This is a genomic window from Methyloversatilis sp. RAC08, from assembly GCF_001713355.1.
In the GTDB taxonomy this organism is placed as follows: Bacteria; Pseudomonadota; Gammaproteobacteria; order Burkholderiales; family Rhodocyclaceae; genus Methyloversatilis.
In genome coordinates this window covers 850,299-907,969 of record NZ_CP016448.1, presented here as the reverse complement: position 1 = coordinate 907,969, position 57,671 = coordinate 850,299, and the positions used below count along the sequence as shown (strand labels likewise).

General features: G+C 66.6%; 45 protein-coding genes (2 of these 45 cut by a window edge). 31 read left to right on the top strand and 14 right to left on the bottom strand.

What is annotated here, in order from left to right; all coding sequences use genetic code 11:
- Positions 1-282: the final stretch of a tetratricopeptide repeat protein gene (locus tag BSY238_RS04080; RefSeq protein ID WP_069040439.1), read on the top strand. It extends 552 nt beyond the left edge of the window; only the last 282 of its 834 coding nucleotides appear in the window; its start codon lies off the left edge, out of view; the stop codon is at positions 280-282.
- A gap of 392 nt (positions 283-674) precedes the next feature.
- On the opposite strand, the gene BSY238_RS04075 is transcribed toward BSY238_RS04080, so the two are convergent.
- From BSY238_RS04075 to BSY238_RS04065, 3 genes are all read right to left on the bottom strand, one after another.
- Positions 675-2,093 (bottom strand): ATP-binding protein, encoded by a 1,419-nt coding sequence (locus BSY238_RS04075; protein ID WP_223300262.1) that lies wholly within the window; start codon positions 2,091-2,093, stop codon positions 675-677.
- Positions 2,090-2,815: a response regulator gene (locus BSY238_RS04070; protein WP_069038016.1), complete on the bottom strand. Its 726-nt coding sequence runs from the start codon at positions 2,813-2,815 to the stop codon at positions 2,090-2,092. The genes BSY238_RS04075 and BSY238_RS04070 overlap by 4 nt, the downstream gene beginning before the upstream one ends.
- Before the next feature lie 93 nt (positions 2,816-2,908).
- Positions 2,909-3,295 (bottom strand): hypothetical protein, encoded by a 387-nt coding sequence (locus BSY238_RS04065; RefSeq protein ID WP_069038015.1) that lies wholly within the window; start codon positions 3,293-3,295, stop codon positions 2,909-2,911.
- Between the two features lie 185 nt (positions 3,296-3,480).
- Between BSY238_RS04065 and BSY238_RS04060 the strand changes: the two genes are divergently transcribed.
- Together BSY238_RS04060 and BSY238_RS04055 are read left to right on the top strand one after the other, a co-directional pair.
- Complete coding sequence (locus BSY238_RS04060; protein ID WP_069038014.1) at positions 3,481-6,084, top strand: glycosyltransferase; 2,604 nt, start codon at positions 3,481-3,483, stop codon at positions 6,082-6,084.
- Between the two features lie 15 nt (positions 6,085-6,099).
- Entirely contained in the window at positions 6,100-7,641 is a 1,542-nt protein-coding gene (locus BSY238_RS04055) for a glycoside hydrolase family 17 protein (protein WP_069038013.1), read from the top strand.
- Positions 7,642-7,904: 263 nt separating this feature from the next.
- Here the strand turns inward: BSY238_RS04055 and BSY238_RS04050 are convergent, their stop codons facing one another.
- Both BSY238_RS04050 and BSY238_RS04045 read right to left on the bottom strand, forming a co-directional pair.
- Entirely contained in the window at positions 7,905-8,999 is a 1,095-nt protein-coding gene (locus BSY238_RS04050) for an NADH:flavin oxidoreductase/NADH oxidase (RefSeq protein WP_069038012.1), read from the bottom strand.
- 98 nt (positions 9,000-9,097) lie between these two features.
- The gene (locus BSY238_RS04045) at positions 9,098-9,571 is read right to left on the bottom strand and encodes a nuclear transport factor 2 family protein (RefSeq protein ID WP_069040438.1); all 474 of its coding nucleotides are present in this window, start codon (positions 9,569-9,571) and stop codon (positions 9,098-9,100) included.
- Between the two features lie 94 nt (positions 9,572-9,665).
- On the opposite strand from BSY238_RS04045, the gene BSY238_RS04040 reads away from it, so the two are divergent.
- From BSY238_RS04040 to lolD, 3 genes are all read left to right on the top strand, one after another.
- Positions 9,666-10,283, top strand: coding sequence for a TetR/AcrR family transcriptional regulator (locus tag BSY238_RS04040; protein WP_069038011.1), 618 nt, complete (start codon positions 9,666-9,668; stop codon positions 10,281-10,283).
- Between the two features lie 254 nt (positions 10,284-10,537).
- Positions 10,538-11,782: a lipoprotein-releasing ABC transporter permease subunit gene (locus BSY238_RS04035; RefSeq protein WP_069038010.1), complete on the top strand. Its 1,245-nt coding sequence runs from the start codon at positions 10,538-10,540 to the stop codon at positions 11,780-11,782.
- Positions 11,775-12,446 carry a lipoprotein-releasing ABC transporter ATP-binding protein LolD gene (lolD, locus tag BSY238_RS04030; protein WP_069038009.1) on the top strand — a complete coding sequence of 224 codons (672 nt, stop codon included), beginning with the start codon at positions 11,775-11,777 and terminating at the stop codon, positions 12,444-12,446. Before BSY238_RS04035 ends, lolD begins: the two co-directional genes overlap by 8 nt.
- 52 nt (positions 12,447-12,498) lie before the next feature.
- On the opposite strand, the gene BSY238_RS04025 is transcribed toward lolD, so the two are convergent.
- A complete protein-coding gene (locus BSY238_RS04025) occupies positions 12,499-12,768 on the bottom strand; it encodes a hypothetical protein (protein ID WP_069038008.1) in 270 nt (89 codons plus the stop codon).
- A 165-nt stretch (positions 12,769-12,933) separates the two neighbouring features.
- Complete coding sequence (locus tag BSY238_RS04020) at positions 12,934-13,494, bottom strand: DUF2062 domain-containing protein (RefSeq protein WP_069038007.1); 561 nt, start codon at positions 13,492-13,494, stop codon at positions 12,934-12,936.
- Positions 13,495-13,583: 89 nt separating this feature from the next.
- On the opposite strand from BSY238_RS04020, the gene BSY238_RS04015 reads away from it, so the two are divergent.
- The 3 genes from BSY238_RS04015 (at position 13,584) to BSY238_RS04005 (ending at position 17,882) form a co-directional block, all read left to right on the top strand.
- Positions 13,584-15,992: a DNA internalization-related competence protein ComEC/Rec2 gene (locus BSY238_RS04015; RefSeq protein WP_069038006.1), complete on the top strand. Its 2,409-nt coding sequence runs from the start codon at positions 13,584-13,586 to the stop codon at positions 15,990-15,992.
- Between the two features lie 415 nt (positions 15,993-16,407).
- On the top strand, positions 16,408-17,313 hold the full coding sequence (locus BSY238_RS04010) for an alpha/beta fold hydrolase (protein ID WP_442922958.1): 906 nt from the start codon (positions 16,408-16,410) through the stop codon (positions 17,311-17,313).
- The gene (locus BSY238_RS04005; protein WP_069038004.1) at positions 17,310-17,882 is read left to right on the top strand and encodes a DUF1415 domain-containing protein; all 573 of its coding nucleotides are present in this window, start codon (positions 17,310-17,312) and stop codon (positions 17,880-17,882) included. The genes BSY238_RS04010 and BSY238_RS04005 overlap by 4 nt, the downstream gene beginning before the upstream one ends.
- Positions 17,883-17,926: 44 nt before the next feature.
- On the opposite strand, the gene BSY238_RS04000 is transcribed toward BSY238_RS04005, so the two are convergent.
- The gene (locus BSY238_RS04000) at positions 17,927-18,199 is read right to left on the bottom strand and encodes a hypothetical protein (protein WP_069038003.1); all 273 of its coding nucleotides are present in this window, start codon (positions 18,197-18,199) and stop codon (positions 17,927-17,929) included.
- 143 nt (positions 18,200-18,342) lie between these two features.
- Here BSY238_RS04000 and BSY238_RS03995 point away from each other — a divergent pair, with 143 nt between their 5' ends.
- From BSY238_RS03995 to BSY238_RS03940, 12 genes are all read left to right on the top strand, one after another.
- On the top strand, positions 18,343-19,101 hold the full coding sequence (locus tag BSY238_RS03995) for a pseudouridine synthase (protein ID WP_223300261.1): 759 nt from the start codon (positions 18,343-18,345) through the stop codon (positions 19,099-19,101).
- Between the two features lie 578 nt (positions 19,102-19,679).
- On the top strand, positions 19,680-20,033 hold the full coding sequence (locus BSY238_RS03990; protein WP_069038002.1) for a hypothetical protein: 354 nt from the start codon (positions 19,680-19,682) through the stop codon (positions 20,031-20,033).
- 259 nt (positions 20,034-20,292) lie between these two features.
- Positions 20,293-21,972 carry a DUF2341 domain-containing protein gene (locus BSY238_RS03985; protein WP_069038001.1) on the top strand — a complete coding sequence of 560 codons (1,680 nt, stop codon included), beginning with the start codon at positions 20,293-20,295 and terminating at the stop codon, positions 21,970-21,972.
- Between the two features lie 89 nt (positions 21,973-22,061).
- Positions 22,062-22,472, top strand: a complete 411-nt coding sequence (locus BSY238_RS03980) for an ExbD/TolR family protein (protein WP_069038000.1) — start codon at positions 22,062-22,064, stop codon at positions 22,470-22,472.
- Between the two features lie 19 nt (positions 22,473-22,491).
- The gene (locus BSY238_RS03975; RefSeq protein ID WP_069037999.1) at positions 22,492-22,896 is read left to right on the top strand and encodes an ExbD/TolR family protein; all 405 of its coding nucleotides are present in this window, start codon (positions 22,492-22,494) and stop codon (positions 22,894-22,896) included.
- Positions 22,896-23,600 (top strand): TonB C-terminal domain-containing protein, encoded by a 705-nt coding sequence (locus BSY238_RS03970; RefSeq protein ID WP_069037998.1) that lies wholly within the window; start codon positions 22,896-22,898, stop codon positions 23,598-23,600. The genes BSY238_RS03975 and BSY238_RS03970 overlap by 1 nt, the downstream gene beginning before the upstream one ends.
- A gap of 50 nt (positions 23,601-23,650) precedes the next feature.
- Positions 23,651-25,303, top strand: coding sequence for a putative porin (locus tag BSY238_RS03965; protein ID WP_069037997.1), 1,653 nt, complete (start codon positions 23,651-23,653; stop codon positions 25,301-25,303).
- 2 nt (positions 25,304-25,305) lie between these two features.
- The gene (locus tag BSY238_RS03960; protein ID WP_069037996.1) at positions 25,306-25,956 is read left to right on the top strand and encodes a hypothetical protein; all 651 of its coding nucleotides are present in this window, start codon (positions 25,306-25,308) and stop codon (positions 25,954-25,956) included.
- Between the two features lie 758 nt (positions 25,957-26,714).
- Positions 26,715-27,593 carry an FxDxF family PEP-CTERM protein gene (locus BSY238_RS03955; protein ID WP_069037995.1) on the top strand — a complete coding sequence of 293 codons (879 nt, stop codon included), beginning with the start codon at positions 26,715-26,717 and terminating at the stop codon, positions 27,591-27,593.
- A 57-nt stretch (positions 27,594-27,650) separates the two neighbouring features.
- Entirely contained in the window at positions 27,651-29,189 is a 1,539-nt protein-coding gene (locus BSY238_RS03950; protein ID WP_069037994.1) for a hypothetical protein, read from the top strand.
- A 122-nt stretch (positions 29,190-29,311) separates the two neighbouring features.
- Positions 29,312-30,931, top strand: a complete 1,620-nt coding sequence (locus BSY238_RS03945) for a ShlB/FhaC/HecB family hemolysin secretion/activation protein (protein WP_223300260.1) — start codon at positions 29,312-29,314, stop codon at positions 30,929-30,931.
- A gap of 159 nt (positions 30,932-31,090) precedes the next feature.
- Positions 31,091-41,737: a filamentous haemagglutinin family protein gene (locus BSY238_RS03940; protein WP_069040435.1), complete on the top strand. Its 10,647-nt coding sequence runs from the start codon at positions 31,091-31,093 to the stop codon at positions 41,735-41,737.
- A 216-nt stretch (positions 41,738-41,953) separates the two neighbouring features.
- Here BSY238_RS03940 and BSY238_RS03935 read toward each other — a convergent pair whose 3' ends face one another.
- From BSY238_RS03935 to moaA, 5 genes are read right to left on the bottom strand one after another with little or no spacing between them, the layout of a single operon-like run.
- Positions 41,954-42,874, bottom strand: a complete 921-nt coding sequence (locus BSY238_RS03935) for a helix-turn-helix transcriptional regulator (protein ID WP_069037993.1) — start codon at positions 42,872-42,874, stop codon at positions 41,954-41,956.
- 2 nt (positions 42,875-42,876) lie between these two features.
- Positions 42,877-44,112 (bottom strand): molybdopterin molybdotransferase MoeA, encoded by a 1,236-nt coding sequence (gene moeA, locus BSY238_RS03930; protein WP_069037992.1) that lies wholly within the window; start codon positions 44,110-44,112, stop codon positions 42,877-42,879.
- A complete protein-coding gene (gene mobA / locus BSY238_RS03925) occupies positions 44,109-44,702 on the bottom strand; it encodes a molybdenum cofactor guanylyltransferase MobA (protein ID WP_069037991.1) in 594 nt (197 codons plus the stop codon). The genes moeA and mobA overlap by 4 nt, the downstream gene beginning before the upstream one ends.
- The gene (locus BSY238_RS03920) at positions 44,699-45,517 is read right to left on the bottom strand and encodes a formate dehydrogenase accessory sulfurtransferase FdhD (protein ID WP_069040434.1); all 819 of its coding nucleotides are present in this window, start codon (positions 45,515-45,517) and stop codon (positions 44,699-44,701) included. The genes mobA and BSY238_RS03920 overlap by 4 nt, the downstream gene beginning before the upstream one ends.
- Positions 45,518-45,548: 31 nt before the next feature.
- Entirely contained in the window at positions 45,549-46,637 is a 1,089-nt protein-coding gene (moaA, locus tag BSY238_RS03915; protein WP_069037990.1) for a GTP 3',8-cyclase MoaA, read from the bottom strand.
- Between the two features lie 77 nt (positions 46,638-46,714).
- Between moaA and BSY238_RS03910 the strand changes: the two genes are divergently transcribed.
- The 10 genes from BSY238_RS03910 (at position 46,715) to BSY238_RS03865 (ending at position 56,099) form a co-directional block, all read left to right on the top strand.
- On the top strand, positions 46,715-47,224 hold the full coding sequence (locus tag BSY238_RS03910) for a DUF3305 domain-containing protein (protein WP_223300259.1): 510 nt from the start codon (positions 46,715-46,717) through the stop codon (positions 47,222-47,224).
- Positions 47,214-47,840: a DUF3306 domain-containing protein gene (locus BSY238_RS03905; protein ID WP_069037989.1), complete on the top strand. Its 627-nt coding sequence runs from the start codon at positions 47,214-47,216 to the stop codon at positions 47,838-47,840. Before BSY238_RS03910 ends, BSY238_RS03905 begins: the two co-directional genes overlap by 11 nt.
- Positions 47,841-47,905: 65 nt before the next feature.
- On the top strand, positions 47,906-49,999 hold the full coding sequence (locus tag BSY238_RS03900; protein WP_069037988.1) for a 4Fe-4S binding protein: 2,094 nt from the start codon (positions 47,906-47,908) through the stop codon (positions 49,997-49,999).
- Entirely contained in the window at positions 49,996-50,655 is a 660-nt protein-coding gene (locus BSY238_RS03895) for a TorD/DmsD family molecular chaperone (protein ID WP_069037987.1), read from the top strand. Before BSY238_RS03900 ends, BSY238_RS03895 begins: the two co-directional genes overlap by 4 nt.
- A 63-nt stretch (positions 50,656-50,718) precedes the next feature.
- Complete coding sequence (locus BSY238_RS03890) at positions 50,719-50,931, top strand: formate dehydrogenase (RefSeq protein WP_069037986.1); 213 nt, start codon at positions 50,719-50,721, stop codon at positions 50,929-50,931.
- A 16-nt stretch (positions 50,932-50,947) separates the two neighbouring features.
- Entirely contained in the window at positions 50,948-53,854 is a 2,907-nt protein-coding gene (locus tag BSY238_RS03885) for a formate dehydrogenase subunit alpha (protein ID WP_069037985.1), read from the top strand.
- 64 nt (positions 53,855-53,918) lie between these two features.
- On the top strand, positions 53,919-54,545 hold the full coding sequence (fdh3B, locus tag BSY238_RS03880; protein ID WP_069037984.1) for a formate dehydrogenase FDH3 subunit beta: 627 nt from the start codon (positions 53,919-53,921) through the stop codon (positions 54,543-54,545).
- Entirely contained in the window at positions 54,542-54,766 is a 225-nt protein-coding gene (locus BSY238_RS03875; protein ID WP_069037983.1) for a hypothetical protein, read from the top strand. Before fdh3B ends, BSY238_RS03875 begins: the two co-directional genes overlap by 4 nt.
- A gap of 9 nt (positions 54,767-54,775) precedes the next feature.
- Positions 54,776-55,798, top strand: a complete 1,023-nt coding sequence (locus BSY238_RS03870) for a formate dehydrogenase subunit gamma (RefSeq protein WP_083223911.1) — start codon at positions 54,776-54,778, stop codon at positions 55,796-55,798.
- Positions 55,799-55,814: 16 nt separating this feature from the next.
- A complete protein-coding gene (locus BSY238_RS03865) occupies positions 55,815-56,099 on the top strand; it encodes a formate dehydrogenase (RefSeq protein ID WP_069037982.1) in 285 nt (94 codons plus the stop codon).
- Positions 56,100-56,183: 84 nt separating this feature from the next.
- Here the strand turns inward: BSY238_RS03865 and BSY238_RS03860 are convergent, their stop codons facing one another.
- Positions 56,184-57,671 carry the 3' portion of a TonB-dependent receptor gene (locus tag BSY238_RS03860; RefSeq protein WP_069037981.1) on the bottom strand. The gene runs 765 nt beyond the window's last position, so only the last 1,488 of its 2,253 coding nucleotides appear in the window; its start codon lies off the right edge, out of view — the gene reads right to left on this strand; it ends in the stop codon at positions 56,184-56,186.

The following is a 57,671-nucleotide window of genomic DNA, read 5'->3' as shown; positions in this document are numbered from 1 at the left end:
CAGTACCGAACGCTGGCCGATGCGGGTGACCCGCGTGGCGTGACCCGTCTGGCCTGGGCCTACGAGTCGGGCCGCGGCGTGTCGCGCGATCTGGCCGAAGCCGCACGGCTGTTCCGTGTCGCGGCCGAAAAGGGCGAAGCCGAAGCGCAGTACGCGCTGTCGGTCATGCTCGAAACGGGCGCCGGTCAGTCGCGCAACAGCGATGAATCGCTGCGCTGGCTGCGCAGCTCGGCCGACCAGAAGTACCCGCCCGCGGTCGAGGCGCTGCAGGCGCGCAAGTAGCGGCCGATCGACTGCGCGCAGTTTCCCCGGGAACGACCCCTGTGGTAGCGGCCTGTGGGAGTGACTGCTTTGGATGCAGCTCCTGTGGTAGCGGCGGCCTGTGGGAGCGGCGGCCCCGCCGCGATCGTGCCGCGACCATCGCCGTGCAAAGTGCCTATCGCGGCGAGGCCTGTGGGAGCGGCGGCCTCGCCGCGATCAGTGCCTTGATGGTCGCATTGCAAAGTGCCTATAGCGGCGGGGCCGCCGCTCCCACAGGCCCACAGGCCCACAGGCCACGATCCAAGATTCAAAGCACAAGGCCCACAAGGCCCCATGTCCGGGACCCAACCCTGGCGTGCAAGCTGCCGCCGCCAGGACGAAGTGGTGCGGTAGCTGCCTGGTGCCTGGCGGATTCAGGGCGCGATCGGCAATACCAGGCTGGCGCGCAGCCCGCCTTCGGGGCGGCGGCTCAGGGTGATGTCGCCGCCTTGCGCGCGGGCCACGGCGCGGGCGATGGCCAGACCCAGGCCGCTGCCGCCGGTATGGCGTGCGCGCGACGCTTCCAGCCGAACATAGGGCTCGAACACCCGCTCGCGTTCGGCGTCGGGAATGCCCGGGCCGTCGTCGTCGATGTCCACCCGCGCTTCTGTGGCATTGCCCGACACGGTGACGCGGATCTTGCCGCCGCCGTAGCGGCGTGCGTTGTCCATCAGATTGGCCAGGCAGCGGCGGGTGATCGACGGCCGCACGATGACCGGCTGCGCCACGCTGCCACGCACCTCGATGTCGGCGCCCAGCGCGGCGATGTCGTCGGCCACCCCTTCGACCAGCGCATCGAGCCGGGTCGGCGCGGCCGCTTCCGAACTGTCGCCGGCGCGCAGGAAGGCCAGTGTGTCGTCGATCAGCGTTTCCATGTCGGCCAGATCGCGCTCGATGGCGTCACGTACCGGGCCTTCGGGCAGTTGTTCGAGCCGCAGGCGCACGCGCGTGATCGGCAGCCGCAGGTCGTGCGACACGCCCGCCAGCGCCTGCGCCCGGGTGTGGATCAGCGTGCGCAGCGCGCGCTGCATGCTGTTGAAGGCGCGGGCGGCGCCGGCGACTTCGCGCGGACCGGATTCGCCCAGCGGCGCCTGTTCGAGGTCGCGCGCCAGCCCGTCGGCGGCGCGCGCGAACATGTCGAGCGGCCGGGTCAGCCGGCGCACCACCCAGATCGACAGCAGACTGACGACCACGGCCACCAGCAGCAGGCTGCCGATGATGCGCAGCGGTCGCTCGGCCACCGCAGGTGGCGGCGAATACCGGAAGGTGAGCACAGTGCCGTCGTTCAGCCGCGCCTGGGTCGACACGTTGTCTGCATTCGGCTTGGCCAGCAGTCGGGCCAGGGCCGGCGGTCGCGGGGGCGGCGGACGCAGCGGCAGCACGTCAGCGGCCGCTGCGCCGGCCGGCGCCTTCGGCCGCTCAAGCGTGATCACCTGATGCACATGCCGTCCGGCGATGCGTTCGCCCACCTTGCTGGCGAACGCCTCGAAGTCCTCGTCCACCGGTCGTGCGTCGTCGTACCAGGGTTCGTCGAGCGACAGTGCCGTGCTCGGACTTTCCAGCAGTCGCACGAGGCGGGCACGGCCGGCCGGCGCGGTGTCGTTGATCAGCGCGATCGATTCTGCCACCCGGGTCGCGGCGTATTCGCTGCGCACCTGACGCGACAGTCGCACGCGGTCGTCCACCACCAGCCAGAGGCCGATGCCATTGGCCACCAGCAGGCCGCCGAGCAGTGTCAGCAGGATCTGGCCGAACAGCGTGCGCGGCATCAGACGCGAAAAGAACGCGCTCAAACGTGCTTCTCCACCGGCACCGACAGCACATAGCCTTCGCTGCGCAGCGTGCGGATGATGCGCGGTTCGCGCCCGTCGTCGCCGAGCCGGCGGCGCAGCCGGCTGATCATCACGTCGACCGTGCGATCGAACGGCCCGGCGCTGCGCCCGGCCAGCACGTCCATCAGCTGGTCGCGCGACAGCACGCGGTTGGGGCTTTCGGCCAATGCGTTGAGCATGCGGAATTCGCCACTCGACAGCGGCGTCACGACGCCCTGCGCGTCCACCAGGTGGCGTGCGCCCAGATCGAGCGTCCAGCCGGCGAATTTCAACGTGCGTACGTTGCCGTCACCGTCCGGGTGTTCTGGCGCACGGCGCAGGATGCTGCGCACCCGGGCCAGCAGTTCGCGCGGATGAAACGGTTTCGGCAGGTAGTCGTCGGCACCCATTTCGAGGCCGATGATGCGGTCGAGTTCGTCGCCACGCGCGGTCAGCATCAGGATCGGCAAGCGCGATTTCGCGCGGATTTCGCGGCACAGCGCGAGGCCGTCATCGCCGGGCAGCATCACGTCGAGAATCAGCAGGTCGCACGGCTCGTGCGCCAGCGCGGCACGCAGGCCGGGGCCATCGGCCACGGTGCGCACGTCCATGTCCTGCTTGCCAAGATAGTCGCGTAGCAGCTCGCGCAGGTCGGGGTCGTCATCGACGACCAGAAGGCGCGGCTTGGGGTGAGCGGTATTCATGCATGCAAGCTTAGCGGCTTGCCGGCCGCACGCATGCAAAGCGGACAAATCCGCACAACGGGTTTACGCGCCGTTAACAATCGCGCCGTGCTGTCAGTACGCGCCGCGGCCTCGTGACCGGGTCGAGGTCAGCGCGATCAGGCCGAGCAGCAATCCGGCAGCGGCATGGTCGGCGCTGTACAGGATCAGACCGGCGCCGCCACTGATCACGGCTACTGCCGCCAGCACGGGGATGCGCGTCGCCGTGGCCAGTGCGCCGGCCGCCAGCGCCAGCCAGCCGATGCGCTGGTCGATGAACAGCTGCGGCGCGTAGCGCCTCGCCGCGCAGCGCCAGTCGTCGCTGGCCGCTGCGCAAAGGCCATGCAGCGCATCGGATTCCATCAGCCCGTAACGCAGCGCGGCGCTGGCCGCGACGGCAGCGGCGAAGGCGATGATCAGGCCGGTGAGCGGCGTGTTGTGGTGAAACAGGTGTCGGTTCATGGGCGCGGGAGTGTAGGCGGAGTCCGTCGCCGCAGGGCAAGGGATTTTCGCTGTGTTAGCATCGCCGCGCTGCAACAATGGCTGTCCCAGGCGTGCGCGACGCGTCTCGAAGGGCGGCTCTTGCGGTCCTTAACCTTACCGGAAATTCTGCGTCCGACGCTTCAGGGCGCGTTCGCACACCGCGCATGAAAAGACATATTTCGTTCGCCCGGATACTGATGGCGCTGTTCGTGGCGGGCGGCGTCGCCGCGGTCCACTTCGGCCTTTGGGCGGTGATGAACCGGCCGGTCAGTCTGGTCGAACCGCTCGACTATATCGACGGATTTTCTTACAGCCCCTACCGTCGCGACCAGACGCCGCTGCGCGGCATCTACCCGTCGTATGAAGAAATCGCGCAGGACATGTCGCAACTGGGCGGCATCGCCCACCGCATCCGTACCTACAACTCGACCGAAAACCCGGAAGTGTCGGACCTGGCGGGCCAGAACGACCTGAAGGTCACGGCCGGTGCGTGGATCGATACCGACAAGGTGCGCAACCGCCGGGAGATCGGCGCGCTGCTGGCGGACGCGCGCTTGCATGGCAACATCGACCGCCTGATGGTGGGCAACGAATCGCTGCTGCGCGCCGACGTGACGATTCCGGAAATGATCGAGTACCTGGACGAGGTGCGCGAGGCGACCGATCTGCCGGTATCCACCGCCGAGCCCTGGCATGTCTGGCTGAAAAACCCCGAACTGGCCAACCACGTTGACTACCTGGCCGTGCACCTGCTGCCGTATCACGAGGGCGTTCCGGCGGACAAGGCGGTCGATTACGCGATGGCGCGTTATCAGGAACTGCTCGACGCCTTTCCCGGCAGGGCCATCCTGATCGGCGAAATCGGCTGGCCGAGCAAGGGACCGACCATCCAGGCCGCCGTGGCGTCGGAAGAGAACCAGGCGCGCTTCGTGCGCGAGTTTCTGTACCGCTCGTTGTGCAAGAACCTCGACTACTTTCTGATCGAAGCCTACGACCAGCCCTGGAAGATCGAGATCGAAGGCTGGGCGGGCGCCTACTGGGGCATGTTCAACGCCGACCGCCAGTTGAAGTTCCCGCTCGAAGGCAGCGTGGACCGCAACAGCGGCTGGATCGACGACGCTGTCGTGGCCACCGTGTTCGCGCTGGTGCCGATGCTGCTGCTGTGCCTCGCACAGCGCGGCATGAGCATGTTCGGTCTGCTGTGGATGTGTGTGCTGGTGCAGGCCTGCGTCACAGCCATCGTCATTTCGGCCCGACTGCCGGCGGATTATTACTTCACGTTGCGCGACCTCACGGCGCTGATCGGCCTGGTGTTCGGCGTCATGCTGACCGCAGGCGTGTTGCTGACCAATGGTTTCGAGTTTGCCGAGGTGTTCTTCAAGGCGCGCTGGCGCCGCGCCTACAAGGCGGCCGAACCGCTGCCGCCCGATCAGCAACCGTTCGTGTCGGTTCATCTGGCCTGCTGCAACGAGCCGCCGGAAATGGTGATCGCCACCATCGACAGTCTGGCCGCCATGGATTACCAGAACTTCGAAGTGCTGGTGATCGACAACAACACCAGGGATGAGGCGCTTTGGAAGCCGGTCGAGGCGCGCATGGCCGAACTGGGGCCGCGTTTCCGCTTCTTCCATCTGCTGCCGTGGCCGGGTTTCAAGGCCGGCGCGCTGAATTTCGCCCTGAAGCAGACCGATCCGCGGGCCACCGTGGTCGGTGTGGTCGATGCCGACTACGTGGTCACGCCGGACTGGCTGAGCGCATTGATTCCGCACTTTCACGATGAAAAGGTCGCCGTCGTGCAGGCGCCGCAGGCGCATCGCGAATGGGAACGTCACCCGTTCCGCCGCATGTGCAACTGGGAATTCGAAGGCTTCTTCCGCATCGGCATGCACCACCGCCACGAGCGCAACGCACTGATCCAGCACGGCACGATGACGCTGGTACGCCGTTCGCGCCTGGAAAGCTCGGGCAGCTGGTCGGAGTGGTGCATCTGCGAAGACACCGAACTGGGCCTGCGCCTGCTCGAGAACGGCGACGAACTGCGCTATATCGACCGCGTGTTCGGCCGCGGCCTGACGCCGGCCAGCTTTGCGGCGCTGAAGTCGCAGCGCTTCCGCTGGGCATTTGGCGCGATGCAGATCCTGAAGGGCCACTGGCGTTCGCTGTTCGGTCGCAGCAAGCTCGACAGCGGGCAGCGCTACCACTTCATCACTGGCTGGTTTTCGTGGTTTGGCGACGCGCTGCAACTGGTGTTCGCCATGGGCGCCATCGCCTGGACGGCGGCCATGCTGATCTGGCCCAAGCTGTTTTCGCTGCCGGTCACCATCATGCTGGCGCCGGTGCTGGGCCTGCTGGTCGCCAAGGCGGCGATGGGACCGATCCTGTACCGGCGCGCGATGGACTGTCCGTGGGCCGACATTGCCGGTGCATCGCTGGTCAGCCTCGGTCTGTCGCATTCGATCGCGCGCGGAGTGATCGCCGGCCTGACGCACAAGCGAGGCGTGTTCCTGCGCACCGCCAAAGGCAGGGGCGAAAGCGGGCTGGCCAAGTTCTTCCAGCCGATCCGCGAGGAAATGTACCTGCTGCTGGCGCTGATCGCCGCCGCCTGGGCCATGATCATGCTGCGCGGCACTCAGAACATCGAAGTCGTGCTGTGGGTCACCATGCTGGGTCTGCAGTCGCTGCCCTATCTGGCCGCCGTGGGCTGCCAGTTCATCGCCCAGTTGCCGGAAAAAGCCGAGCCGCTGCCGGCGCAGGCCCAGGCCGCGTGACCGGTCAGTGAACGCATGAACCGTTCCGCGCCGCGCTGGGTGCGCTTTGCGCTCGTCCATGTCGTCGTCCTCGTGCTGCTGGCGGTCTGGCTGTGGCAGCGCAATGTGGCGCAGCCGCTGGCTGAGGTGCCGGCCGACGCGGGTCCGCTGCAGTGCGTGTCCTACGCGCCCTACTACCGCCCGGGTGAATCGCCGCTGCAGCCCGACTTCCGGGTCACGCGCGAGCGCATAGACGCCGATCTGGCGCGCCTTGCTGAAATTTCCGGCTGCGTGCGGCTGTATTCGGTCGACCAGGGCCTGCACCATGTGCCCGAACTGGCCGGCAAGCACGGCCTGAAGGTGCTGCTGGGCGCCTGGATCGGCGGCGACAAGTTGAAGAACGACCGCGAACTGGCACAGGCCATCGAACTGGCCAACCGTCATCCGGACGTCGTGCGCGGCCTGATCGTCGGCAACGAGGTGCTGCTGCGACGCGAACAGACGCCGGACGCCATGCGCGTCTACATCGAACGCGCGCAGGCCGCGACGAACGTGCCGGTCACCTACGCCGATGTGTGGGAATTCTGGCTGATGAACAAGGGCCTTGCGCAATCGGTCGATTTCGTCACCGTGCATGTGCTGCCCTACTGGGAAGACGAACCGCAGCCGATCGACCGCGCGATCACCCATGTCGAAGAGGTCATGAAGACGGTCGACGCCGCCTTCGACAAGCCGCTGCTCATCGGTGAGACCGGCTGGCCCAGCGTCGGCAAGCAGCGAGACGGCGCACGCCCCGGCGTGATCGAACAGGCGCGCTACCTGCGCGAATTCGTCATCGCCGCGCAGACGCACGGCTGGCAGTACAACCTGATCGAAGCGTTCGACCAGCCGTGGAAGCGCCGGCTGGAGGGCACGGTGGGCGGCTTCTGGGGCCTGCTTGATTCGGATGGTCACGCCAAGTTTGCGTGGCAGGGGCCGCTGGCTGCGCGGGTCGACGGGCCGCAACCGCTGGTCGCAGGCGCAGCCGGGCTGGCGCTGGCCGTCGTGCTGTCGACGCTGGGCCGCGTGCGCCGACTGGCCGCGACGGTCGCGTTTGCCGTGTCGGGCGTGCTGGCCGGTGTCATCGCGCCGCTGCAGTTCGAATATCTCGCGCTGGCCTGTCGCAGCCCGCTCGAATGGGCCGCCATGGGCGTCATCGCAGCGGCCGGCTGGCTGATGTGGGCTGCGCTGCCGTGGACGCTGCACGGCGGTCCCGGCGAGGCGGTGCGCCTTGCAGCGCGGGTGCTGCTGTTCGGGCTCGCTTTCAGTGGCCTGTTGCTGGCCGTCGACGGCCGCTACCGCGATTTTCCCTTCCTGCTGTTCCTGCTGCCGGCAGTGCAGTGGGGCCTGGCCGCACGCCTCGCGCGGCTTGCGCCCTTGCCACATCTGCCGGAAGGCGCGCTGTTTGCCGGCATCGCAGTGATCGGCAGCGCCGTCGCCTGGCTTGCCGACTGGCGCAATCCGCAGGCACTCGCCTGGCTCGCGCTGACGCTCGTGATGGCCAGCGCGTTCGCGCTGCGCCGGGAACGCGGGTACTGAGCTGACGCAGGCCAGCAGGGGGGAGCGGCGCCTTCGCTGAGACTGACAGCGGCCCTGTAGGAGCGGCGGCCTGCGGGAGCGGCGATCCACTGCCGGCCCTGCATGGCCGGCCGGCTCTGCGGGCGGCGAGCAGTGCTCGCCGAAACCCCCGCTCCGCCCTCGCCGCGATACGCACGCTGCACAGCGATGGTCGCGGCACGATCGCGGCGGGGCCGCCGCTCCCACAGAGTCAGCGCCCGCCGCCGCCGCCCGCCTTCACACCTTCAGCGGAACAGCGTCTTGAATTCCCTTGGCTGGCAGCGCAGGTACTGCGGCGCGGCGACGACCTGCGCACCCAGTTTCGCGGCGGCATGCCAGGGCCAGCGGGGGTCGTACAGCATGGCGCGCGCAAGCGCGATCAGATCGGCCTGACCGTTGGCGAGGATGGCTTCGGCCTGTTCTGCCTCGGTGATCAGGCCGACTGCGATGGTCGGCAGGCCGCCGTCGCGCTTGATGCGTTCGGCGAACGCGACCTGGTAGCCGGGCACGGCCGGGATCTGCTGCAGCGGCGAGGCGCCGCCGCTCGACACATGGATGTACGCCGCGCCGCGCGCCTTCAGCGCCTGCGTGAAGGCGACGCTCTGATCGACGTCCCAGCCGCCGTCCACCCAGTCGCTGGCGGAAATGCGCACGCCGACCGGTTTGTCGGCCGGAAAGGCGGCGCGCACGGCGTCGAACACTTCGAGCGGAAAGCGCATGCGGTTGTCCAGCGATCCGCCGTACTCGTCGCTGCGTGCGTTGGCCAGCGGCGTCAGGAACTGGTGCAGCAGATAGCCGTGCGCGGTGTGCACTTCGATCGCGTCCAGTCCGAGCCGCGCCGCGCGGCGGGCCGTGTCGGCGAACGCGGTGCGGATGCGTTCAAGTCCTGCGGCACCCAGTGCGATCGGTGGGTGTTCACCCGGGGCATGCGGCTGCGCCGAAGGCGCAACAGTCTGCCAGCCGCCGGCCGCCGGCGCTATCTGTGCGCCGCCTTCCCATGGCCGTGCGACCGATGCCTTGCGCCCGGCATGACCGATCTGGATTGCGATCGGCATCGCCGAATGCGCGCGCACCGCGTCGAGCACGCGTGCCAGCGCCGCTTCGTTGGCGTCCGACCACAGGCCGAGGTCCTGCGCCGAAATGCGGCCTTCCGGCTCGACCGCCGACGCTTCGATGATGAGCAGGCCGGCGCCGGACAGCGCCAGCTGGCCCAGATGCATCAGATGCCAGTCGGTGGCGCAGCCGTCCTGCGCCGAGTACTGGCACATCGGTGCGATGACGATGCGGTTGGTGAGCTGCAGCGCGCCGAGCGCAAACGGCTGGAAAAGCTGGCTGGACATGGGCGAGGGAGGCGTGGTGACGAAGGCATGCAGTATCCCTGACGGTGGCCCGGGCGCGCCACCGCCAGGCTGGCGGATACCGCCTGTGTGGAGAGAAATCAGAGCCCGAGTTCGCTCAGGCCCGGGTGGTCATCCGGGCGGCGACCCTGCGGCCAGCGGAACAGCCGATCGGCTTCGCTGATCGGCAGATCGTTGATGCTGGCGTGGCGGCGCGCCATCAGGCCGCGCTCGTCGAATTCCCAGTTCTCGTTGCCGTAAGACCGGAACCACTGGCCCTCCGCATCGTGCCATTCGTAGGCGAAACGCACGGCGATGCGGTTGCCGCCGGTGCACCACAGCTCCTTGATCAGCCGGTATTCATGTTCCTTCGCCCACTTGCGGGTCAGGAAATCGACGATTTCGGCGCGTCCGTTGATGAATTCCGAGCGGTTGCGCCAGCGGCTGTCCGGCGTATAGGCGAGCGACACCTTGTGCGGGTCACGATTGTTCCAGCCGTCTTCGGCGGCGCGCACCTTCTGCGCGGCGGTGTCGGCGGTGAAGGGTGGCAGCGGCGGGCGGGGGGCGTCGGTCATGGCGGTCTCCATCGGGCAGGGTCGGGAAAAGGGATGGTGATACAGATCTGTCTACATGCTTGAACAAGACAGGTCTGTCTGTCAACATGCGTAGATGACTTTCACCCTCGACGACCTCGCCGGCTCCGGCCCGCTGCCCGATCAGGACGCGCGCACCCGCGTGCTCGAAACCGCCTACCGGCTGTTCTACCGGCACGGCCTGCGCGCCACCGGCATCGACCGCATCATCGCCGAGTCGGGTGTGGCCAAGATGTCGTTCTACCGGCACTTTCCATCCAAGCAGGCGCTGATCGACGCCTACCTTGACCTGCGCCATGCGCGCTGGATGGCCTGGCTCGAAGATCGGCTTGCCGGGCTGACCGCGCGCGACTGGCTCGACGCGCTGCCCGACGCGCTCGACGACTGGTTCCGCGCCCCCGGCTTTCGCGGTTGCGCCTTCATCAACGGGCACGCCGAGGGCGGACCTGACGCGCCGGCGATGACCGTGACGCACAAGCGCGAACTGGCGGCGCGCACCGAGCGCGCGTGTGCCGAAGCCGGTCTGCCGCAGCCCGGCGAAGTCACAGCCGACCTGCTGCTGGCCATCGAAGGCGCCATCGTGCGGGCACAGATGGAAGGCGCCGACGCGGCGCAGCAGCCACTTCGCCGGCTGTTCGCGCGCACCCTTTCCGATGCCGGCGGCAAGCCGGATGGACGCGCTCCGCAGCGATGACTGCGGGTTTGTGGACAGCAAGGTCTTGCTTATGGCAGTGGCGGCCTCGCCGCGATCGGCACCGGCCCCCTGTGGGAGCGGCGGCCTCGCCGCGATTGTGCTTCGACCATCGTTGAGCAGAGTGCGTATCGCGGCGAGGCCGCCGCTCCCACAGGGACAACTCCCATGGCAGGGTACCCCGGCAATCATTCCACCCACCGTGTCAGCGGATGCGGCCGACGCGCCATCGCCGATACCGGTACCATCCTTGCCCCATGAACTACGAAATCCTGCTCGGCCTGCGCTATGTGCGGGCGAAACGGCGCAACGGCTTCATTTCCTTCATTTCCCTGATTTCCACGCTCGGTCTGGCGCTGGGCATTGCAGCGCTGATCACGGTGCTGTCGGTGATGAACGGATTCCAGAAGGAGTTGCGCACCCGCATCCTCGGCGTGGCGTCACACGTACAGATCACCGGCTACGACAACGAACTGACCGACTGGCAGCAGGTGGCCGATCGCGCGCTGCAGAACAAGGACGTGAAGGCCGCAGCGCCCTATGTCAGCGAACAGGCCATGCTGAGCTTCGACCAGACGGTGCGCGGCGCCATGGTGCGCGGCGTGCTGCCGGCCGCCGAGGATGGTGTCGCCGACTTCAGCCAGCACATGCGCGCCGGCAGCCTGACCGACCTGCAGCCGGGCGGCTTCGGCGTGGTGCTGGGCATTGAACTGGCGCGTGCGCTGCGCGTGCAGGTCGGCGAAAAGGTGACGCTGATCGCGCCGCAGGGCCTGGTGACGCCGGCGGCGGTGCTGCCGCGACTGAAGCAATTCACCGTGGTCGGCGTGTTCGAAGCGGGGCATTTCGAGTACGACGCCAGTCTGGCGCTGATTCACATGCAGGACGCCCAGACGCTGTACCGCATGGAAGACCGCGTGTCCGGCGTGCGCCTGAAGCTGGGCGATCTGTTCGATGCGCCGCGCGTGGCGCGCGATCTGCATGCGCAGATGTCGGGTGATGGTCTGCTGGTCGGCGACTGGACGCGCCAGCACGCCAACTTCTTCCGCGCCATCGCGATCGAGAAGAACATGATGTTCATCATCCTGATGCTGATCGTCGCCGTGGCGGCCTTCAACATCGTGTCCATGCTCATCATGGTGGTGACCGACAAGCAGGCCGACATCGCCATCCTGCGCACCCTGGGTGCCAGCCCGGCCAGCATGATGGCGGTGTTCATCGTGCAGGGCGCCATCATCGGCGGTGGCGGTCTGCTGCTCGGTGTGGCCGGCGGTGTCGCGCTGGCGTCCAACCTCGATATCGTCGTGCCTGCGATCGAAGCCATCGCCGGCGTGTCGCTGTGGTCGGCCGAGGTGTATTTCATTCCCGAGCTGCCATCGGAAATCCTGTGGTCCGACGTAATCACGGTGACCGTCATCGGCGGCCTGCTGACGCTGGCGGCGACGCTGTACCCGAGCTGGCGCGCGTCGCGCGTGCAGCCGGCGGAGGCGCTGCGCTATGAATGAAGTCGTGCTGAAGTGCGAAGGCCTGAGCAAGGTGTTCCATCAGGGCAAGGTCGAGGTGCCGGTGCTGTCCGGTGTCGACCTGGCGGTGCTGCGCGGCGAGCGCGTCGCCATCGTCGGCGCCAGCGGATCGGGCAAGAGCACCTTGCTGCACCTGCTGGGCGGGCTGGACACGCCGACTTCGGGCAGCGTGTCGCTGCTCGGCCAGCAGTATTCGACGCTGGGCGAGGCGGCGCGCGGTGCGCTGCGCAACCGCTCGCTGGGCTTTGTCTACCAGTTCCACCATCTGCTGGCCGAGTTTTCGGCACTCGACAACGTCGCGATGCCGCTGATGATCCGCCGCCAGTCACGGCCGCAGGCGCGCGAAGCCGCCGCCGCCATGCTGGCCGAAGTCGGGCTGGCGCACCGGGTGGAACATCAGCCGGGCGAAATGTCCGGTGGCGAACGTCAGCGGGTGGCGATCGCGCGCGCACTGGTGACCCAGCCGGCCTGCGTGCTGGCCGACGAGCCGACCGGCAATCTCGACAGCAAGACCGCCGACGGCGTGTTCGACCTGATGCTGACGCTGAGCCGTACGCGCGGAACCAGCTTCGTCATCGTGACGCACGACGAGCGGCTCGCCGCACGGACCGACCGCATCGTGCGGCTGGTAGACGGCCGAATCTAGGCAGATTCAAGGTGCAAGGTCTTCTTGCGCCTTGAGTCTTGCATCTGTCTTTTCAGATGGTTCGGCGTGCGAGGGCGCGCAGGGCGTCGCGCGTCGCTTCGTCGGCCGTCACCGACTGCAACCGCGCCTCCAGCCGGGCGATGAAACCGGCCGAGGCGTGACCGGCCTGCACGTTGCCGAGCTGCATCAGCAGGTCGTCGATCAGATACCACTCGTCATCGCTCAGCGCCTGCCGCGATGCGCCGGGCGCGCTGCGCGTGCGGCCGTCCAGATCGCCCTTGAATTGCATGTAGACATCCAGTTTCTCAACGGTCAGGGTCATCGCAGTCTCCACTTCGATTCTGGTCTATGGCAGCGGCGGCCTGCGGGAGCCGCGGTCTGTGGGAGCGGCGGCCTCGCCGCGATAGTGCCGTGATGGTCGCATTGCAAAGTGCCTATCGCGGCGAGGCCGCCGCTCCCACAAGAGCCGCCGCATGCGGCGTCATTATTACGCCTTGCGCCGCGCCGTCCGAGCGTGCCAGCTGCGCACCAGGTGCCAGCGCCACAAGCCCAGCACCGTGACGTAACCGACCGCGGCCAACGTCACGGCAAGCAGCGGCAGGCCGATCAGCAGCGGCTCGCCCAGTGCCATCACCCAGTCGAACAGGGCGCTGATCCAGCCGCCGAATCCGGCGCCGTCGGGGATGTGCGGCGCATGAAAAGTGGCGCCGGGTGGAAGCGCCAGGCCGATCAGCGGCATCACCAGCCGCCCGTAGCCCCAGGCGAAGGCGTACAGCGGCACGATGGTCAGCGGGTTGCTGTAGAAGGTAACCGCCATCGACAGCGGCAGATTCACGCGCAGCAGTACCGCCAGCCCGGCGGCCCCCAGCATCTGCAGCGGCCCCGGAATGAGCCCGGCGAACAGCCCGACCGCGACGCCGCCGGCGCAGCTGTGGCGGTTCAGGTGCCACAGCCGGGGATGGCCGAGCCAGTCGGCGAAGGGTGCCAGCCAGCGATTGCGGCGCAGGGTTTCGGTGTCGGGTATGTATTTCCGGAAGATTTTTTTCATCGGAGCGGATTATCCGCTGCCGTCGTGACGGCATGGCAACAGTGTGGTTCGAATGACATCCGGGATGCGTGACGGGATAATCATTCATCATGATCACGCCCATCGCGCTGTCGCTCGTTGCCGGTACCTGGCTGGCACAACAGCAGGGCGTACTGCCTGCTGCTGCAGCGCTGCACGGGCTGTCGGCCGTTGCGCTGCTGCTGGCGCTGTGTGCTTCGACCCGACTTGCGCGCGCTGCGTCGGACAGCGCCCTCTGCGTTTCGGTTGCACTGGCCGCCTTTGTGTGGGCAAGCGCAACCGGGCACGCGGCGCTCGCCGACCGCCTGCCGCAGCCGCTCGAAGGGCAGGATATCGATCTGACCGGCGTGATCGCGGGGCTGCCGCAGCGGGTGGAGCGCGGCCAGCGCTTCGATCTGGCGGTCGAGCGGGCGCCGCCCGGCGTGCCGCGGCGCATCGCACTGACCTGGTACGACAGCCGCCACGCCGATGCGTCGGGTTCGGACGCGACGCCGCAACTGCGGGCGGGCAGTCGCTGGCAGCTGCGGGTGCGCCTGAAGCGTCCGCACGGCAACATGAACCCGCACGGTTTCGACTATGAAGCCTGGCTGTTCGAGCGCGGCATCGGCGCGACCGGGCACGTGCGGGCCGGCGGCGAAGGACGACAGGCGCAGCGGCTGATCGACGAGCAGGCGGGCGGGCTCTCCGCGCGCATCGATGCGCTGCGCGATGCGGTGCGGTCGCGCTTCACGGCGGTGATGCACGACGACGCGCAGGCCGAAGTACCGACGTGGCAATGGGCCGGCGTGCTGATCGCGCTGGCGATCGGCGACCAGCGGGCGATCCCGCCGGCACACTGGGACCTGTTCGAACGCGCGGGCCTGACGCATCTGGTGTCGATTTCGGGGCTGCACGTCACGATGGTGGCCGCGCTGTCCGGACTGTTGCTGTCATCCCTGTGGCGCCGGGTACCCGCGCTCGCGCTGCGCTGTGCCGCGCAGCGTGCCGGCATCGTCGCCGGACTGATCGCCGCCACCGCCTACTGCGCGCTGGCCGGCTTCGGCATTCCGGCGCAGCGCACGCTGATCATGCTGGCGGTCGCCGGACTGGCCATGCTGGCCGGGCGCTTTTCGTCGCCCTTCGATGCGCTCGCGCTGGCGGTATGTGTCGTATTGCCGCTGCATCCGATGGCGGTGATGAACCCCGGCTTCTGGCTGTCGTTCGGCGCGGTGGCGCTGCTGTTCTACGCAGCCGCCGGTCACCTGGGCAGGCCGCGTCCCGTGCGCAGCTGGCTCGGCGCGCAGGCGGCGATCACGCTTGGCCTGGCGCCGCCGATGATGGCGCTGTTCGGTCAGGTGTCGCTGGTGTCGCCGCTGATCAATCTGTTCGCGATTCCGCTGGTCAGCGTGGTCATCACGCCCCTGGTGCTGATCGCCATCGTGCTGCCGCTCGATGCGCTGCTGTGGCTGGCGCATGCGCTGACCACCGGGCTGATGTGGGCGGTGCAGGGGCTGGTCGCGCCCGACTGGGTGCTGTGGCATGCCGCAGCGCCGGCCGGCTGGGCCGTCGCGTGCGGTGTGCTCGGTGCCGCGAACCTGCTGGCGCCGCGCGGCTGGCCCGGACGTGCGCTCGCCGTGCCGCTGATGCTGCCGCTGTTCATGACGCCGGATACCCGGCCGGCAGCCGGCGACATGCGGGTGGTCGTGCTCGACGTCGGTCAGGGGCTTGCCGTGCACGTGCAGACGGCGCAGCACGACCTGCTGTTCGATACCGGCCCGCGCTATGGTGCCGAAGCCGACGCCGGCGGGCGGCTCGTGCTGCCCTATCTGCGGGCGATCGGCGTACGGCGTCTCGACACACTGGTCGTCAGTCACGCCGACAGCGATCATGCAGGTGGCGCCGCCTCGTTGCTCGCCGGCCTGCCGGTGGGCGAGGTGCTGTCGTCGGTGCCGGCGCACGACGGGCTGCGTCTGGTGCGGCCCGACACGCGCGACTGCGCAGCCGGCCAGCGCTGGACGGTTGATGGCGTGCGCTTCGCGATGCTGCACCCGCCTCGCGGCGCCGTTGCACTGGGCGCGCGCAGCAGCAATGCGCTGTCCTGCGTGTTGCGCGTCGACAGCGCTCACGGCTCGGCCCTGATCACCGGCGATGTGCTGGCCGACGGCGAAGCCGCGATGCTTGAGGCGGCTGCGCCGCTGGCGGCCGATCTGCTGGTGAGCCCGCATCACGGCAGTCGCACGTCATCGACCCAAGCTTTCGTGGCGGCGGTCGACGCCGGCGATGTGGTGCACGCCGTCGGCTATCGCAACCGATTCAATCATCCGCATCCGAAGGTACGGCAACGCTACGCCGATCTGGGCGCGTCCCAGTGGCGCAGTGACGCCCACGGCGCAGTGACCTTCGATTTCACCGCCAACGGCATCGAACGCCGCGCGAGTCGAGAGATCGATGCGCGCTACTGGCACAATCGGGTACTCGAGCAGCAGGCTGCGGTTCAATGAGCGTGTGGCAGCGGTTTTCGTGGGAGTGGCCCCTGTGGGAGCGGCGGCCTCGCCGCGATCGTGCCGCGACCGTCGTTGTGCGGAGTGCCTATCGCGGCGAGGCCGCCGCTCCCACACAAAAGAGCGCCGTTGCCGCCCGCAGCGACCGGGCTGTTGGAGCTTTCCCTCGAGGAGTAGCCTCCGTGGGCAGGGTTCGTTTGGGGCTGGCCCTGTGGCATCGGCGGCCTGTGGGAGCGGCGGCCCCGCCGCGATCAGCACAGCGATGATCGATGATCGATGATCAACGTGCGTATCGCGGCGAGGCCGCCACTCCCACACAAAACACCACCGTTGCCGCCCGCAGCGCCCATCGTGAATCACCGCAGATGCTTTTTCCAACAGGGCTTTATCAATGGCGACAGGAGTCATCGACAGATTGCGGGCATGGTTCGGCAGTGTCCCGCTTGCGTCACGCGACGTGCAGCCGCGTCTGCACCGCGTGCAGTGCGCCAACCCCAAGGGCCTGCATCACATGGCCTATGCGGAATGGGGCGACCCGGCGAATCCACGCGTGCTGGTCTGCGTACATGGACTGACCCGGGTCGGGCGCGACTTCGACTTTCTCGCGCAGCAGCTCGCCCGGCACTACCGCGTGGTGTGTCCGGATGTGGTCGGACGCGGTCGCAGCGACTGGCTGCCGGACGCCGCGAACTATGGCGTGCCTCAGTACGTCGGCGACATGGTGACGCTGATCGCGCGCCTCGGCGTCGAGCAGGTGCATTGGTTCGGCACGTCAATGGGCGGCCTGATCGGCATGGCGCTGGCTGCGCTGCCGCAGTCGCCGATCTCCCGCATGGTGCTGAACGACGTCGGGCCGGTGGTCACCTCGGTCAGCCTGCGGCGCATCGCGGAGTATGTCGGCAAGGCACCGAAGTTCGCCAGCCTGGACGACGCTGACCGGTACATCCGTGCCGTCAGTGCGCCATTCGGGCCGCTGACCGACGCGCAGTGGCGCCACCTCACCGTGCATTCGACACGTCCGGTCGCCGATGGCGGATTCGAGATGGGTTACGACCCGGATATCGCCAAGCCGATGCAGGCCATGCTGTTTCTGGGTGATATCGAACTGTGGAATCTGTACGAGGCGATCCGCTGCCCGACGCTGTGCGTGCGCGGCGCAGAATCGGATCTGCTGACGCGCGACACGCTGGCGCAGATGGCGGCGCGCGGGCCGAAGGCGCGCACGCTCGAAATTGCCGGCGTCGGACACGCGCCGATGTTCATGGACACGGTACAGACCGCACCGATCGAACAATTCCTGACAGAAGGTTTCACCGCATGACGAAGGATGAAGTGATCGCCGCCACGCGCGACTGGCTGGAGAAGGCCGTGATCGGCCTCAACCTGTGTCCGTTCGCCAAGGCGGTCTATGTGAAGGAACAGGTGCGCTATGTGGTCAGCGAGGCGACACATCTCGATGGCTATCTGGAGGATATCGACCGCGAGATCGAATTTCTGGCCGCCGCCGACCCGCAGCAGACCGACACCACCCTGATCATGCACGCCTCGCTGCTCGAGGATTTTCTCGACTTCAACGACGTGCTCGATCTGGTCGACGACGCGGTGACCGAACACGGGCACGAGGGCGTGCTGCAGGTCGCTGCTTTCCATCCGCTGTGGCAGTTCGCCGACACCGAGCCGGACGACATCGGCAACTTCACCAACCGGGCACCGTTTCCGACCATCCACCTGTTGCGCGAAGCCAGCGTGACGCGCGCGGTCGATGCCTTCCCGGAAGCGGAAAGCATTTACGAGCGCAACATCGACACGCTGGAAAAGCTCGGGCTCGACGGCTGGCGTGCACTCGGCTTGCCGGTCGGGCTCCGCACGCCGTCCAGTTCAAAGTCCTGACCGGCGGCAGCCGTGCAGTCAGCCATGGGCCCGCCGGGTGCGGCTCAATCCACTTCCGAAAAGGTCGCCAGTTCGGCGCTGAGTTCTGGCCAGCTGTGCGAAAGTCTGTGCACGCCAGCCGGCGTGACCACATCGATCGAAAACACCTTCTTGTCGGCGCTGACCAGACCGGCGCCATGAATGGCCGGCTGAGTCGCATCCCGGGCGTGACGCAGCACCACCTTCATCTGGCGGCCGGGCACGGCCGACTCCAGACGCAGCCGGTTCGAGTGATTGGTCAGATCGACGATGTACTGATTGACGTCTACGTCGTTCATGGCAGTCCTCCTGGCGGGTGAAGCATTCGGAAGTCAGAACTTCAATCTAGCACCGCTCGCGCACCCGCTCTCCCCAATCGATGCTGCAGTGCAATCGCGTGCGATGATGCGCCGCCACTCCGCCGATCCGAACCGACCTGTCCGTGACTGTCTCCCCGCCCGACATTCCGCTTGAAATCATCTATCGCGACGACGTCATGGTCGCGATCAACAAGCCGTCCGGTCTTCTGGTGCACCGCACTGCGCTGGACCGGCACGAAACCGAATTTGCAGTGCAGCGGCTGCGCGATCAGATCGGACAGCGCGTGTGGCCGGTGCACCGGCTGGACCGCGGCACGTCGGGGGTGCTCGTGTTCGCGCTCGACGCGGTGTCGGCCCATGCGCTGGCGGACCAGTTCGCGCAACATACGCCGGACAAGCGCTACCTCGCGCTGGTGCGCGGTCATCCGGCGGAGGCGGGCGTGATCGACCATCCGCTGCGTCGCGTGATCGATGCCATCGACCCGCGCACGGCGCGCGAGGGCGCGGAACCCGTCGAGGTGCAGCCGGCGCTGACGCGCTATCGCCGGCTGGCGACGGTCGAGCTGCCGGTCATGGTCGATCGCTACCCGAGCAGCCGCTATGCGCTGGTCGAAGCGCTGCCGCTGACCGGACGCACGCACCAGATCCGGCGCCACATGAACCACATCGCGCATCCGGTGATCGGCGATTCGACCCACGGCAAGGGCGTGCATAACCGCTACTTCGCGTCCGCCTGGGGCGTGAGCCGGTTGATGCTCGCATGTATATATATGCAGTTGCGGCATCCGGTCAGCGGAGCGGCGATCACGCTGCAATGCGATCCGGGCGACGCCTTCGGGCGGCTGGCGGACGCTTTCGGCTGGAATCCGCTACCGAAGTAGCTGGCCGCTGCCCACTTTGGAGCAGAACCTGTTGGAGCGGCGGCCTCTAGAAGCGACGGCCTTTGAGGTTGACCGCTGTGGGAGCGGCCCCTGTGGGAGCGGCCCCTGTGGGAGCGGCGGCCTCGCCGCGATGGTGCCGCGACCATCGTTGTGCAGAGTGCGCATCGCGGCGAGGCCGCCGCTCCCACAGCAAGCTCCCACAGCAAGCTCCCACAGCAAGCTCCCACAGCAAGCTCCCACAGCAAGCTCCCACAGCAAGCTCCCACAGCAAGCTCCCACAGCAAGCTCCCACAGCAGGCAAACATCAGTGGCAACCCACCTCGAGTTCATGAGGCTGGCAAACTTTCAGCCGTCATGCATCCAGCCCACGACATATCGCGGATCCGCGTGATGTCGTGGGTTGATCCGCCCTCGAAATGGCACGGTTGAACAGTTCTAGGATTACAAGTTATTGTTTTTAATAACTAAAAAATTAAGAAACTGAACTGGCACGCAAGCTGCTGAAAGGAAAGCGTCGAGAGCACACCGCTCAACCCGAAACCGGGCGACTGCCTACCCAACCTCAAAGGAGCTTTGCCATGACCAAGATGATCGCTGTCCTGATGTTTGCCGGCCTGACCGTGTCTACCGCCTCGTTTGCCGGCAGCACGACGACCCATGAATCCATCTACGAACCCGGCTATCTGAGCAGCCTGTCGGACAAGGGTGCGCTCGGCGGGCGTGCCGCGTCCGGCGATGTGCTGGCCCACGAGTCGACCTTTGACCCGGTGCATCTGCGTGCGCTGAGCCAGGCACCGGCGGGCAAGTCGTTCGACGGTCTGGTGATCAACCACGAGTCGGTCTACGCGCCGGGCGTGCTGAGCAGCTTTACGTCGGAGCGTGCGGCGCCGATGCGCAGCGCGCAGGCACCGGCAGATCGCTCCGCCATCTGATGATCGCCGCGGCACCGGATCGCCGACGCGGCGATCCGGTGTGCAGCGCAAGCACGATGCAACGGAGCATCTTCTGACGGGCCGTCATCGGCCCGCTTTTCATTTCCGGTGAAGCGAAACGGCTGCGCCAGCCGTGATGCGGCGCAGCAGGAATTGATGCCCCGGATAGTCCGAACGGACTATGAATGTCCATATTTCATGTCACGGCATGGACATGTTCCGCCCCGACAATCGGCGCTGAAACTTATCCCCGCCTGCCATGAAAACCCTGATTGCTCTCGGCGCCTTCGCGGCGCTCATCCCCTCTTTTGCCAACGCCTGGTGGGACGAAGCGTGGACAGCGCGCCGAATTGTCACGCTGGACACCAGCGCCGCGGGTGTGCCGATCACCGCACCGCAGAACTCGATTCCAGTGGCGATCCGCCTGCACAGCGGCAATTTCGACTTTCTCGCCGCAAAGGACGATGGCTCGGACATCCGCTTCGTCACGGCCGACGACAAGACGGTACTGAAACACCACATCGAACGCTATGACGCGCTGAACGAGCTGGCCGTGGTGTGGGTGCAGGTCCCACTGATCGCCGCCGGCGATGCGCCGGCCACGCTGTACGCCTACTTCGGCAATGCGGCGGTGGGTGGTGCGCAGGACAGCAAGGCGACCTACGACGCCTCTACCGTCGGCGTGTGGCACTTCTCCGAAGCCGCCCCGCTGGCCGATGCATCGGCCAGCGCGCTGGTGGCACAGGGCGCGGTGCAGATCCAGAAGGCGGCACTGCTCGGCGACGCGGCCATCTTCGGTGGTGCGCCGATCACCGTGGCCGCCGCCGCGCCGACGGCGACGACTGCCGGCGGCGCCTGGACGATGTCGGCCTGGATCAAGCCGGCCGCACTGCCGCAACAGGCGACGCTGTACGGCCAGGGCGCGCTGACGGTGAAGATCGAAGACAGCGCGCTGGCGCTGAACATCGGCGCCACCCGACTCGCCGGCGGCACGCTGCAGCCGGGCGTGTGGCAGCACGTCGCGGCAACGGTGGGCGGCGGCAAGGCCACCCTCTATGTAAATGGTCAGCCGGCCGGCAGCGCAGACGTTGCGCTGACCGCCGAACAGGCTGATGTCGTCATCGGCGAGGGCTACACCGGCGAACTGGACGAACTGCAACTGGCGAACACTGTGCGCAGCCCCGACTGGGTCAAGCTCGCCGCGCTGGGGCAGGGCGCCGACGCGACCTTCGTCGCGGTGCGCGAGGAGGTGGCCGAATCGGAAGGGGGGCACAGCCATTTCGCCGTGCTGGTCGACAACCTGACGGTCGACGCCTGGGTCGTCATCATCATCCTCGGTGTCATGTTCCTGATCAGTGCGTGGGTCATGGTGGACAAGGCGATGCAGGTGATGCGCATCGACAAGGCGAACCGCGGCTTCATCAATCGCTTCCGCACCGCCGCCAATGACTTCCTGCTGCTCGACAAGGGTGAAACATACGGCGATTCGTCGCTGTTCCGCCTTTATGGCGCGGGCTTGCGCGAAATCCGCAAGCGTTTCGACACCCAGGGCGAAGCGGCTGGCCTGACCGGTGCGTCGATGGACGCAATCAAGGCTGCGATCGACGCTGATCTGGTGCGCGAATCGCACAAGCTCAACGCGCGCATGGTGTTGCTGACCATCGCGATTTCCGGCGGCCCCTTCCTCGGCCTGCTCGGCACGGTGGTCGGCGTGATGATCGTGTTCGCGGCCATCGCGGCGGCGGGCGACGTGAACGTCACCGCCATCGCGCCCGGTATTGCCGCCGCATTGCTGGCTACCGTCGCCGGTCTGGCGGTCGCGATTCCGGCGCTGTTCGGCTACAACTACCTCGCGTCGCGCATCAAGAACATCAGCGCCGACATGCAGATCTTCGTCGACGAGTTCATCACCCGCGTCGCCGAAGTGCACGGCCGCTGAGAGGCGAAAAATGCGACCCCCACGCTCACTTCGTTCGCTGCCCCCCACGGGGGCTGCTCAGCGCCTTCGGGCGGCCGGGCGGCGCTGACATGTCCGCCGACGTCAAGGACGACAACCAGCCGTACGACGAGATCAACGTCACGCCCATGCTCGACCTGGCGTACGTGCTGCTGGTGGTGTTCATCATCATGACCACGGCGTCGGTGCAGGGCATCAAGGTCGAGGCGCCGGTGACCGAAACGGTCGTCAGCCTGGCCAAACCGCAAACACGCGCCATCACGATCACGGCGGCCGGCGACGTTTTTCTCGACGCCTACCCGGTCGATCTGGCGATGCTCGAAACCCGCCTCGCCCAGCACAAGAGTGCCAACCCGGCGTTGCCCGTGGTGCTCAAGGGCGATGCCGCCGCGCACTTCGAAAAGGTGTCGGCCGTGCTCGAAATCTGCAAGCGGCTGGACATCACCGAAGTCGGACTGGTGACCAAGAAGGCGGCAGGCTAGTCATGGAGCGGAACGCGTAATGCAGGTCAACACCGAAGCCAAGCCGTATGACTCGATCAATGTCACGCCGATGCTCGATCTGGCGTACGTGCTGCTGGTCGTGTTCATCCTGATGACCACGGCCGGCGTGCAGGGCCTGACGATGACGCTGCCCAAGCCGTCGAACAAGCCGAGTACCGAACAGCACGAAATCAAGATCGTGCAGGTGATGGCAAGCGGCGCGCTGATGGTCAATGGCGTCGGCGTGACGCTCGGTCAGCTCGAGGGCCAGCTCAATGCGGTGCGGGCGCGCGACCCGAAATTCAGCGTGATGATCCGCGGCGAAGCGCGCGCGCCCTACAGCGGCGTGATCGAGGTGATCGATCTGGTCAATCGCATGGGCATCGAGAATGTCGGCCTCATCACATCCAGGATCGGTACCTGATGGCGGCGCTGGCTGAAGATTCGCTCGAGGGCGTCAGCACCGGCCGCCGGGTGCGCAACATCCTGCTTGCGCTGGTTGGTATGGGGTTTGTGGGCTATGGCGGCTACTGGCTGAAGTCGCAGTTTTCGACGCCATCGGCACCGACCCGTCAGGTGACGAAGATTTCCATCATTCCGGATACGCCGCCGCCCCCGCCGCCGCCGCCGCGGGAAGAAAAGCGGCCGGAGCCGAAGGAACAGAAGGACGTCAAGGTCGAGCAGCCCAAACCCGTCGAGGCGCCGCCGCAGCAGGCCGAGCAGCTGAAGATGGAAGGAGCGGCCGGCGACGGCCCGAGCGCGTTCGCGTCGGGTGACGTGACCAATGAATACAAGGGCGGCGACATCGGCAGCACGATAGGCGGAGCGCCGGCCAAGCCCAATCGCATGCAGTACGCCTTCTACACCAATGCGCTGCAGCGCCACATCCAGGACGAGCTCGCGCGCAACCGCAACGTGAAGCAGATCGATTACCGCGTCGTCGTGAAGGTGTGGCTCGGCCGTGACGGCAGCATTCAGCGCGCCGTGCTCGACGAAAGTACCGGCGACGACAAGGCCGACAGCGCGCTGTCGGCTGCATTGGCCGACATGCGCGCCTTTCGCGACGCGCCGCCGGCCGACATGCCGCAGCCGATCCGCCTGCGCATCACCAACCGACTGACCGGCTGAGCGCGCGAGCGCACTGCCCAAAGATTCCAGACAGATCCCGGACCGATGTCATGAAGAAATCCCTCCTCCCTGTTGCACTGGCCGCGCTGTTCGCGCTGCCGGCGCACGCCAGTGAAGCGGAAACGCTGGACACGCTGCGCCAGACCACGCTCAACCTGATCGATGCCCTGGTCGATACCGGCGTGCTGACGCGCGAAAAGGCCGATGCGCTGGTCAAGGCCGCCGAAGCGAAAACCGCCAAAGCGGTCGCCAGGGCCAAGAAGGACACCACGGTGCGCGTGCAGTACGTGCCCGAGTCGGTTAAGGCGGAAATCCGCGACCAGTTGAAGCAGGAAGTGCTGGCGCAGGCACGCAGCGAAGGCTGGGCGACGCCGAACGCCATCCCGGAATGGACCGAGCGCATCAAGATCGAGGGTGATCTGCGGGTGCGTTACCAGAATGATCGTTTCCCGGCCGGCAACACGCCGATCGGCGGTTTTGCGCCCGGCGCCATCGGCAACCCGGCCGCCACCAATGATGACTTTCCGCTCGGCACGCGCTTTCCGTCCGGTGTCGACCTCGATGGAAATGGTTTCCCGAACGGCAATGCCAGCGACGACGTGAACCGGTTGCGGCTGCGCGCGCGTCTGGGCGTGTTGGCCAAGATCAATGACTCGGTAAGTGCCGGTCTGCGCTTCACCACCGGCAACGTGACCGACCGCGTGTCGACAAACCAGACGCTGGGCAGCGGCTTCAACAAGTACAGCTTCCTGGTCGATCGCGCCTACATCAAGATCGACCCGGTCGAGTGGGCGTCGTTCACCGGCGGCCGCGTGCCCAACCCGTGGTTCGCCACCGATCTGGTGTGGGACGAAGACCTGAACTTCGACGGTATCGCGGTCAATCTGCGCAACGTCACGCCGACCGCCACGCTGCGGCCGTTCGCCACCGCCGGCTGGTTCCCGCTGCGCGCCGACAACCCGCCGAACGCCGACAAGCAATGGCTGGCCGGTGCGCAGATCGGCACCGAATTCGACTGGAATTCATCGATCAAGCTGCGCTTCGGTCTTGCGAAGTACCACTACAGCCGCATCGAAGCGCGCACCGACAACAACTACGACGCGTTGAACGGCCCCCTCCAGGGCTACGGTCGTTATGAGCATTCGTCGGCGCTGCGCGCGAAGGGCAACACGCTGGTGCAGACCAACAGCGCGATCGACAATACCGAGGCACCGATCTACGGCCTGGCGTCGAAGTTCGAACCCTGGGTGCTCACCGCAACCGCCGACCTGGCGCACTTCGATCCGGTACACGTGCTGCTGTCGGCCGAGTACGTGAAGAACACCGGTTTCGACCGCGGCGACATCCAGCGGCGCACCGGTCTCGCGCTGACCGACGGCAAGGACACGGCCTACCACCTGCGCGCAGCGGTCGGCATGCCCGCGGTGCGCCTGGCCAACGACTGGCAGGTGTTTGCGTCCTACAAATACATCGGCTCCGACGCGGTGCTCGACGGCTTCACCGATTCGGACTTCGGTGCCGGCGGCACCAACCTGAAGGGCTTCGTGCTCGGCGGCAGCTACGGCATCTACCGCGACACCGCGGTCGGCCTGCGCTGGTACTCGGCAAAGAACATCCAGACCATGACCTACGACCCCACCGCCATCACCGCCCAGCGCTACGAAGTCGATACGCTGATGATGGACATGAACGTGAGGTTCTGACCGTGAAGATCCTGAGCTTCCTTCTGGTGGCCCTGCTCGGCGCCACGTCGGTCCATGCCCAGCAGGCCTCGCGCGAGCAGGAACAGCTGCGGCGTCTGCGTGCCCAGGCGCAGCAGTTGCAGCAGGCGCTGTCGGCCGAACAGCAGGCACGCCAGCAGGCGGCCGCCGAAGCCGACCGGCTGAAGCAGGCGGCCGAAGTCGAACTGCCGAAGCTTGAAGAAGAGGCGGCGAGTGCCAAGCGCCGCGCCAGCGGTGCGCAGCGCAAGGCCGATCAGCTCGCGAGCGAACTGGAAGAAGCGCGTGTCGCCGCAGCAGCACAGGCGCAGCAGCTCGAAGCGACCCGCAAGCAGCTGGCCGCCCGCGAGCGCGATCTGGCGCAGACGCGAAACACCTTGCAGAAGACCGAGCGCGAGCTCGAGGGCGCGCGTACCCAGGGTGAATCGCTGACCGGCAAGCTGGCCCAGTGCACCAAGGACAACGTCGCCCTGTACCAGACCGGCATCGACATGCTCGACCGCTGGCGCGATCGAACGATGGGCGAACGCATCGGCCAGGCCGAGCCCTTCACCCAGATCGGCCGCGTCAAGCTGGAAAACCTCGTCGAAGGCTATCGCGACCGCCTCGAAGACAGTCTGTCCCGCCAAGCACAGTAGCAACGACATGAGCGCCGTCGCTGTTGGCGCGTCGGCCTGTGGAGAGCAACCCCTGTGGGGAGCGACCCCTGCAGGGAGCGGCTCCTGTAGGGAGTGGGCCCGTGGGAGTGGCGCCTGTGGGAGCGGCCCCTGTGGGAGCGGCCCCTGTGGGAGCGGCGGCCTCGCCGCGATACGCACGCTGACCATCGACCATCGCTGCACTGATCGCGGCGAGGCCGCCGCTCCCACAGGCCGCCGCTCCCACAGGCCCGCCGCTCCACCGCCGGCACAGCGACCCGTGCCCCCACTCCGCCTCCGCCGCCGATACCGGCCTGCGGTGACGCAACGTTACACAAATCCACTGATGCACCGCCGCATTTTGCCGACCTGCTTTACACCTTACGGACTACCCACGGATGCCCTTCCACCCACGCGAGTTGTAACAAACCGGCGCTTTCAGGCGATTTTCCGACTTTGCGGATCATTTTAGAAAGCCTTGTCCATAAACGATTTCAGAGAACCAGATCATTTTTGATGAGCCGTTCGGACTACGAAATTGAAGCCTTGCTGCAACGGTTTCGTCATCTGCACTCGCTAACGTCGCGACCAGGTCAACGGACGGAATTCTTTACAGCAGATAGTCCGAACGGCTCATTCATTGGCACCACCCCCTTCGGTCGGGTGTAACGCGAGCCCGCCATTCTCGATCCGCTTCCTCGTGGAGCAGGGCTGTTCGGCGCGAGCCGGATACCACCCACGAACTTTCCAAGGAGATTTATATGTTCAAGATGAAACTGCTGGCAGGCGTTGCAGCCGTCGCACTGTCGGGTGCCGTCAATGCCGGCATCGTCGGCTCGTCGACCGGCAACACCGAACTGGTGCTGACGGCCTATGTCGGCGACGTTGGTTACACGTATGACCTCGCGGATGCGGGCTTCAACAGCATCTTCGGTTCGAATGTCAAGATCGACAGCCTGATCGGCAACGGAAACCAGACGAGCTACTCGACGTCTGCTGCCCCGAACGGTGCGCAGCTGACGAACACGAAGTCGTATCTCGCAAACGACTTTTCCACTGGCATCGTTTTTGATGCGGAGCTGACGGGTTTTGCTAGCTTTCTGACGCTCGCGGGCGGTGCTGATGGCGTGCTCTGGAATGTGTGGACCGGCGAAAGCTCAGGCGTGCGTCGTATTATCCAGACCGTTTCGTCGACACCAACGGATCGCGTGGTGACGTCCGCAATCAACACCGCAGTGCAGAATTTCGGTTTCTACACGGACGCGAACAGCCAAGGTGGTACGCACAACAACCTGGATGTGGAAGTCGATGGTTACCGAATCACGACGGTTGAGGACCTTACCGCATTTGCCGGCAACGTCGCGCCTCGCTTGAACGGTGCTTACAACAGCTTCGGCAGCATCGGCGATACGCTGGACATGTACGTTGTGCGTGGCGCCTCCCCCACCAGCAACACCGCACGTGGTGGCTTTGCCCAACTGCTCGGCATGACCGATCAGGCCGTAACTGCCAGGGTGTATGTCGGCGACCAGGGCGAATACCGCCTGCAGATCAGCGCCGTACCCGAGCCGGAAACCTACGCAATGCTGTTGGCTGGTCTGGGTCTGATTGGCTTCGCCGCCCGCCGCCGCCGCGCCTGATTCCCTTCTTGCCTTGAAGGCCGCGCGACGATGCGCGACCCGTTCTGGAGATAGACCATGAAACTGAAGTCCCTCGCTATTGCCTGCGCCATGATGGCCGCAGGTTCCTCTTTCGCCGCCGGCACCGTCAACATTGGCGGCGTATCGCATCAGGTCGTGTATTTCGGCGGCGCCACTGCCCCGGACAACTTCCTGAATGACATCGCCGAAGGCGTGCTGACAGGCATCACCTACTATCTGGCACCGAATTACCGTGCCTTCGCCGGTGCCGCCAACGGCGTGCCGGGCGTGACGGACGGCACCCGTGTGCTGTTCATCAAGCGTTCGGCCGGCGGCTCGGTGTTCGGTGTGAACCCGGTTGCCCGCGCCCAGCGCGTCAAGACGATCGACGTTAACAACTGCACCAGCGGCAACGGCACCAAGGCCACCCCGTTCAACGGTTGCGCCGTCGTCGGTATCGATCCGGGCGAAGCGAATCACGCAGCAGCGAACAATGCCGGTCTGGTGATCGACTTCGGCGTGTCGGACGTCGAGCCTGCGATGTTTGCCGGCCCGCTGAATACCGAAAACGACACCCCGGCGCTGTCGCCGCAGGAAGTGGCGCGCATGCGCGTGCAGCCGGTCAATCAGCTCATGATGGGCCTGGCCGCCACCAACACCGTTCCGGACACGACTTTCTTCTCGCGTTCGACCTATGGCGCCATGCTGAACAACCAGATCACGACCTGGGATCAGGTTGATCCGGATCTTGAAGGTGATGTCGTGGTGTGCCGCCGGGTTGAAGGTTCGGGTACCCAGACTTCGTACAACTGGTTCTTCGGCAACTTCCCGTGCGCGTCGAACGAAGGCGGCGCGATCGAACCCGCTCGCATGACAGACAGCTTCGGCTGGAAGTCGTCGGGTACCGGTACGACTGCCGACCCGTTCATCATCGACCCGGCTGCCGGTTACACCGTGATCGAGAACTCGTCGTCGGGCAATGTGCGTTCGTGCATGGCCGCTGCCAACAACGGCACCGACTACACCTTCACGTCGTGGGATCCGGAAACCCAGGCAACCAAGACGTTCAAGGTGCCGTTCTCGAGCACCGGCCCGGTCAAGGCAATCGCCACGCTGTCGCTCGACTCCTACACCGGCACCAGCGGCTGGAGCTTCCGCAATCTGGATGGCGTCGGCACCTTCAATGCCTCGACCCAGACGCCGTCGGCCAACGCCACCGGCATCTTCCCGTCGAAGGAAAACCTGATCAAGGGTCGCTACGATTTCGTGGTCGAACTGTCGATCCAGGATCGTACGGTCGCCGTGACCAACGAACAGGGCGACGTCGTGCCGGCGATTGCAGGCGTGCAGAAGGCGTTTGCTGACGAAGTCGTGCGTCGCGCAGGTTCGCCGCGTTTCACGGGCAACTTCGAAAACACCGGCGTTCAGGTCAGCACGCCGTTCGCTTTCGCCTCGCTGCCGCAGTTCTACGCCGGTCTGACCGATACGAATGGCAGCGAAGTGGATGGCAACAATGTCCGCTTCTCGGACCTGTACGTGTCCAAGTTCTCGCGCAACGCCAACACCTGCTCGCCGCTGCGTTTCATCGGCAACTGAGTGTGATGTACGCCGGGCAGCGTTTCACGCAACTGCCCGGTTCGTTTTGACGAACGGCCCGCCCCCGGCGGGCCGTTCCCTTGTTTGACTCCGTACTCGTGCCTACATCCTTCGCGGCTTTCATGATCGATACATTCCGGCGCGTTGCCGGCCTGATGGCAGCCACGGTGCTCGCTTTTCTTCTCGCCCTGCACATGCCTGCCGCGGCGCAGGACGCGTCGCGCTTCGACATTTTCGAGTTCGAGATCGAAGGCAATACGGTATTGCCGGCCGAGGCGATCGAACGCGCGGTCTATCCCTTCCTGGGCGAGGGGCGCAACGCAGAAGACGTGAACAGTGCCGTCGCTGCACTGGAAAAGGCCTACCAGGACGCCGGCTATCTGACGGTGGCCGTCGGCATTCCCGAACAGGCCGTGACCACGGGTGTCGTCAAGCTCGAAGTGACCGAAGGCAAGGTCGAGCGCCTGCGCGTGACCGGTGCCGAATACACATTGCCCAGCCGCGTGCGCGAAGGCGCGCCTTCGCTGGCAGAAGGCGGTGTGCCGCATTTCCCCGAGGTGCAGGAAGACCTGGGCAGACTGGGCCGCAATGGCGACCTGCAGGTGACCCCGTTGCTGCAGCCCGGCCGCGTGCCCGGTTCCGTGGCGGTCGAACTGCGACTCGATGACAAGTCGCCGCTGCATGGCAGCGTCGAAGTGAACAACAAGCGCAGCGCCGACACCGATGCCGGACGGCTCGAGGCGACGGTGCGCTACGACAATCTGTGGCAACGCAGGCATTCCATCGGCGTGACCTATTTCGTGTCGCCGCGCGACCGCGAGCAGGTCGAGGTGTGGGGGCTGAATTATTCGGCGCCGCTGGGCGACGCGATTCTGGCCGCCTACTACGCGCGCTCGAACAGCAATGTGCCGACGCTGTTCGATACCGCCACCCTGGGTCGCGGCGATACGGCCGGCTTCCGCTATGTGCGGCCGCTGCCCGACCGCGGTCGCGGCTTCTTCCATTCGATCAGTCTCGGTCTGGATTACAAGGACAACAAGCAGGACACGCTGGGCATCGGCGGCACGCCCTTCACGATCAGCCAGCCGGTGCGCTACTGGGTGTGGTCGGGCCAGTACGGGCTGACGGTACCGCTGCAGTCGGGCGCCCGACTGCGCTTCGGCACCACGCTGAGCGCCGGCTCGAACGCGATGAATGAACGCGAAATCGACTGCGTCGGCACGCGTGTCGAGCAGTTCGAGTGCCGACGTTTCGGCGCCCGCCCGGGTTTCTTCGTGTCGCGCTTCGAATTCGAAGGTGCCTTCCCGCTGCCCGGTGGCTGGGCCGCCAGTGCGCGGCTCGACCTGCAGCGCAGCAGCGATCCGTTGATCAACAGCGAACAGTTCTCTGCCGGTGGTTTCGATTCGGTGCGCGGCTATCTGGAATCCGAGCGACTGGCTGACGAAGGCGAGCGGGTGCGGCTGGAACTGGCTACACCGGGCAAACAGCTGTTCGACAGCGCAGTCGGCCTGTCCGGCCTGCTTTTCTACGATTGGGCCGGGCTGCGCATCCGGCAGGCCTTCCCGGGTCAGGATTCGCAGTCGGCACTCGAAAGCGTCGGCCTGGGTCTGCGCGTGAACAGTCCGCGCGGCATCCGGCTGGATGCCGACTGGGCGTATGCGCTGCGCGATGGCGCACCGTTGCCGGGTCGCACGCGCGAAGGCGATCAGCGCCTGCTGGTCCGTGTCGGGTACGAGTTCTAGGCGGCCACCTTCGCTGCGGGCGCAGCGGCGCTGCCCGACACCCGTTGAGTGAATTTTTGCATCGGCGCGGCGGCTTTCGCCGCGCCGTCATCGCCGCATCACATCCGGTCGCGAAGCTGACTCTTCGGGCCCGAGTGACGCGGCCGGCAGGAGATGAACATGAACACGAACCGCTACCGCCTGATCTTCAATGAACTGAGCGCCACCTGGGTGCCGGTGGCCGAATGCGTCGCCGCGCGCGGCAAGCGCAGCGCAGGCCGACTGCAGCGACACGTGCTGGCGACAGCCTGCGCACTGGCCTTCGCCACGCCGGTGATGGCGGCCGGCGCGCTGCCGGTGGCGGCACCCAACTTCGTCGACGGCCGCCTGCCGGGCACCGCCACGATGACCCAGACGGCGAATCAGATGGTGATCCAGCAGACCGGCAATGCGGTCATGCTGAACTGGAACAGTTTCAATATCGGCCGCGGCAACGCCGTGCATTTCGATCAGGCATCGGCGGCGATGCGTGCCATCAACGTGGTGGTGCCGGGTGGGCCGCGCAGCGAGATCGACGGCTCGCTGACCGCACGTGGCCAGGTGTTCATCTTCAATCAGGCCGGCATCCTGTTCGGGCCGGGCGCCAACATCGACGTGGGGGGGCTGGTCGGATCGTCGCTCAAGCTCAATGACGAACTGCTGCAGCGCGCGCTCAATTCGCTCGGGTCGACCGGCGCAGCGCTGACGCCGTTTGCCGATGGCGATTACGCCGGTCGCGCGACCGGTGACATCACGGTGGCGCGCGGCGCGCGCATTCTGGCGGCGAAGAACGGCCGCGTGCTGCTGGCCGCCCCCAATGTGCGCGTCGGAGCCGATGTCGACACCACCATCGATACGCCGCTGACGCCGGCCCAGCGGGCCGCGCTGCCGGACGCCCGCATCGAAGCCGACGAGGGCCAGGTGGTGCTGGCGGCCGGCGAGCGCATCTACATCGCCGACCCGCTCGACAGCCGGCTGCGCGGCTTTCTGGTCGAGGTGGACAACGGCGGCACGGTGACCACAGACAGCGCCTCGGAATTGCTGTCCGACCGCGGCAACATCACGCTGGTCGGTCTGAACATCCGCCATGCGGGTGCGGCGCGTGCGACCACATCGGTCACGCTGAATGGCACCGTGTTCCTGAAGGCGCGCGACAGTGTCGCCGCGCGTCAGGTGGATGCCATGTTCCCGGACGCCGAGCCGCTGGCGACCGGCGTCAATGTGCCGATTGGCCAACGCACCGGCAGCGTCGAACTGGCCGCCGGGGCGGTCATCGACATCAGCCCTGATGAGGCGTCGCGTACGCAGACTGCGCGCGACGACGCGCTGTTCCGCCGCTCTGAAATCAATCTGTACGGCCACACCATCGTGCTGGCCGATGCAGGGCCCGACGGCGTCGGCGTGACACTGCGCGCACCGTCGGGCTTGCTGCGCGTGACCGCCGAAGCGACCGCGCTGTCGTCGACGCAACCGGTGCCGCAGCGCGACGCCGCATCGCGCGTCTACATCGGCTCGGGCAGCGTGATCGATCTGGCCGGGCTCGACGCATTCGCCGACGCCGATCGCGAAATCGTGCGTGTCGAACTGCGCGGCGATGAGGTCAAGGACGCGCCGTTGCTGCGCGACGAGGAATTCGGCCGCGCGCTGTTCGGCAAGCAGGTGTGGGTGGATCTGCGCGAAGGCACTGAACTGTTTGACATCGCCGGCTACCTGGGCGGGGTCGAACGCTCGCTGGACGAAAAGCTGACCACCGGTGGCCAGTTCGTCGCCTATTCGCAGGGTGACGTGCTGACCCATTCGGCCAGTTCGATCGATCTGTCCGGCGGCACGGTGACCTACCGTGCCGGCGACGTGGGCTACACGCTGGTCCAGTCGGCAGACGGCCGCTCGCAGTCGGTCGCCGACGCCCGTGCAGACCGCATCTATACCGGCACGCAGGACCGCACACGCACGGTGGCGGAGCGCATCGAAGGCCGCGACGCCGGCGAACTGACGGTCACCGCCTTCGGCATGGCGCTCGACGGCGCGGTGAAGGCACAGCGCACGGTGGGCGCCACGCAGCGTGAGCTGGTCACGCGCGCACTCGGCCCCGGCAAGTCGGATGTGCTCGGCTCGCCGCAGGCCGGCCGCATCGACCTGAACCTGCGCCTGGTCAATGGTCTCGCCGCTCAGGACACTCGCTTCGTCAATTCGACCGGCACGCGAACGCTGTCGGCAACGGCCGCGCTGCCGACCGAGCTGTGGCTGCGCAGCGACTGGTTCTCGTCCGGCGTGGGCAGCTTCGAACTGACCGGTGCCGGCGACGTCGTGTTGCCGGAAGATGTGAGCCTCACGCTCGGCCCGACCGCGCTGTACAACGCGCCTACAGGCCGCTGGTCCGATGGTAGCCGCTTCGCGGTGACCGGCACGACGTTGACCATCGATGGCGACATCTCGGCCGCCGGTGGCGACATCTCGCTGCGCACCGGCGGTCTGGCCGACGACGCACCGCGCGCCACGCGCACGATTTCGGTCGGTGCCAATGCGCAACTGTCGGCGGCCGGCCAGTGGCAGCGCGATACGCGCACCAGTGCGCCGGGCTACGTCGCCGCAGATGGCGGTTCGGTTACGATCGACGCGGACAGCCATGTCGATCTGGCTCAAGGTTCGCAGATCGACGTGTCGGCTGGAGCCTGGCAGACACTGGATGGCACGCGCGAACTGGGCGATGCAGGAGCCATTTCGATCGGCGCCGGTTTCGAGGTCACCGGCGGCGATCCGGGTACCGGCGCGCCGGTCGGCAGCTTCTTCGGCAACCTGAATATGGGTGCGCGCCTGAGCGCCTTTGCCGCCAGCCTCAATGGTCGGGCATCGACCGGTGGCACGCTGGTGCTGCGCAGCGCGGCACTCGCGATTGATGGCGTGCGCAACGGACTTCAGGGCGACACGCTTTATCTTTCGCCGACGCTGTTCTCCGACGCGGGTTTTTCCGACTTCACGCTTATCGGCGGCAATCGGGTGGACATCGGCGGTGCGTCGGCGCTGACGCTGACGCCCGTGGTGCAGGCGCGCGCGATCGATGGCATCCGCAGCGGCTCGGCCGACTCGCTGGCCGGGCTGGGCAGCATTGCGGCGGTGCCGCGTGCGCTGCGTGACGACGGCGTGCAGCTCGCCTTTGCCGCGACCTCGGAATCGACCGGCACGCTGACGGTGGCGGACAACGCGACGATCAATGTCGATGCCGGTGGCGCCATCGACCTGTCGGCGAACCGCAGCCTGGAACTGGCGGGCGCGCTGAACGCGCCGGGCGGGCGCATCGCGCTGGGCATGGACGAAGTGCAGCAGGACGACATCTATTTCGGTGCTTCGCTGTTCATCGCATCGACTGCGCGATTGAATACCAGCGGCACTTTCCTGCAGACGCCCGGCCTGAGCTATGTCGATGGCACGCTGTTCGATGGCGGCTCGATCGACATCGCGGCGCGCCGCGGCTATCTGGTGATCCAGGACGGCGCGCAGCTGCGTGCCGACGGCACGAGCGCGGTACTTGCGCAACGCACCGGTGCGCTGGGCGCGCTGTCGGCCGTGCGCATCGACAGTTCCGGCGGCCGCATCTCGCTGAATGCACGCGAGGGGCTGTATGCCGATCCGCTGCTGTCGGCACGCGCCGGCGGCTCGAATGCACTCGGTGGCCAGCTGTCGGTCACGCTCGATCAGGGCTCGAACAACTGGGGCGACCTGCTGTCGCTGCCGGCCGCACTGACCGGTCCGCGCACACTCGACATCCTGCAGGGCGGCAACAGCGGTTCGGCCGCCTTCGTGCCCGGTGCAGCACCCGATGCGCCGACCTATGCCGGACGCGGCGTGTTCGCGCTCGACGCACTCGACGGCAGCGGCATTTCGGACCTGACGCTGGCAGTGCTGGGCAACGGTGGCAATTTCGGTACGCTGCGCTTCAGCGAGGACGTTGACGCGTCGGTCGCCGGCCGCATGGTGCTCAACGCCGCCAACATCCGGGGTACCAACGGCGCCGATGTGCTCCTGGGCGCGGCAGTGCTCGACTGGACCAACGTCGGCCGCATCCAGCAGAACCACGCGCAGCCGACCGCCGTGGCCGCCGGTGATGGCAGTCTGGTGCTGGCTGCTGATCTCGTTCAGGTCTCCGGCAACCTCGCGGCCAGCGGCTTCACCGACGTGACGCTGGACGCCCGCGGCGACCTGCGTGCGAGTGCGTCGCCCGGCTATGTCGCCGACGGTGCCAGCCTGGTGACCAGCGGTGATCTCACGTTGCGCGCCGCCCAGGTGTATCCGACGTCAGCGTCGCGCTACGCCTTCGAAATCCACAACAATCCGGCCGGCACGCTGCGCATCGAATCGTCGGGCGCCGCGGCCGGTCCGGTCTACTCGGCGCTGGGTTCGCTGACCTTCGCCGCACCGGACATCGTGCAGGCCGGGCGCGTGGTCGCCCCGTTCGGCGACATCGTGCTGCGTTCGGAAACGATCACCCGCACCGGCGCCGGCACGACGCGCACCGAAGCGGCTGGCGGTTCGATCGAACTGGCGGCCGGCAGCGTGACGTCGGTATCGGCCGACGGGCTGCTGCTGCCCTACGGCCAGACCGCACTCAGCGGACGCGACTGGCTGTATCTGGTCGGCAACGATGCGCGGATCGAACTCGACGGCACGCCGCAGAAGCGAATCACGCTCAACGCCGACAATGTGGTGTTGCAGGGTGCGCAGGGCGACCAGGCGGCCGCACGGGTCGACCTGTCGGGTGGCGGCGATCTGCAGGCCTGGGAATGGATCGCCGGAAGCGGCGGCTCACGCGACATTCTCGCCGCGCCGCAGGACAGCTATGCCATCGTGCCGACGCTGGGCAGCGGCTACGCGGCCTATGATCTGTCGATGTGGGCGGAAGAAGGCAACGGCCTGCGCATCGGCGAGGCGGTGCAGGTATTGGCATCGGCCAACGGGCTGGCTGCCGGCACCTACACCTTGCTGCCGGCGCGCTACGCGCTGCTGCCGGGCGCCTTCCTGATCAGTCTGTCGCCCGATGACAGTTCGCTGGCTGCGGGTCAGGCGCAGGCGAATGTCGATGGCAGCGCGCGCGTCAGCGTGCGCACGGCGCAGGCGCTGGCCGGGGCGACCACGCCTACCGGCAAGGCCTTCGTGGCCGAATTGCTGACCTCCGAACAGGTGCGTAACCGCGCGGAATACCTGATCTCGAATACCGCCGATGTGTTCGACGACGGACGCAGCACCGCCGACGCGGGCCGCCTGTCTCTGCAGGTGGGCCAGGCGCTGACGCTGGAGGGCGTGCTGGACACCAGCCGCGGCGCTGCGGCCCGCGGTGCGCAGGTGGACATCACCGCACAGGCACTGGCGCTGCTGGGTCAGGGCGCTGCCGCACGCGTAGGCGAAGTCGGCGTGTCGGTGGCGAGGCTGAACGCGCTCGATGCCGAAAGTCTGCTGCTGGGCGGCACGCGCAGTGATTTTGATGAAGACAGCGGTGAAACCCTGGTCGATGTGCGCGCCACCGACGACACCGGCCGCCTGATCCGCGGTGCGTCGACGGTGCGTCTGGACAACGCGGCCGGGCCGGCGCTGAGCGCACCCGACGTGGTGCTGGTGGCGCGCGACAGCGTGCTCATCGAAGCCGGCAGCCAGATTGCGGCAGTCGGCTCGGCGGATCCGGAGGCGCTGCGCATCGCCGGCAGCGGTGCGGATGCCGATGGCGCAGCGCTGCGCGTCAGTGCGGCCGATGCGGCGCCGATCTCGCGCGATGCGCCGTCCGGCGTACGCGGTGAACTGACGCTGGGCGCCGGTTCGCGCATCGCGGGCCGCGGCGTCGTACTCGACAGCACGCTGGAAACGCGCAATCTCGGGGCGACCATCGCGCTGCCGCAGAGCGGCGGCGCGCTGGCGCTGACCGCCTCGACCATCAATGTCGGCGACGTGCCGACCGATGCGCCGGGTCTGCGTTTCGACAACAGCCAGCTCGCAGCGCTGGGTGATCCGTCGCGCCTCACGCTGCGTGCCTACGGCGGCCTCAACCTGTATGGCGAGGTCACGCTGGGCAGTGCCTCGCTCGACCTGCTGCGCATCGACGCGGCCGGTATCGGGGGCGTCGACAACGCCGGCCTGACGCAGCAGATCGTCGCCGGCGAGGTGCAGTTTGCGAACGCCTCGCCCGCCGCCGTTGCGCTGGCACCCGCCGCGGGTACCGGTGCTCTGTCGGTGAGCGCCGACCGCATTGTGCTCGACAGCACGCCGGCCGCAGCCGCAGGACAGGCCGGCTTCGAGATCAGCGGTTTCGATGCGGTGACGCTGACGGCCGCGAACGAGGTGCGCGTGTCGGGCGACGGCGACTATCGCGTCATGGCCGATACGGTACGCATCGCGACGCCGCAGATCGTGGCCGACACCGGCGCGAATACCCGCGTCGCGGTCGATGGCGCGCTGTCGATATCCGGCGGCGCCACGCCGGCCGGTACGGTGCAGGCCGGCATTGGCGCGGCACTGGCGCTTGATGCGCAGACCATCGATCTAGCGTCGCGCATCGCGTTGCCGTCGGGTCGGGTCAGTCTCAGCGCGACGCAGGATGTGCGCGTGGCAGAGGGTGGCACGATCGATGTGTCCGGCACGGCGAAGAACTATCTGGGCAAGACCGTCACCACACCGGGCGGCGACGTGGTGCTGGCGTCGCGTACCGGCGATGTCACGCTGGCGCAGGGCGCCTTGATCGACGTGTCGGCAGCTTCCGCAGCGGCCACCGGTGGCAATGCAGGCTCGATCACGCTGTCGGCCGCCGAGGGTGAGCTGTCGGTCGCCGACGGTGCGCTGCGCGCGCAGTCCGCCGGTGGCAACGCGGGTGGCGCGCTGTCGGTCGATGTGCGTTCGGCGACCAGCCTGGACAGCTTGGCCGCACAGGGCAGCGAATTCACGCGCAGTTGGTCGGCACGCGTGCGCACCGGCGACACCCGGCTCGACACCGACCTGAAGGCGAGCGACATCGCGATCGCGACCGACGCGGGTTCATTGACCATCGGCAGTACGCTGGACGCGTCGGGCGCGGACCAGGGCGGCCGCATCGAGCTGTCGGCGCGGCGCGCACTCGATTACATCGACGGCATGACAACCGGCGCCGGTGATCTGGTGCTCGAATCGGGCGCGCGGCTCGATGCGCGCGCCACCGAATTCGTTGCCGAATCAAGCGGCACGCGCGGCGAAGGCGGCAGCGTGATTCTGGAGTCGAGTCCGCGCAGCGCGGGCGGCGAGAGCGGGCCAGCCCAGGGCGGGCGCATCCGCATCGCCGACGGTGCCGTCATCGATGTCGGCACCACTTCGGGTGTGGTCAATGGCGTTGCGCAGGCCAGTGCGGCACAACAGGGCGACGTCTGGCTGCGCGCCGAGCGCACCGGCAATACGGCGGTGGCCATCGACGGCAATCTGTCGAATGCCATCGACGGCGCGCGCCACGTGTTCGTCGAAGGCACGCGCATCTACGACGGCAGCACGCTCAGCATGAGCGCCGCGCATGCCGATGCAGCGGCAATGACCAGCGTTGCGAATGTGGCGGCAACGCGCGCTGCACTGGGTTTGCCGGCGCAGGACGCCGACGGCGGCACGCGCTTCCATGTGCGGCCGCACATCGAGTTCCGCGCCGACGGCAACTTCACGATCAATGCGACCGACCTTGCAGCGAATACCTACCAGGGCGGCACCGAAGCCGGTTCGCTGACCGTGCGCGCGGCCGGAAATCTGAATGTGAATGGTGCGCTGTCGGACGGCTTCGGCCGGCTGAACGCGAGCAGCCAGACCATCGTGCTGGGCGCACTCACCAGTGCAGGCCTGACGCAGAGTCGCTTCGATCTGGGGCAGCGCGATACCGCCTGGTCGATGCGCCTGGTGTCGGGTGCCGATCTGGCCGGTGCCGGTGCGCTGTCGCTGCAGGCGCTCGACACGCTGGTGGCCGCCAATCGCGGCGACCTGGTTCTGGCGCCCAACGCACAGGTGCGCACTGGCGCTGGCGACATCGACGTCGCGGTCGGTCGCGATCTGGTGCTGGGCGCGCGCGCGGCAATCTACACCGCAGGCTATCAGGTGGCACGAGGTGCGGAATTCGGTACGCAGACCCTGCTCAACCTGAATGGCTCGGGCAACCGGCAGGCTGAATACGCCACCGATGGCGGCGATGTCATGATCCGCGCGCAGCGCTCGATCGTCGCGACCGAATCGCCCGGCATCGTCGGCGACTGGCTGCTGCGCCAGGGCGCGCTCAGCCCGACCGGCGAATTCCTGTCCGGATCGAACCAGCGCAACACGACCTGGTACGCACGCATCGACCAGTTCAGTCAGGGCGTGGCCACGTTCGGCGGCGGAGATATCCGCGTCACGGCGGGCAACGACATCCGCAATCTGGGCGTGTTCACGGTGACCAACGGACGCCTGTCCGGTGCGGCCGGTACCACACCCGACGCGGCCAACCTGCAGGTGCTGGGCGGCGGCGACGTGACGGTGCGGGCTGGCGGCGACATCGGCAGCGCCATCCTGATGGTCGATCGCGGCCTACTGGACGCGCAGGCGGCGGGTGACTTCGGCAGCGCACGCAGCAGTGGCGCGGGGTCGGTGCTGCTGCTCGGCGAAGCGTCGGCCAAGCTGGGTGCGGCGGGCTCGATCGATCTGGAAACCATTGCGTCATCGACTGCGGTGCGTCAGGCGACGAATACAACCACGTCCAACCGAAGCAGCTACTTCTTCCGCTATGGCGAGGACAGCCGGGTCGATCTTCTGAGTTACGGCGGCAGCGTCAGTCTGGACAACGCTGCGACGCCCTGGGGCGCGCTGGCGCTGTGGGAAGGGCTGAACCCGCTGCTGCCGAGTTCGCTCAACGCGGTCGCCATGGGCGGTGACCTGAACCTGCGCAACGGCATGGTGCTGCTGCCGGCGACCTACAACGACCTGCTGCTCGCGGCGTCGGGCAACCTCAATCTGGCCACCGCGACTGGCGGCGTGGTCAGCATCAAGATTGCCGACAGTTCGCCCGCTCTGGTGCCGTCGGTGCTGCGCCCGGCGGCCAACTTCAACAATGTGTTCTGGGTCGATCTGGCCAACCCGAACATCGTGTCCGGCATCCGTGCTCACGATGCCGACCTGAATGCAAACCGCGTCGTCGAGCCGGTCAGGCTGGTGGCGGAGACCGGCAACATCACGGTGCCGGCGCCCACCGCCAGTCTGGCGCTGGTGGTCAATTCGCCGCAGCCGGTGCAGGTCGAGGCAGGTGGCGACATCAGCAATCTGACCATCCGCTCGCAGCATTTCAGCGACAGCGACATCACGCGCGTGCGTGCCGGCGGAAACATCACGTTCGGCACCGTGTTCGAAAGCGATGGTGTGACGCCATCGGGCAGCATCGCCGAAGGCATACAGACCGGCGGCCGCGGCAAGCTCGAAGTGGCGGCCGGCGGCAGCATCGATCTGGCCAATTCCTTCGGCATCGTCACCCGTGGCAATTTCGACAATCCGTGGCTGGACGAGGTCGGCGCGTCGATTCTCGTGCAGGCCGGCAGCGCCGGCTTCGACGGGCTCGCGCTGTGGTCGTCGCTGCGACCCGTGCGCGGCGCCGCTGGAGAGGACAGTTACGACAAGGTGCTGCTGTCGGTCAGCGGTGCGACGTCGATCGATGCGTTGCTGGCCGGGCCGGCCGGCAGCACGCTGACCAGGGTGCGCAGCGAAGGGCGCACGCTGCTGACGCAGAGACTGGGCGCGATCGATGCAGCCATCATCGGCTTCATGCGCGCCGGGGGCGCGGCGCCGGGTACACCGGACACACAACTGCTGCAGGCCTTCGATGCGCTGCCCGCGGCGGCGCAGCAGGACTTCTTCGCATCGCAGCAGCCGCTGATGTCGGCGTTGCTGAATGCCGGCCTCAATTACGCCGGCAAGCTGGGCGACGCGATCGGTGCCGGCGAGACAGGTTATGCCCCGGGTGTGGCACTGGTCGGTACCGCATTCCCGGAAGCGGCCGAAAGCGGCAACATCAACCTCTTCTTCAGTCAGGTGAAGTCCGAGCAGGGCGGGGATGTCAATCTGTTCGCACCGGGTGGCAGCATCAACGTGGGTGTTGCCGGTGCGGGCGCCAGTGCAGCCAGCGCGTCGCGACAGGGCGTGTTCGCGATCGGCGAGGGTGAAATCAACGCCATCGCCGGCGAGGATTTCCAGCTCGGACCGTCGCGCGTGTTCACGCTCGGCGGCGGCGACATCCAGCTCTGGTCGACGGCGGGCAATATCGACGCCGGTCGCGGCTCGCGCACGGCATCGGCGACACCGCCGCCGCAGGTGCGCATCCGGGGTGACCTGGTGGTGCTGGACATCAGCGACTCGGTGTCCGGTTCGGGTATCGGCACGCTGAAGCGTTCAGACGAGGTGCGCGATGCCGACATCCGGCTGTTCGCACCGTCGGGCGCCATCATCGCGCTCGATGCCGCGATCCGCTCCTCGGGCAACCTGACCATCGGCGCGCAGCAGGTGATCGGCAATTCGATCAGCGTCGGCGGCAGCCTCAGCGGCGGCGCGGCCGTGTCCGCCGCTGCGCCGGCTGCTGCACCGTCCGCACCGCCGCCGACCGAAGCCAACAAGGCGGTCGATCAGGGCCAGAAGGCAGCAGCAGCCGGACAGAAGGACGCTCGCGACCCGAGCTCCATCCTGACCGTCGAACTGGTCGGTCTGGGCGAGGAGGCGACCGCCAGCGGTTGCGAAGAGGACGACGAGGACGAGCGCTGCAAGGAACGCGCGAAGCGCGCCAACTGACGCGAACGGCCGCCCGGCTTGCTGCGACGGCGGTATGCGCGAGGGCGCCATTGCGGCGGCCGGTGTTGGGCATCGCTACGCTCACCCCAACCTACGGGCTGATCGCGTGGCTTTACTTGCTTGTTGGGCATCGCTGCGCTCACCCCGACCTGCGGGTTGATCACGTCGCCTCACTTGTAGGTTGGGGTGAGCGCAGCGATGCCCAACAGCAACGGGTCACCCCGCCTCGGTAGTCGCTGCGCGGAGTTTTCCGAGCGGAGCCAGGTCGTAGCCGCCCAGCCGGGCGGCGAGGTCGGTGCTGTCGGCGCTGGCCAGTTCGGCCAGCAACTGCTGCAGTAATGCGCGGAAGTACAGCGTGCGCGGCATGACGAGGTCGAGCGCCTCGCGGCCGAGCGACAGGAAGGGCAGGCCGAATTCACCGGCGGCGGCGCGCGTGCCCGGGGCGCAATCGCCGGCGCCGCTGGCCACCATGAAAGCGGCTTCGCGTTCGGTGGCGGCGGACTGCGTCAGTGGCGGCAGCGCAAGACCGGCGGCCGTGCAGGCCTGCACGAAGAAGTGCTGCGATCCGGCGCCGCTGCCGCGCTGGATGAGGGTCGGCTGGCGGGCGAGCAGATCGGCGAGCGTGGCGACCGGGGCGCTTGTGCGCGACAGCATCACCCCCTGTTCGCGCAGCGCGAGCTGCACTGTGACCCAGCCGGAACTGCCGGTGTATTCGCGCAGCAGCAGCGCATGCCGGCGCGTCGCGTGCTGCGCGTCGCCCCAGTGGATCGGACAGGCGTTGGCGCGCCGCTGGGCGAGCAGCGCCAGCCCCTTGCGCGTGCCGCACGGGCTGTAGGCGATCAGCGTGCCGTCCTCGGCGCGCTGGGCCAGTCGTGCGATGCTGTGCGCCAGCCACGGGTCGTCGCTGCCGGCGATCAGCAGGCGGTCGGCCAGCACGCCGCCGTGCGTCGATTCGAGCAGCCAGTCGTCGAGCAGCGCGCGCGGGAACAGCCACTTTCCGGTCACCTTGGTGGCCGGAACGCCGCCCTCCTGGATCATCGCGTACAGCGTCTTTTCGTTCAGGTGCAGATAGGCGGCCGCTTCGCGCGCCGTGAGATAGGGCGACGCCTCGCCTGGCTGATCTTCGTCGGCCGACACCGTCAGATCAGGCCTTCGAACGGAATGACATTCACTGCATCGCCGACGGCGACGTTGCCGCAGTCGTCACCGAGCACGATGATGCAGTTGGCGTCGCACATCGAACGCAGGATGCCCGAGCCCTGGGCGCCGGTGACCGCGACATGCCAAAGCCCGTCGCGCAGTTCGAGGATGCCGCGCTGGTATTCGGTGCGGCCCGGCTGCTTCTTCATCGCCGTATCGCTGAGCGCGGCGAAATGGATGGGCGCGCTGACGGGTGACACGCCCATCAGCTTGAGCAGCGCGTCGCGCGCGAAGAAGTGGAAGGTGACCATGGTGGCCACCGGATTGCCAGGCAGGCCGAACAGCAGCGTGCTGCGCGCACCTTTACCCAGCGTGCCGAAAGCCATCGGCCGCCCGGGCTTCATGGCGATCTTCCAGAACGTGACTTCACCCAGACTGGCGAGGATTTCGCGCACGAAATCCGCCTCGCCGACCGACACGCCGCCGCTGGTGATGATCGCATCCACCTCGCCGACGGCCGCTTCGAGCGCGGCCGACAGCGCCTCGCGCGTGTCGCGGGCGACGCCCAGATCGACCACTTCGCAGCCCAGCCGCGTCAGCATGCCGGTCAGCGTGTAGCGGTTGCTGTCGTAGATGCCGCCTTCGCGCGCCGGGTCACCGATCGACATCACTTCGTCGCCGGTGGACAGCACGCCGACCCGTACGCGCCGGCGCACGGTCAGTTCGGGGATGCCAAGCGACGCGGCCAGCCCGATGTCGGCCGGGCGCAGCAGCCGGCCGACACGCAGTGCGGGCTCGCCCGCGTGCAGGTCTTCGCCGGCACGGCGGCGGTGCTGGCCGGCTTTCTGGCCCGGCGGCACGATGACCGTGCTGCCGTCGAGGCGCGCAGTTTCCTGGATGACGATGGTGTCGGCACCGGCCGGCATGACGGCACCGGTCATGATGCGCACTGCCTGCCCGGCGGCGACTTCGCCCGCCCAGCCATGTCCGGCGAACGCCTGACCGACGATGGCCAGCCGCGTGTCGCCGTCGGCCGACAGGTCGGCGTGGCGCACGGCGTAGCCGTCCATCGCCGAGTTGTCGTGCGGCGGCACGCTGACCGGTGAAATGACGTCGGCGGCCAGCACGCGGCCGAGCGCGTCGCGCAGCGGCACGCGTTGCGTCCCGGCGACCGGCGAACAGGCGGCAAGGATGTGGGCGCGGGCGTCCGCGACCGGGGTGAAGCGATCTGTCATGGCGTGTCGGGGCGCACGGAAAGTGCGGCCAGTTCGTTCAGCGTATTGATGTTGGCGAAGGCATCGGGCTGGTCGTCGAAGCTGACTTCAACCACCTTCAATGCCGAATACCAGAGATCGACCTTGCGCCCGCCGCCGTCGAGAAAATCGGTCAGGCCGGGCAGGACGTGGCGCCGCACCAGGCTGAACACCGGATGCGACTGTTCGCCGGTGCGCGCGACCGCGAGGTCGGCGCCTTCGCGCTCCAGTGCTTCATGCAGGCGGGCGACCAGATCGAGCGGCAGGAAGGGCGAGTCGCACGGGCTGGTGACCAGCAGCGGTGTGCGGCAGGCGTTCAGGCCGGCATGCAGGCCCGCCAGCGGGCCTGCATAGCCGGTGATGACGTCGGGCACGACCGGGTGGCCGAAGGCGGCGTAGCGCTCGATGTTCTGGTTGGCGTTGACGATCAGTGCATCGACCTGTGGCGCGAAGCGGCGGATGACCTGCGCCACCATGGGTTCGCCGCGGAATTCCTGCAGCCCCTTGTCGATGCCGCCCATGCGACGGCCGAGCCCGCCGGCCAGCACCAGTCCGGTGATGCCCGCGTTCATGTGGCCGCTCCGTCGCGAAGGAAGCGATCCATGCCGGTCAGCAGCAGATAGTGCTTGCCCTGTGAGCGGCCGATCATCGTGATGCCGACCTGGCGTGCGATGTCATAACCCATCTGCGTGAGGCCCGAGCGCGACACCAGGAAAGGGATGCCCATCTGCGCCGCCTTGATGACCATTTCCGAAGTCAGCCGTCCGGTGGTGTAGAAAATCTTGTCGCCGCCGTCAACGCCATCCAGCCACATGTGACCGGCGATGGCATCGACGGCATTGTGACGACCGACATCCTCGACGAAGTACAGCAACTCGGCGCCGCGGAACAGCGCACAACCGTGCACCGCGCCGGCCTGCTTGTAGATGGTTTCGTGCGTGCGCACGACGTCAAGCATGGCATACAGCGCGCTTTCGGTCAGGCGGGCGTCGGCCGGCAGGCGGATCTTCTCGATGTCTTCCATCAGGTCGCCGAACACCGTGCCCTGGCCGCAGCCGGTGGTCACCGTGCGGGTGGCCATGCGCGCGTCGAGATCGGCCACGCCATGACGCGTGGTGATGGCGGCGGCATTGACTTCCCAGTCCACCTGCACCGACACGATGTCGTCGATCGACGCCAGCATGCGCTGGTTGCGCAGCCAGCCGATCACCAGCGCCTCCGGCGCGCCGCCGAGCGTCATCAGCGTCACCAGTTCGCGCTTGTCCAGATACAACGTCAGCGCATGTTCGCCGGCGATGGCGGTCGGTACCGTTTCGCCACGCTCGTTGATGGCCGGGATTTCGATCGTGGCAGGGCGGGCGGCGTCGGTCAGCAAGGGTCTTTGCATGAGGCGGCTGGCCACGAGAGGTTTGGGCACTTCAGCCACCGATGTAGGACATTTCGATCTTGCGCCGGGCGGCCGTGTCGGCGGTGCGGATTTCGGAATAACGATCGCCTCGCGCCTGCCAGATCGCGCCGATGGCCGACGCGATGTCCGCGTCGCTGCGACCGGCGCGCAGCAGCGCGCGCAGGTCGTGGCCTTCGGTGGCGAACAGGCAGGTGTAGATCTTTCCTTCTGTCGACAGCCTGATCCGCGTGCAGCTCGAACAGAAGGCCTGGGTGACCGAAGAAATGACACCGATCTCGCCGCTGCCATCGACATGGCGCCAGCGCTGGGCGACTTCTCCGGGGTAATTCGCACCGATCGGCTCCAGCGGCATGTCGGCGTGGATGCGCGCGATGACCTCGGCACTCGGCAGCACTTCGTCCATCTTCCAGCCGTTGCTGGAGCCGACGTCCATGAATTCGATGAAGCGCACGATGTGGCCGCTGTCCTTGAAGTGGCGCGCCATGGGCACGATGGCATGGTCATTGGTGCCGCGCTTGACCACCATGTTCACCTTGATCGGCGTGAGTCCGGCTGCATGCGCGGCATCGATGCCTTCGAGCACCTGGCTGACCGGAAAGTCGACGTCGTTCATGCGACGGAAGGTGTCGTCGTCCATCGCGTCGAGGCTGACGGTCACGCGTGTCAGCCCGGCATCGCGCAGTGCGCGTGCCTTCTGCGGCAGCAGGGTGCCGTTGGTGGTGAGCGTGATTTCGACCGGCAGCCGCGCCAGGCGCTCGATCAGCTGTTCGATGTTCTTGCGCAGCAGCGGCTCGCCACCGGTGATGCGCAGCTTGTTTACACCATGCGCCACGAACAGCGAGGCGATGCGTTCGATCTCTTCGAAACTCAACAGTTCGGCGCGGGCCAGATACGGGTAGTCCTTGTCGAACACGCTTTTCGGCATGCAATAGACGCAGCGGAAATTGCAGCGGTCGGTGACCGAAATGCGCAGGTCGCGTACCGCGCGGCCGCGCGTGTCGTCCAGCCGGCCGGTGGCCGGTATCGGGTGGTCGGGCACGACCGCCGCGGTGCGCGCGGCGGTACGGGTGTCCAGCAGATGTATGATCTTTTCGCTCATGGGCAGCGCGGCGTGAAGTTCGGGGTCGCGAACCCGTTCGACAGGAAGGCAGGAAAAAGATTGTGCATGGCGAGAGGATGGAACACGGTCCGGTCACGCTCAGGCTGGCAGTGATTATGGAGCTCAGGGTGCTGCACAACAAGTGGACCGACCATGTGTGGGAGGCCCGTGCGCTCCAGCCCGAAGGCCCGGAAAGCCCTGCTGCGCCTGTGGTTTTCTCGAAATCGGCTGCGGCGACGCAGTGGATGTTCCCACCGCTCGACTTCACGCTCTACACCGACGAAGCCGACAACTACTTGCTCAACGTGACGGCGGCCGAGCCGCGCATCTTCGTCATGTGGCGGCCCGACGAAGACGCCGACCCGCCGGTGCGGCCGATGCAGCTCAGTGCCAGCTACGGAGAGGCGGCACGCTGGATGGATTCCGGCGAGAAGGTGGACGGATTGCCGATGCCGGCCGACATTCGCGACTGGATCGAAGCCTTTGCCCGGCGCTTCCAGAAGGCGCCCGAGCCGCGCAGGCAGAAGCGTTTTGCGCGCACCGGCGACGGCAATACCCACTACGGGGGCGGCGGTCATGGCCGATGATCCAGTGCGTGGCTTTCTCGGTCGCTGGTCGCGGCTCAAGCAGGCTGCGGCAGAATCTGCGGCGGCCGACCCCGTGCCTGTCGTGGTGCCCGCCGCCGACGCCACCGCGCCGAACGACGAACCCGACGCGCCATTGCCGTCCGTCGATTCGCTCGACTTCGACTCCGACTTCCGCGGCTTTCTGAGCGACAAGGTGGACGAAGGCGTCAAGCGCGCGGCGCTGAAGAAGCTCTTCCACACCGGCCCCTTCAACACCATGGACGGGCTGGACGTCTACATCGAAGACTTCAGCGTGTTCGAGCCGCTGCCGGCGTCGATGGTCGCCCAACTTGCGCATGCGCGGGAAACGCTGTCGCCGACGCTGCCAGCCGACTGGTTCGAGCCGGAGGTCGATGCCGAACGTGCGGCCGAATCGGCTTCGGAATCGACGGCCGAACTAATTGAACCGGAACGGTTGCCTGACGCCCCGCCCGAGTCGAAGGCGCTTCGTGAAGCGCCTGACGAAGCCGAGCCCGAGCTCAAGTCTTTTCCTTTCTTGGACGCTGACGCGCTGCCCGGCTCACCCGATGAGCTGACCCTGCCTGCCCCGGCGGAAAGTCGTTCGCGGTCGGAATAGGTCATTTCTTTCGTCGTCCCTTTGGCACAAAGCCTGCAAAAGCTTTGCCGGAGGAGCGATAAACAATGAATAACGCCGACAAGGCGATCCACCTGTGCAGTTGCAACGGCACGGTGTCATTCGACATCACACGCCTGACCGATGCGCTTGCGCTCGATGCGCCGCTCGACGTCGGAGAGCAGCTGTGCCGGCGCGATGCGCACACGTTTGCCCAACTGCTCGGCCGGGCACCGGAAGCCATCGTCGGCTGTACGCAGGAGTCGGCACTGCTGCGCGAACTGGCTGACGACGCGGGCAGCGCGTCCGGCGTGACCTTCATCAATCTGCGTGACATCGCCGGACGCAGCGCACGTGGCGCGGACGTTCAGCCCGCGCTGGCGGCGCAGCTCGCGATGGCGCGTCTTGCCGAACCGGCACCGGTGCCGGCCGTGAGTTACGAATCCGCCGGCCAGCTGCTGATCATCGGCCCGGCCGGCGCCGCGCTGGGCTGGGCGCAGCGCGCGCAGCAGCAGTACGGCGAGCGCCTCGCGATCAATGTGCTCATCACCGCCAACGACCGCAGCGAGTTGCCGGTGCGCCGCGACTATCCGGTGGCCAGCGGCCGCAACGTGTCGGTCGCCGGCTGGCTCGGCGCCTTCGAAGTGAGCTGGCAGCGCGCCAACGCGATCGACCTCGACGCCTGTGTGCGCTGCAATGCCTGCATCGACGCCTGTCCGGAGGGCGCCATCGGCTACGACTATCAGGTTGACGCTGCGCGCTGCACCGGTCATCGGGCCTGCGCGAGCGCCTGCCGCGACATCGGTGCCATCGATTTCGCCGCCATCGGCGCGCCGCGCAGTGAAACCTACGATCTGGTGCTCGACCTGTCCGAGCCGGCGCTGCTCCGCATTCCGCACCCGCCGCAAGGCTATTTGTCACCCGGGCGCGATCCGCTCGAGCAGTCGCTGGCACTGCAGCAGATCGCCTCCCTGGTCGGTGAATTCGAAAAGCCGAAATTCTTCACCTACAAGCCGTCGATCTGCGCGCACAGCCGCAACAGCAAGCAGGGGTGCAACCAGTGCATCGATGTCTGTTCGACCTCGGCCATCCGCGCCGATGGCGACGGTGTATTCGTCGAGCCGCATCTGTGCATGGGGTGCGGTGCGTGTGCGACAGTTTGTCCCACTGGCGCCATGCGCTACGCCTACCCGTCCGCAAGCGATGTTGCACTGCGCATCAAGACGGCACTGAAGGCCTGGCGCGCAACCGGTGGCCACGCACCGCGCATTCTGTTTCACGGTGAAACGCGGGGCGAAGAGCTGATTGCGCTGGCTGGACGTCATCGCGGCCTGCCGGCCGATGTACTGCCGTTGGCCGTGCACGACGTCGCGTCGGTCGGCCTGGAACTGATGTTCGCGGCGCTGTCCTACGGCGCTGCACAATGCGTCATTCTGTCGCAAGGCGACCAGCCGGACGCCTACGCCGCTGCGACTGCAGCACAGATCGGCATCGGTCGCAGCGTGCTTGCGGCGCTGGGCTACCCCGCGTCGGCACTGGTGGCCGTCACGGCAGATGACGCGGCGACGCTGACGCATGCGCTGGGCGCACATCCTGCAGCCGGCGTGTCCTGTCCGCCGGCATCCTTTGCGTTGCCGGCCGAAAAGCGCGGCGCACTCGAGTTCTGTCTCGAACACCTGGTGCGCCACTCGCCGGTGAAGGCAGACGTCATCGCGCTGCCGGCTGGCGCCCCTTTTGGTGCGGTGAACATCGACCAGGCAGCCTGCACGCTGTGCATGAGCTGTGTCGGCGCCTGTCCGGCGTCGGCGCTGATGGATGGCGGCGAGCGGCCGGCGTTGCGCTTTCTCGAACGCAACTGCGTGCAGTGCGGCCTGTGCGTGAATACCTGCCCCGAAAACGCGCTGTCGCTCGAACCGCGTCTGCTGATCGGTGACGCGGCGCGACGCGAGCGCGTACTGAACGAAGCCGAACCCTTCCACTGCATCCGCTGCAGCGCGCCCTTCGGCACGAAGCAGATGATTGATGCGATGACCGGCAAGCTGGCCGCGCACTCGATGTTCGCCGGCGGCGATGCGTTGCGCCGGCTGCAGATGTGCGCCGATTGCCGCGTGATCGACATGATGCAGAGCCCCGGTCGCGAAACTTCGGTGTTCGATCTATGACCACCGAAACGCAACGTCGCCCGATGGCTTTCGTCCGCGAGCCGGCCAGCGACGAAGACATGGCGCGCGCCAACCACTACGCGCTGATTTCCCGACTGTTTCACGCGGCACCCGACGGGACGCTGCTGGACACGCTCGCCGCCTCGGGTGACTGGCCGGTCGATGGCGATGCGCCCTCGGCGGAAGCCATGCTGATGGCGCGCGCGTGGAACGCACTGTGCGCCGCGTCGTCGGCGATGGACGCCGCTGCGGCACAGGACGAATTCGATGCGCTGTTCGGCGGTGTCGGCCGTCCGCAGGTCGTGCCGTTTGCATCCTTCCATCTCGCCGGGTTCGTCAACGAAAAGCCGCTGGCCAGACTGCGCGATGACCTTGCTGCGCTCGGCTTGCAGAGAGCCGCAGGGGAATCCGATCCGGAAGACCACATTGCGGCGCTGGCCGACGTGATGCGCCTGTTGCTGACCGACACGACGCGCAGCGAAGCGGACCGCGCTGCCGCGCAGGACCGCTTTTTCGCGACCCACATCGAGCCCTGGTACGGCGCACTGATCGATGCGCTGGACGCCGCACCCGAAGCGAATTTCTACCGGCGCGCCGGCCAGTACCTGCGCTGCTTTCTCGACATCGAGAATGCGGCGCGGCAGATCGAGGCCTGACGCCATGCCCGAACGACACACGCCATGCACACCCCGCAGTGACCACGACAGGAGGACTTCACGATGACTGACAAGGACAACCTCAAGGCCAACCTCAAGCGCAGGCATTTCCTGCTGACCGCAGGTATCGGTGGCGTGGGTGCTGCAGCCGCCGTGGTGGCGGTGCGCTCGACCGGTGAAGCGGAGCCAGCGACCGACCTCACGGCAAAGAACGATAAGGGCGGCTATCGCATGACCGAGCACATCGCCAACTACTACCGTACCGCACGCGTCTGACCGGAGGAGACCGACCATGACCCTGACCCGCAAATCCGCCAGCGCCCCGCGCGGCAGTTCGCGCCTCGCGCGCGCCGTGTCGGCTGCCGCGCCGCGCACGATGGACCGGCGCACCTTTCTGAAGCGCTCCGGTATGACAGCCGGTGCCGGCGCGTTCGCGTCGGCACTGCCGTTCTCGATGGTCGAACGCGCGCAGGCCGCCGATGCGCCGGCGGCCGGTGGCAAGGTCGAGATCAAGCGCACGATCTGTACCCACTGTTCGGTCGGCTGCGCCATCGATGCCGAAGTCGTGAATGGCGTGTGGGTCGGGCAGGAGCCGGTGTTCGACAGCCCGATCAATATGGGGGCGAACTGCGCCAAGGGCGCGTCGATCCGCGAGCACGGACACGGTGAGCACCGCCTGCGCTACCCGATGAAGCTGGTCGATGGCAAATGGGTACGGATGTCGTGGGACGACGCACTGACCGAACTGTCTGCGCGGCTGCTCAAGCTGCGCGAAGAGAGCGGCCCGGACAGCGTGTACTGGATAGGCTCGTCGAAGCACAACAACGAGCAGGCCTACATGATGCGCAAGTTCGTGTCGATGTGGGGCACCAACAACTGCGACCACCAGGCGCGCATCTGCCACTCGACCACGGTGGCCGGCGTGGCCAACACGTGGGGGTATGGTGCGATGACCAACTCCTACAACGACATGCAGAATTCGAAGGCCATCCTTTTCATGGGATCGAATGCCGCCGAGGCGCACCCGGTGTCGCTGCTGCACATCCTGCATGCGAAGGAGAACGGCGCGAAGATCATCGTCGCCGACCCGCGTTTCACCCGCACGGCGGCCAAGGCCGACCACTTTGTGCGCATCCGGTCCGGCTCCGACATCGCGATCCTGTACGGCGTGATGCGCCACATCTTCGAAAACGGCTGGGAGGACAAGCAGTACATCGAAGACCGCGTGTACGGCATGGACAAGATCCGCGATGAGGCGATGAAGTGGACCGCCGACAAGGTCGAGGAAGTCAGCGGCGTGCCGGACGAGCAGGTGAAGCTGATGGCCGAAACGATGGCGAAGAACAAGCCGTCGACTGTCGTGTGGTGCATGGGCCAGACCCAGCACACGACCGGCAACGCCATCGTGCGCATGATGTGCAACCTGCAGCTCGCCCTCGGCAATGTTGGCGTATCGGGCGGCGGCACCAACATCTTCCGCGGCCATGACAACGTGCAGGGCGCGACCGACGTCGGCCCGAACCCGGATTCGCTGCCTGGCTACTATGGCATTGCGACCGGTTCGTGGAAGCACTGGGCGAACGTGTGGGGCGTCGATTACGAGTGGCTGAAGGGGCGCTTCGCGTCGCAGGCGCTGATGGAGAAGTCGGGTATCACGGTTTCGCGCTGGATCGATGGCGTGACCGAGAAGAACGAATTCATCGACCAGGACCCGAACCTGCGTGCCGTGGTGTTCTGGGGCCATGCGCCGAATTCGCAGACGCGCGGCAAGGACATGCTGGAGGCCATGAAGGCGCTCGATACGCTGGTAGTCATCGACCCGTATCCGTCGGCCACTGCGGCGATGGCGGCCAGCGGCCGCAAGGACGGCGTGTACCTGCTGCCGGCGGCGACGCAGTTCGAGTGCGTCGGGTCATGCACCGCGTCGAACCGTTCGATCCAGTGGCGCGAAAAGGTGATCGAGCCGCTGTGGGAATCGAAGCCAGACCACACCATCATGTATCTGTTCGCGCAGAAATTCGGTTTCGCCGAAGAGTTCACGAAGAACGTGAAGGTGACGAACAACGAACCCAGCGTCGAAGACATCCTGCGCGAAATCAACCGCGGCACCTGGACCATCGGCTACAGCGGCCAGTCGCCCGAGCGCCTGAAGGCACACATGCGCAACATGCAGGTGTTCGATCCGAAGACGCTGCGCGCCAAGGGCGGCATCGACAAGGAAACCGGCTACCAGCTCGACGGCGAGTACTTCGGGCTGCCGTGGCCGTGCTACGGCACGCCGGAAATGAAGCATCCCGGTACGCCCAATCTTTACGACACGTCGAAGCACGTGATGGACGGCGGCGGCAACTTCCGCGCCAATTTCGGCGTCGAGAAGGACGGCGTGAGCCTGCTCGCCAACGATGGCTCTGCATCGAAAGGAGCCGATCTGCAGTTCGGCTACCCGGAATTCGACCACGTGCTGCTGAAGAAGCTTGGCTGGTGGGACGAGCTGACCGACGACGAGAAGAAGAAGGCGGAAGGCAAGAACTGGAAGACCGACTCGTCCGGCGGCATCATCCGCGTCGCGATGAAGGAACACGGCTGCCATCCGTTCGGCAACGCCAAGGCGCGCGCCGTGGTGTGGAATTTCCCGGACGCCGTTCCGTTGCATCGCGAACCGTTGTTCTCGCCCCGTGCCGACCTGGTCGCAAAGTACCCGACGCACGACGACAAGAAGGCCTTCTGGCGGCTGCCCACGCTCTACAAGAGCGTGCAGGACCAGTTCGCCAACGTCGGCAAGGATTACCCGCTGATCATGACCTCCGGCCGACTGGTCGAGTACGAGGGCGGCGGCGACGAGACGCGATCCAACCCCTGGCTGGCCGAACTGCAGCAGGACATGTTCGTAGAGATCAACCCGCGTGCTGCCAATGATCGCGGCATCCGCGACAAGGACATGGTGTGGGTGAGGTCGCCGACCGGGGCGCAGATCAGGGTGATGGCGATGGTGACCGAACGGGTCGGCGCCGACACGGTGTTCCTGCCGTTCCACTTCGCCGGCCACTGGATGGGCAAGGACCTGATCGACAGCTATCCGGAAGGTGCGGCCCCGGTGGTACGCGGCGAGGCCGTGAATACTGCGACCACCTACGGCTACGACTCGGTGACGATGATGCAGGAAACCAAGACCACGGTCTGCCAGATCGTCAAGGCCTGAGACGCGCGACGCAACCCACGCGGCGCCCGCCGGATCGGGCCGGCCGCGGAGAACGGAGGACAACATGGCAAGAATGAAATTCATCTGTGACGCAGAGCGCTGCATCGAGTGCAATGGCTGCGTCACCGCGTGCAAGAACGAACACGAGGTGCCCTGGGGTGTGAATCGGCGGCGCGTCGTGACCATCAACGACGGCGTGCCGGGTGAGCGTTCGATGTCGGTCGCCTGCATGCATTGTTCCGACGCACCCTGCATGGCGGTGTGTCCGGTCGACTGCTTCTACCGCACCGACGAGGGTGTCGTGCTGCACGACAAGGATCTGTGCATCGGTTGCGGCTACTGCTTCTACGCCTGTCCGTTCGGCGCACCGCAGTTTCCGCAGGCCGGTGCTTTCGGCCTGCGCGGCAAGATGGATAAATGCACCTTCTGCGCCGGCGGCCCGGAAAAGAATGCGTCGGAGGACGAATTCCGCAAATACGGTCGCAACCGTCTGGCCGAAGGCAAGCTGCCGCTGTGCGCCGAAGTCTGTTCGACGAAAGCGCTGCTCGGTGGCGACGCCGACGTGCTGGCCGACATCTATCGCCAGCGTGTCACCACGCGCGGCAAGGGCGCCGACATCTGGGGCTGGTCGACCGCCTACGGCAAGCCGGACGCACCGGCTCAGCAACCTGATTCGGGGGGGAAATCATGAGGCGACTGACTGGAATTGCCTGTGTCATCGCCGTTGCGGCGACGCTGGTCGGCTGTGGCGAGCACGAACAGGTGGTGGTCTACAAGCAGGGCCAGTACCAGGGCAAGCCCGACACGAAGCCGTGGGACAACGAATCGTTCGCGGGTGACCGCGCGCAGTGGGAAGCCACCATCAAGGCGCGCAACCAGAGCCAGAACGAATACCGCCGCATCAACGGTTAGGAGGCTGCGATGACCGATCATTTCTCATGGCTCGTCCGCCTGCTTTGCTGCATCGGTGCGCTGCTGGTGCTGCCAATTCAGCCGACACTGGCGGCCGGCGCGGCCGACCAGGCGAACAGCCAGCAGTTTCAGCCGCTGAACAACGCACCGGTTTGGCGCGAAGTGCGCTCGGGCGACGCTCACTACACGACTGTCAAAGGGGTCGAGACCGGTGTGCTGATCCAGTCGGGTGGCCAGACCTGGCGCGCGCTGCGCAACGGGCCGGTGATGTTGTACGGCGGCATCGCCTTCTGTGCGATGTTGATACTGCTGGCGGTGTTCTTCAAGCTGAGAGGGCCGATCATGCTGTCCGGCGCGAAGACCGGCCGTCTGATTCATCGCTTCAATACGCTGGAACGCGCATCGCACTGGGCGATGGCGATTTCGTTCTGCGTGCTCGCGGTCAGTGGTCTGGTGATGCTGTTCGGCAAGCATGTTCTGCTGCCGGTATTCGGCTACTCGTTGTTTGCCACCGTGGCCGTGGTGTGCAAGAACGCTCACAACTTCATCGGACCGCTTTTCATCCTGTCTGTGGCCGTCTTCATCGTGCTGTTCATCAAGGACAACATATGGCAGTCGATCGACGCATTGTGGATACGCAAGGCGGGTGGCTTGCTGACCGGTGAGCATGTGCCGTCGCATCGCTTCAACTTCGGTGAGAAGACCTGGTTCTGGCTCGGAGTGGTCGGCTTGTCGACGATTGTCGGGGTCAGTGGCCTGGTGCTGAATTTCCCGAACTTCGAACAGGGGCGCTGGGTGATGCAGACCGCCAACATCGTGCACCTGATCGGGTCACTGGTCGTGATGACGTTGTCGCTTGCGCATATCTATATTGGCAGCATCGGCATGGAAAGCGCGCTCGATGGCATGAAGACCGGCTACGTCGATGAAACCTGGGCCAGGGAACACCATGAGCTCTGGTACGACGAGGCGATCAAGACTCAACCCGCGACACAGTCGGCCGCCGGCATGCCTGTCACGGCCCGCGTCTGAACGGAGGACTACGCATATGAACAGGATATGGGTGTTGATGCTCGGAGCTCTGCTGACCACCGGTGCGCTGGCCAAGCTGCCGGAGATGACGGAAGAGCAGAAGGCCGCCGCGGCCGAGAAGAAGGCGAAGGCGGCTGAAGGCGACAAGAAGGCAGCCGAATTGCTGGCCGCCTCGCAGGATGCGGTGGCGGGAAAGTACATCGAGCGGATGAAGGCGCAGGGCGTCACGGTGATGCCGACACCGATTGCTCCGCCGGCGCCTCCCGCCGCTGCGCCGGTACCGGCGCCAGCCGCCAAATAACCTATCTCGCTGAAACGACAAAGGCACCGCAAGGTGCCTTTGTCGTTGTGATCGCTGTGGCCCCGGAACCGCAGGAACAGCCAATCAGCCGCCGAAGCGGTAACGCACTCCGACCCAGCCGGCACGAGGGGCTCCCGGCGCATAGAAGGTTTCATCGCGCCAGTTGTTGTCGTCCGGATCGAAACTGTTGTTCGGGCCTACAAAGGGGTTTTCGCCAATCTGGCCGGCGGTGAAGTAGTGCTTGTCGAATACGTTGTTCATGCGGGCGAAGGCGGACCACCCGGCACCGAGCTGGGCGGTCGCCACCAGATTGACCACGCTGAAGCCGGCCGTCTTGCCGCCTTCGTCATGCCGGTTGTTTTCGTTGCCGCGCACATACACGCCTGAGTGCGTCACGATGTCGGAACCGAGCGTCAGCCATTGCGTCGGGCGCCAATCCAGCCCCACCTTGAAACTGTGCTCGGCGATGCCCGGAATGCGGTCACCGGACGTGATGCGGATGTTGTCCGCGCCGCACGATGCGTCCTGCGCCGAGTTCTCCGGTGACACGACGCACTCGCCCGAGCGATAGGTTGCATCCACCCAGGTGTAGCCGGCGCGCCAGGCCATCTGGCCGTACTCGCCCCCCATGCCCAGTTCGACGCCGTGGCGCTGCGTCTTGCCGAAGTTCTTGAAGTAGCCCTGACCGACGGTGTTGCTCGACACGAACAGGATGTCGTCCCGGCTCACCGAACCGAAAGCGGCGGCGTTCCAGCGGATCGGACCTGCGACGCCGCGGATGCCGAATTCGATGCCGCGGGTGACCACCTGGTCGAGTCGTGGATCGGCCTGCATCGCGTTGGGCAGCTTGCATGGCTCGTTCGGATCCGAACAGCCCAGTTCGATCGGACTGGGCGCGCGATTTCCCTGCTGCGCGTTGGCGTAGATCGTGACCGCCGGGGTCAGCGCATAGGTGGCGCCGATCGCCGGATTGATCTTGCTGTAGGTGTAGTCGCTGTTCAGGCTGGAGGTGGCATCAAGCTGGTCGGTCGTCTTCACGCTGGTGTGGTTGTAGCGCGCCGACATCGACACGGCAGCTTCTGGCACCGGCTTCCAGGTACCTGTGGCGAACAGGCTCCAGGTCTGCGTGCGGCCACGGAGCTTGGGATCGGGATCCTCTTCCGTATCGGTCGGGTTCACCGAGCGGTCGGGATTGAAGTCGCCCTCCTGTTCGGTCTGCTGGAAGCGCGTACGGCTGTGGTCATACGTCGTACCGACCGCCAGCTGACGGTCTTCAAGAATCTTTGCCCACTGGGCACTGAACCCGTAGCCCAGCTGGCGTGTGCGCGTTCGGTTGAGCACGCCTTCCGGGTCACCCGGGGCGGCGAATTCGTCATTGGCATCGCCGTTGAGCGTGCGGACGTTGTTCGAGCGTAGATAGACCGTGCCCGACAGTTTGTGCACATCGTCGAGCCAGTAGCCGCCGTTCAGCGACAGCATGGTCATCCGGTTGCGGGTGTTGTCGGGCGATGTGAAGATCGATTTGCGCCGCTGTTCGTAGAACGAAAGTGGCGTCAGGCCGTTGCCGATCAG

Excerpts from the sequence above, each read along its gene's own strand:
- BSY238_RS03970 (WP_069037998.1), top strand. The coding sequence starts at position 22,896 with ATGGCGGCGCTGGCTGAAGATTCGCTCGAGGGCGTCAGCACCGGCCGC.
- BSY238_RS04055 (WP_069038013.1), top strand. The coding sequence starts at position 6,100 with ATGAACCGTTCCGCGCCGCGCTGGGTGCGCTTTGCGCTCGTCCATGTC.
- BSY238_RS03965 (WP_069037997.1), top strand. The coding sequence starts at position 23,651 with ATGAAGAAATCCCTCCTCCCTGTTGCACTGGCCGCGCTGTTCGCGCTG.
- BSY238_RS03920 (WP_069040434.1), bottom strand. The coding sequence starts at position 45,517 with ATGCAAAGACCCTTGCTGACCGACGCCGCCCGCCCTGCCACGATCGAA.
- BSY238_RS03910 (WP_223300259.1), top strand. The coding sequence starts at position 46,715 with ATGGAACACGGTCCGGTCACGCTCAGGCTGGCAGTGATTATGGAGCTC.
- BSY238_RS04040 (WP_069038011.1), top strand. The coding sequence starts at position 9,666 with ATGACTTTCACCCTCGACGACCTCGCCGGCTCCGGCCCGCTGCCCGAT.
- BSY238_RS03890 (WP_069037986.1), top strand. The coding sequence starts at position 50,719 with ATGACTGACAAGGACAACCTCAAGGCCAACCTCAAGCGCAGGCATTTC.
- BSY238_RS04065 (WP_069038015.1), bottom strand. The coding sequence starts at position 3,295 with ATGAACCGACACCTGTTTCACCACAACACGCCGCTCACCGGCCTGATC.
- BSY238_RS03975 (WP_069037999.1), top strand. The coding sequence starts at position 22,492 with ATGCAGGTCAACACCGAAGCCAAGCCGTATGACTCGATCAATGTCACG.
- BSY238_RS03870 (WP_083223911.1), top strand. The coding sequence starts at position 54,776 with ATGACCGATCATTTCTCATGGCTCGTCCGCCTGCTTTGCTGCATCGGT.
- BSY238_RS03905 (WP_069037989.1), top strand. The coding sequence starts at position 47,214 with ATGGCCGATGATCCAGTGCGTGGCTTTCTCGGTCGCTGGTCGCGGCTC.
- BSY238_RS04045 (WP_069040438.1), bottom strand. The coding sequence starts at position 9,571 with ATGACCGACGCCCCCCGCCCGCCGCTGCCACCCTTCACCGCCGACACC.
- BSY238_RS03865 (WP_069037982.1), top strand. The coding sequence starts at position 55,815 with ATGAACAGGATATGGGTGTTGATGCTCGGAGCTCTGCTGACCACCGGT.
- BSY238_RS03940 (WP_069040435.1), top strand. The coding sequence starts at position 31,091 with ATGAACACGAACCGCTACCGCCTGATCTTCAATGAACTGAGCGCCACC.
- BSY238_RS03945 (WP_223300260.1), top strand. The coding sequence starts at position 29,312 with ATGATCGATACATTCCGGCGCGTTGCCGGCCTGATGGCAGCCACGGTG.
- BSY238_RS04020 (WP_069038007.1), bottom strand. The coding sequence starts at position 13,494 with ATGAAAAAAATCTTCCGGAAATACATACCCGACACCGAAACCCTGCGC.
- BSY238_RS04050 (WP_069038012.1), bottom strand. The coding sequence starts at position 8,999 with ATGTCCAGCCAGCTTTTCCAGCCGTTTGCGCTCGGCGCGCTGCAGCTC.
- BSY238_RS04015 (WP_069038006.1), top strand. The coding sequence starts at position 13,584 with ATGATCACGCCCATCGCGCTGTCGCTCGTTGCCGGTACCTGGCTGGCA.
- BSY238_RS03885 (WP_069037985.1), top strand. The coding sequence starts at position 50,948 with ATGACCCTGACCCGCAAATCCGCCAGCGCCCCGCGCGGCAGTTCGCGC.
- moeA (WP_069037992.1), bottom strand. The coding sequence starts at position 44,112 with ATGACAGATCGCTTCACCCCGGTCGCGGACGCCCGCGCCCACATCCTT.
- fdh3B (WP_069037984.1), top strand. The coding sequence starts at position 53,919 with ATGGCAAGAATGAAATTCATCTGTGACGCAGAGCGCTGCATCGAGTGC.
- BSY238_RS04060 (WP_069038014.1), top strand. The coding sequence starts at position 3,481 with ATGAAAAGACATATTTCGTTCGCCCGGATACTGATGGCGCTGTTCGTG.
- BSY238_RS03980 (WP_069038000.1), top strand. The coding sequence starts at position 22,062 with ATGTCCGCCGACGTCAAGGACGACAACCAGCCGTACGACGAGATCAAC.
- BSY238_RS03900 (WP_069037988.1), top strand. The coding sequence starts at position 47,906 with ATGAATAACGCCGACAAGGCGATCCACCTGTGCAGTTGCAACGGCACG.
- BSY238_RS03895 (WP_069037987.1), top strand. The coding sequence starts at position 49,996 with ATGACCACCGAAACGCAACGTCGCCCGATGGCTTTCGTCCGCGAGCCG.
- BSY238_RS04070 (WP_069038016.1), bottom strand. The coding sequence starts at position 2,815 with ATGAATACCGCTCACCCCAAGCCGCGCCTTCTGGTCGTCGATGACGAC.
- BSY238_RS03990 (WP_069038002.1), top strand. The coding sequence starts at position 19,680 with ATGACCAAGATGATCGCTGTCCTGATGTTTGCCGGCCTGACCGTGTCT.
- BSY238_RS03985 (WP_069038001.1), top strand. The coding sequence starts at position 20,293 with ATGAAAACCCTGATTGCTCTCGGCGCCTTCGCGGCGCTCATCCCCTCT.
- BSY238_RS03950 (WP_069037994.1), top strand. The coding sequence starts at position 27,651 with ATGAAACTGAAGTCCCTCGCTATTGCCTGCGCCATGATGGCCGCAGGT.
- mobA (WP_069037991.1), bottom strand. The coding sequence starts at position 44,702 with ATGAACGCGGGCATCACCGGACTGGTGCTGGCCGGCGGGCTCGGCCGT.
- BSY238_RS04000 (WP_069038003.1), bottom strand. The coding sequence starts at position 18,199 with ATGAACGACGTAGACGTCAATCAGTACATCGTCGATCTGACCAATCAC.
- BSY238_RS03875 (WP_069037983.1), top strand. The coding sequence starts at position 54,542 with ATGAGGCGACTGACTGGAATTGCCTGTGTCATCGCCGTTGCGGCGACG.
- BSY238_RS04005 (WP_069038004.1), top strand. The coding sequence starts at position 17,310 with ATGACGAAGGATGAAGTGATCGCCGCCACGCGCGACTGGCTGGAGAAG.
- moaA (WP_069037990.1), bottom strand. The coding sequence starts at position 46,637 with ATGAGCGAAAAGATCATACATCTGCTGGACACCCGTACCGCCGCGCGC.
- BSY238_RS03955 (WP_069037995.1), top strand. The coding sequence starts at position 26,715 with ATGTTCAAGATGAAACTGCTGGCAGGCGTTGCAGCCGTCGCACTGTCG.
- lolD (WP_069038009.1), top strand. The coding sequence starts at position 11,775 with ATGAATGAAGTCGTGCTGAAGTGCGAAGGCCTGAGCAAGGTGTTCCAT.
- BSY238_RS04035 (WP_069038010.1), top strand. The coding sequence starts at position 10,538 with ATGAACTACGAAATCCTGCTCGGCCTGCGCTATGTGCGGGCGAAACGG.
- BSY238_RS04025 (WP_069038008.1), bottom strand. The coding sequence starts at position 12,768 with ATGACCCTGACCGTTGAGAAACTGGATGTCTACATGCAATTCAAGGGC.